The sequence below is a fragment of the uncultured Reyranella sp. genome, assembly GCF_945957355.1.
In the GTDB taxonomy this organism is placed as follows: domain Bacteria; phylum Pseudomonadota; class Alphaproteobacteria; order Reyranellales; family Reyranellaceae; genus Reyranella.
The window spans coordinates 54875-109477 of record NZ_CAMFKM010000016.1; the positions used below are offsets into that span (position 1 = coordinate 54875).

The 54603-nt window shown below is 65.8% G+C and carries 55 protein-coding genes (2 of these 55 only partly in view); 28 read left to right on the forward strand and 27 right to left on the reverse strand.

All coding sequences use genetic code 11. The features are described from left to right. The 4 genes from Q0Q48_RS22725 to Q0Q48_RS22740 form a co-directional block, all read right to left on the reverse strand. Positions 1 to 99: the 5' portion of an OmpA family protein gene (locus tag Q0Q48_RS22725; RefSeq protein WP_295143057.1), read on the reverse strand. 576 nt of this gene lie to the left of the window's left edge; the window shows 99 of its 675 coding nt (coding positions 1–99); its start codon is at positions 97 to 99; its stop codon lies beyond the left edge, outside the window. Between the two features lie 117 nt (positions 100 to 216). Further along, complete coding sequence (locus Q0Q48_RS22730; RefSeq protein WP_295143060.1) at positions 217 to 4233, reverse strand: translocation/assembly module TamB domain-containing protein; 4017 nt, start codon at positions 4231 to 4233, stop codon at positions 217 to 219. Next, the gene (locus Q0Q48_RS22735; RefSeq protein ID WP_295143063.1) at positions 4233 to 5963 is read right to left on the reverse strand and encodes an autotransporter assembly complex family protein; all 1731 of its coding nucleotides are present in this window, start codon (positions 5961 to 5963) and stop codon (positions 4233 to 4235) included. Before Q0Q48_RS22735 ends, Q0Q48_RS22730 begins: the two co-directional genes overlap by 1 nt. A 234-nt stretch (positions 5964 to 6197) precedes the next feature. Next, on the reverse strand, positions 6198 to 6767 hold the full coding sequence (locus tag Q0Q48_RS22740) for a hypothetical protein (protein ID WP_295143066.1): 570 nt from the start codon (positions 6765 to 6767) through the stop codon (positions 6198 to 6200). 330 nt (positions 6768 to 7097) lie between these two features. Here Q0Q48_RS22740 and Q0Q48_RS22745 point away from each other — a divergent pair, with 330 nt between their 5' ends. From Q0Q48_RS22745 to Q0Q48_RS22760, 4 genes are read left to right on the forward strand one after another with little or no spacing between them, the layout of a single operon-like run. After that, on the forward strand, positions 7098 to 7874 hold the full coding sequence (locus tag Q0Q48_RS22745; RefSeq protein WP_295143068.1) for an SDR family oxidoreductase: 777 nt from the start codon (positions 7098 to 7100) through the stop codon (positions 7872 to 7874). Positions 7875 to 7930: 56 nt separating this feature from the next. Continuing rightward, entirely contained in the window at positions 7931 to 8905 is a 975-nt protein-coding gene (locus Q0Q48_RS22750) for a tripartite tricarboxylate transporter substrate binding protein (RefSeq protein WP_295143072.1), read from the forward strand. 13 nt (positions 8906 to 8918) lie between these two features. Continuing rightward, positions 8919 to 9272 carry a hypothetical protein gene (locus Q0Q48_RS22755; protein ID WP_295143075.1) on the forward strand — a complete coding sequence of 118 codons (354 nt, stop codon included), beginning with the start codon at positions 8919 to 8921 and terminating at the stop codon, positions 9270 to 9272. After that, the gene (locus Q0Q48_RS22760) at positions 9272 to 10099 is read left to right on the forward strand and encodes a hypothetical protein (RefSeq protein WP_295143078.1); all 828 of its coding nucleotides are present in this window, start codon (positions 9272 to 9274) and stop codon (positions 10097 to 10099) included. The genes Q0Q48_RS22755 and Q0Q48_RS22760 overlap by 1 nt, the downstream gene beginning before the upstream one ends. 9 nt (positions 10100 to 10108) lie before the next feature. Here Q0Q48_RS22760 and Q0Q48_RS22765 read toward each other — a convergent pair whose 3' ends face one another. Further along, positions 10109 to 10849, reverse strand: a complete 741-nt coding sequence (locus Q0Q48_RS22765) for a 2OG-Fe dioxygenase family protein (protein WP_295143080.1) — start codon at positions 10847 to 10849, stop codon at positions 10109 to 10111. 127 nt (positions 10850 to 10976) lie between these two features. Here Q0Q48_RS22765 and Q0Q48_RS22770 point away from each other — a divergent pair, with 127 nt between their 5' ends. Further along, complete coding sequence (locus Q0Q48_RS22770; RefSeq protein WP_295143083.1) at positions 10977 to 11861, forward strand: alpha/beta hydrolase; 885 nt, start codon at positions 10977 to 10979, stop codon at positions 11859 to 11861. Between the two features lie 75 nt (positions 11862 to 11936). On the opposite strand, the gene Q0Q48_RS22775 is transcribed toward Q0Q48_RS22770, so the two are convergent. Both Q0Q48_RS22775 and Q0Q48_RS22780 read right to left on the reverse strand, forming a co-directional pair. Beyond that, positions 11937 to 12695, reverse strand: coding sequence for a glucose 1-dehydrogenase (locus tag Q0Q48_RS22775; RefSeq protein WP_295143085.1), 759 nt, complete (start codon positions 12693 to 12695; stop codon positions 11937 to 11939). Next, positions 12682 to 13452, reverse strand: a complete 771-nt coding sequence (locus Q0Q48_RS22780; RefSeq protein WP_295143089.1) for an SDR family oxidoreductase — start codon at positions 13450 to 13452, stop codon at positions 12682 to 12684. Before Q0Q48_RS22780 ends, Q0Q48_RS22775 begins: the two co-directional genes overlap by 14 nt. Positions 13453 to 13535: 83 nt before the next feature. Here Q0Q48_RS22780 and Q0Q48_RS22785 point away from each other — a divergent pair, with 83 nt between their 5' ends. Next, positions 13536 to 13853 carry a hypothetical protein gene (locus Q0Q48_RS22785; protein ID WP_295143092.1) on the forward strand — a complete coding sequence of 106 codons (318 nt, stop codon included), beginning with the start codon at positions 13536 to 13538 and terminating at the stop codon, positions 13851 to 13853. Between the two features lie 14 nt (positions 13854 to 13867). Further along, positions 13868 to 14173: a hypothetical protein gene (locus Q0Q48_RS22790; RefSeq protein ID WP_295143095.1), complete on the forward strand. Its 306-nt coding sequence runs from the start codon at positions 13868 to 13870 to the stop codon at positions 14171 to 14173. Between the two features lie 76 nt (positions 14174 to 14249). Here the strand turns inward: Q0Q48_RS22790 and Q0Q48_RS22795 are convergent, their stop codons facing one another. The 7 genes from Q0Q48_RS22795 to Q0Q48_RS22825 all read right to left on the reverse strand — a co-directional run bounded on the left by Q0Q48_RS22795 (position 14250) and on the right by Q0Q48_RS22825 (position 22342). Continuing rightward, the gene (locus Q0Q48_RS22795) at positions 14250 to 15446 is read right to left on the reverse strand and encodes an ABC transporter substrate-binding protein (protein ID WP_295143098.1); all 1197 of its coding nucleotides are present in this window, start codon (positions 15444 to 15446) and stop codon (positions 14250 to 14252) included. A 197-nt stretch (positions 15447 to 15643) separates the two neighbouring features. Next, positions 15644 to 16846 carry an ABC transporter substrate-binding protein gene (locus Q0Q48_RS22800; RefSeq protein ID WP_295143101.1) on the reverse strand — a complete coding sequence of 401 codons (1203 nt, stop codon included), beginning with the start codon at positions 16844 to 16846 and terminating at the stop codon, positions 15644 to 15646. 60 nt (positions 16847 to 16906) lie between these two features. Continuing rightward, the gene (locus tag Q0Q48_RS22805) at positions 16907 to 18751 is read right to left on the reverse strand and encodes a long-chain fatty acid--CoA ligase (RefSeq protein WP_295143103.1); all 1845 of its coding nucleotides are present in this window, start codon (positions 18749 to 18751) and stop codon (positions 16907 to 16909) included. A 16-nt stretch (positions 18752 to 18767) separates the two neighbouring features. After that, on the reverse strand, positions 18768 to 19544 hold the full coding sequence (locus tag Q0Q48_RS22810) for an ABC transporter ATP-binding protein (protein ID WP_295143106.1): 777 nt from the start codon (positions 19542 to 19544) through the stop codon (positions 18768 to 18770). 11 nt (positions 19545 to 19555) lie between these two features. After that, entirely contained in the window at positions 19556 to 20314 is a 759-nt protein-coding gene (locus Q0Q48_RS22815) for an ABC transporter ATP-binding protein (protein ID WP_295143108.1), read from the reverse strand. After that, a complete protein-coding gene (locus Q0Q48_RS22820) occupies positions 20311 to 21462 on the reverse strand; it encodes a branched-chain amino acid ABC transporter permease (RefSeq protein ID WP_295143109.1) in 1152 nt (383 codons plus the stop codon). The genes Q0Q48_RS22815 and Q0Q48_RS22820 overlap by 4 nt, the downstream gene beginning before the upstream one ends. A gap of 4 nt (positions 21463 to 21466) precedes the next feature. Then, positions 21467 to 22342 carry a branched-chain amino acid ABC transporter permease gene (locus Q0Q48_RS22825; protein ID WP_295143111.1) on the reverse strand — a complete coding sequence of 292 codons (876 nt, stop codon included), beginning with the start codon at positions 22340 to 22342 and terminating at the stop codon, positions 21467 to 21469. Positions 22343 to 22483: 141 nt separating this feature from the next. On the opposite strand from Q0Q48_RS22825, the gene Q0Q48_RS22830 reads away from it, so the two are divergent. From Q0Q48_RS22830 to Q0Q48_RS22840, 3 genes are read left to right on the forward strand one after another with little or no spacing between them, the layout of a single operon-like run. After that, complete coding sequence (locus Q0Q48_RS22830) at positions 22484 to 23656, forward strand: acyl-CoA dehydrogenase family protein (protein WP_295143113.1); 1173 nt, start codon at positions 22484 to 22486, stop codon at positions 23654 to 23656. Next, on the forward strand, positions 23657 to 24121 hold the full coding sequence (locus Q0Q48_RS22835) for a PaaI family thioesterase (RefSeq protein WP_295143116.1): 465 nt from the start codon (positions 23657 to 23659) through the stop codon (positions 24119 to 24121). After that, entirely contained in the window at positions 24118 to 24579 is a 462-nt protein-coding gene (locus Q0Q48_RS22840; RefSeq protein ID WP_295143121.1) for a PaaI family thioesterase, read from the forward strand. Before Q0Q48_RS22835 ends, Q0Q48_RS22840 begins: the two co-directional genes overlap by 4 nt. A gap of 3 nt (positions 24580 to 24582) precedes the next feature. Here the strand turns inward: Q0Q48_RS22840 and Q0Q48_RS22845 are convergent, their stop codons facing one another. Continuing rightward, a complete protein-coding gene (locus Q0Q48_RS22845) occupies positions 24583 to 25080 on the reverse strand; it encodes an SRPBCC domain-containing protein (RefSeq protein WP_295143123.1) in 498 nt (165 codons plus the stop codon). A gap of 38 nt (positions 25081 to 25118) precedes the next feature. Here Q0Q48_RS22845 and Q0Q48_RS22850 point away from each other — a divergent pair, with 38 nt between their 5' ends. From Q0Q48_RS22850 to Q0Q48_RS22865, 4 genes are read left to right on the forward strand one after another with little or no spacing between them, the layout of a single operon-like run. Continuing rightward, complete coding sequence (locus tag Q0Q48_RS22850) at positions 25119 to 25847, forward strand: transglutaminase family protein (protein ID WP_295143128.1); 729 nt, start codon at positions 25119 to 25121, stop codon at positions 25845 to 25847. After that, complete coding sequence (locus Q0Q48_RS22855) at positions 25844 to 27058, forward strand: multidrug effflux MFS transporter (protein WP_295143132.1); 1215 nt, start codon at positions 25844 to 25846, stop codon at positions 27056 to 27058. The genes Q0Q48_RS22850 and Q0Q48_RS22855 overlap by 4 nt, the downstream gene beginning before the upstream one ends. A 19-nt stretch (positions 27059 to 27077) precedes the next feature. Further along, complete coding sequence (locus Q0Q48_RS22860) at positions 27078 to 28001, forward strand: SDR family NAD(P)-dependent oxidoreductase (RefSeq protein WP_295143136.1); 924 nt, start codon at positions 27078 to 27080, stop codon at positions 27999 to 28001. Positions 28002 to 28020: 19 nt separating this feature from the next. Continuing rightward, positions 28021 to 29181 (forward strand): M20 family metallopeptidase, encoded by a 1161-nt coding sequence (locus Q0Q48_RS22865; protein ID WP_295143139.1) that lies wholly within the window; start codon positions 28021 to 28023, stop codon positions 29179 to 29181. Between the two features lie 16 nt (positions 29182 to 29197). Here the strand turns inward: Q0Q48_RS22865 and Q0Q48_RS22870 are convergent, their stop codons facing one another. Both Q0Q48_RS22870 and Q0Q48_RS22875 read right to left on the reverse strand, forming a co-directional pair. Then, positions 29198 to 29812 carry an NAD(P)H-binding protein gene (locus Q0Q48_RS22870; RefSeq protein WP_295143142.1) on the reverse strand — a complete coding sequence of 205 codons (615 nt, stop codon included), beginning with the start codon at positions 29810 to 29812 and terminating at the stop codon, positions 29198 to 29200. Continuing rightward, positions 29809 to 30705: an alpha/beta hydrolase gene (locus Q0Q48_RS22875; protein WP_295143145.1), complete on the reverse strand. Its 897-nt coding sequence runs from the start codon at positions 30703 to 30705 to the stop codon at positions 29809 to 29811. The genes Q0Q48_RS22870 and Q0Q48_RS22875 overlap by 4 nt, the downstream gene beginning before the upstream one ends. Positions 30706 to 30771: 66 nt before the next feature. On the opposite strand from Q0Q48_RS22875, the gene Q0Q48_RS22880 reads away from it, so the two are divergent. Next, the gene (locus Q0Q48_RS22880; RefSeq protein ID WP_295143147.1) at positions 30772 to 31737 is read left to right on the forward strand and encodes a fatty acid desaturase family protein; all 966 of its coding nucleotides are present in this window, start codon (positions 30772 to 30774) and stop codon (positions 31735 to 31737) included. A 74-nt stretch (positions 31738 to 31811) separates the two neighbouring features. Here the strand turns inward: Q0Q48_RS22880 and Q0Q48_RS22885 are convergent, their stop codons facing one another. The 3 genes from Q0Q48_RS22885 to Q0Q48_RS22895 all read right to left on the reverse strand — a co-directional run bounded on the left by Q0Q48_RS22885 (position 31812) and on the right by Q0Q48_RS22895 (position 34392). After that, complete coding sequence (locus tag Q0Q48_RS22885) at positions 31812 to 32369, reverse strand: hypothetical protein (protein ID WP_295143150.1); 558 nt, start codon at positions 32367 to 32369, stop codon at positions 31812 to 31814. A 113-nt stretch (positions 32370 to 32482) separates the two neighbouring features. Continuing rightward, complete coding sequence (locus Q0Q48_RS22890) at positions 32483 to 33784, reverse strand: aspartate aminotransferase family protein (protein WP_295143151.1); 1302 nt, start codon at positions 33782 to 33784, stop codon at positions 32483 to 32485. Then, positions 33781 to 34392 carry a 2-hydroxychromene-2-carboxylate isomerase gene (locus tag Q0Q48_RS22895; protein WP_295143154.1) on the reverse strand — a complete coding sequence of 204 codons (612 nt, stop codon included), beginning with the start codon at positions 34390 to 34392 and terminating at the stop codon, positions 33781 to 33783. The genes Q0Q48_RS22890 and Q0Q48_RS22895 overlap by 4 nt, the downstream gene beginning before the upstream one ends. A 93-nt stretch (positions 34393 to 34485) precedes the next feature. Here Q0Q48_RS22895 and Q0Q48_RS22900 point away from each other — a divergent pair, with 93 nt between their 5' ends. From Q0Q48_RS22900 to Q0Q48_RS22915, 4 genes are all read left to right on the forward strand, one after another. Next, complete coding sequence (locus tag Q0Q48_RS22900) at positions 34486 to 35250, forward strand: hypothetical protein (RefSeq protein WP_295143157.1); 765 nt, start codon at positions 34486 to 34488, stop codon at positions 35248 to 35250. Positions 35251 to 35316: 66 nt separating this feature from the next. After that, positions 35317 to 36276, forward strand: a complete 960-nt coding sequence (locus Q0Q48_RS22905; protein WP_295143230.1) for an SPFH domain-containing protein — start codon at positions 35317 to 35319, stop codon at positions 36274 to 36276. 6 nt (positions 36277 to 36282) lie between these two features. Then, a complete protein-coding gene (locus tag Q0Q48_RS22910; RefSeq protein ID WP_295143160.1) occupies positions 36283 to 36726 on the forward strand; it encodes an NfeD family protein in 444 nt (147 codons plus the stop codon). A 62-nt stretch (positions 36727 to 36788) separates the two neighbouring features. After that, positions 36789 to 38000 carry an MFS transporter gene (locus Q0Q48_RS22915; protein WP_295143164.1) on the forward strand — a complete coding sequence of 404 codons (1212 nt, stop codon included), beginning with the start codon at positions 36789 to 36791 and terminating at the stop codon, positions 37998 to 38000. Positions 38001 to 38028: 28 nt separating this feature from the next. Here Q0Q48_RS22915 and Q0Q48_RS22920 read toward each other — a convergent pair whose 3' ends face one another. After that, positions 38029 to 39135 (reverse strand): pyridoxal-phosphate dependent enzyme, encoded by a 1107-nt coding sequence (locus Q0Q48_RS22920; protein ID WP_295143167.1) that lies wholly within the window; start codon positions 39133 to 39135, stop codon positions 38029 to 38031. A gap of 33 nt (positions 39136 to 39168) precedes the next feature. Next, on the reverse strand, positions 39169 to 40107 hold the full coding sequence (locus Q0Q48_RS22925) for an acetamidase/formamidase family protein (protein ID WP_295143170.1): 939 nt from the start codon (positions 40105 to 40107) through the stop codon (positions 39169 to 39171). An 81-nt stretch (positions 40108 to 40188) separates the two neighbouring features. Between Q0Q48_RS22925 and rlmJ the strand changes: the two genes are divergently transcribed. After that, positions 40189 to 41049, forward strand: a complete 861-nt coding sequence (gene rlmJ / locus Q0Q48_RS22930) for a 23S rRNA (adenine(2030)-N(6))-methyltransferase RlmJ (protein WP_295143172.1) — start codon at positions 40189 to 40191, stop codon at positions 41047 to 41049. Between the two features lie 4 nt (positions 41050 to 41053). Here rlmJ and Q0Q48_RS22935 read toward each other — a convergent pair whose 3' ends face one another. Continuing rightward, complete coding sequence (locus Q0Q48_RS22935; protein ID WP_295143175.1) at positions 41054 to 41875, reverse strand: polyphosphate kinase; 822 nt, start codon at positions 41873 to 41875, stop codon at positions 41054 to 41056. 94 nt (positions 41876 to 41969) lie between these two features. Here Q0Q48_RS22935 and Q0Q48_RS22940 point away from each other — a divergent pair, with 94 nt between their 5' ends. From Q0Q48_RS22940 to Q0Q48_RS22955, 4 genes are read left to right on the forward strand one after another with little or no spacing between them, the layout of a single operon-like run. Next, positions 41970 to 43100: an ABC transporter permease gene (locus tag Q0Q48_RS22940; protein ID WP_295143178.1), complete on the forward strand. Its 1131-nt coding sequence runs from the start codon at positions 41970 to 41972 to the stop codon at positions 43098 to 43100. Continuing rightward, on the forward strand, positions 43100 to 43900 hold the full coding sequence (locus Q0Q48_RS22945; RefSeq protein ID WP_295143181.1) for an ATP-binding cassette domain-containing protein: 801 nt from the start codon (positions 43100 to 43102) through the stop codon (positions 43898 to 43900). Before Q0Q48_RS22940 ends, Q0Q48_RS22945 begins: the two co-directional genes overlap by 1 nt. A 6-nt stretch (positions 43901 to 43906) precedes the next feature. Next, positions 43907 to 44941: an MlaD family protein gene (locus tag Q0Q48_RS22950; protein ID WP_295143184.1), complete on the forward strand. Its 1035-nt coding sequence runs from the start codon at positions 43907 to 43909 to the stop codon at positions 44939 to 44941. Then, entirely contained in the window at positions 44938 to 45675 is a 738-nt protein-coding gene (locus Q0Q48_RS22955; protein ID WP_295143186.1) for an ABC-type transport auxiliary lipoprotein family protein, read from the forward strand. The genes Q0Q48_RS22950 and Q0Q48_RS22955 overlap by 4 nt, the downstream gene beginning before the upstream one ends. Before the next feature lie 15 nt (positions 45676 to 45690). Here Q0Q48_RS22955 and Q0Q48_RS22960 read toward each other — a convergent pair whose 3' ends face one another. Beyond that, a complete protein-coding gene (locus Q0Q48_RS22960; protein WP_295143189.1) occupies positions 45691 to 46755 on the reverse strand; it encodes a phosphotransferase in 1065 nt (354 codons plus the stop codon). A 65-nt stretch (positions 46756 to 46820) separates the two neighbouring features. Further along, positions 46821 to 48380, reverse strand: a complete 1560-nt coding sequence (locus Q0Q48_RS22965; protein ID WP_295143192.1) for a fatty acid--CoA ligase — start codon at positions 48378 to 48380, stop codon at positions 46821 to 46823. Positions 48381 to 48514: 134 nt separating this feature from the next. Between Q0Q48_RS22965 and Q0Q48_RS22970 the strand changes: the two genes are divergently transcribed. After that, positions 48515 to 49486, forward strand: coding sequence for a UDP-glucuronic acid decarboxylase family protein (locus tag Q0Q48_RS22970; protein ID WP_295143195.1), 972 nt, complete (start codon positions 48515 to 48517; stop codon positions 49484 to 49486). A gap of 65 nt (positions 49487 to 49551) precedes the next feature. Here Q0Q48_RS22970 and Q0Q48_RS22975 read toward each other — a convergent pair whose 3' ends face one another. Next, positions 49552 to 50577 carry an NAD-dependent epimerase/dehydratase family protein gene (locus tag Q0Q48_RS22975; RefSeq protein ID WP_295143198.1) on the reverse strand — a complete coding sequence of 342 codons (1026 nt, stop codon included), beginning with the start codon at positions 50575 to 50577 and terminating at the stop codon, positions 49552 to 49554. Positions 50578 to 50884: 307 nt separating this feature from the next. On the opposite strand from Q0Q48_RS22975, the gene Q0Q48_RS22980 reads away from it, so the two are divergent. The 3 genes from Q0Q48_RS22980 (at position 50885) to Q0Q48_RS22990 (ending at position 54492) form a co-directional block, all read left to right on the forward strand. After that, positions 50885 to 52639 (forward strand): carbamoyltransferase C-terminal domain-containing protein, encoded by a 1755-nt coding sequence (locus tag Q0Q48_RS22980; protein WP_295143201.1) that lies wholly within the window; start codon positions 50885 to 50887, stop codon positions 52637 to 52639. Positions 52640 to 52703: 64 nt separating this feature from the next. Beyond that, a complete protein-coding gene (gene galE, locus Q0Q48_RS22985; protein ID WP_295143204.1) occupies positions 52704 to 53687 on the forward strand; it encodes a UDP-glucose 4-epimerase GalE in 984 nt (327 codons plus the stop codon). Between the two features lie 10 nt (positions 53688 to 53697). Further along, the gene (locus Q0Q48_RS22990; protein WP_295143207.1) at positions 53698 to 54492 is read left to right on the forward strand and encodes a glycosyltransferase family 2 protein; all 795 of its coding nucleotides are present in this window, start codon (positions 53698 to 53700) and stop codon (positions 54490 to 54492) included. Here Q0Q48_RS22990 and Q0Q48_RS22995 read toward each other — a convergent pair. Next, on the reverse strand, positions 54482 to 54603 hold the end of the coding sequence (locus Q0Q48_RS22995; protein WP_295143211.1) for a hypothetical protein. It continues 889 nt past the right edge of the window; the window shows 122 of its 1011 coding nt (coding positions 890–1011); its start codon lies off the right edge, out of view; the stop codon is at positions 54482 to 54484. The two genes, Q0Q48_RS22990 and Q0Q48_RS22995, sit on opposite strands and share 11 nt — an antisense overlap.

A 54603-nucleotide genomic window follows, 5' to 3' on the forward strand; every position in this document is an offset into this window, starting at 1 on the left:
CGGCGGCGGCGGCGGGGGAGGCGGCGGCGGAGGCGGCTCCGACGCACAGGCGCCCAACAGGAATGTCGCCGCAGCGACGACCAGGAGTTTTCTCAGCATGGAATGGTTTCCCTCGATTTCCGGATCTAAACCCACGGCGGGTCCGTCCGAGGGCTTAAACGCGCGACCCGTGTGGAAGTTCCGATGCCATGCACAAAGAACTTTCCGTCGTCCGGATCAGTAGTCCCATTCTGCCTTGACCCCCACCCGACCCGTGGAGTCCGCGCCGATGTCGCCCTCGACCTTGATGTTGTCGAAGACGTCGAGCTGGACCACGCCGCGGCTGGAATTGCCCGCCGCCCCCTGCCGGGCGCCGATATAGACGCCCGGGGCGACGTAGCGGCCCGCTTCGAGCGACACGCCGTTGGCGGCTCCGCCGCTGGACTCACCCGTCCTGGAAGACGAGGAACCGACGCTCAACTGGTCGAGCCCGAGCCCTTTGCGCAACCGGCTCAGCACGCTGTCGCCTGGCGACTGGCCCGCCAGCTCGGCAAGCGCCTGGGCGACCTGCAGCAGTTCCGAAGCGCCGAGCTGGGACGCGGGCTTCCCGAAGATCAGCAGGGCCGTCGCCTCGTCCGGAGGCATGGACGGCGTCGAGGTGATCTCGATCTTCGGTTCGCGGGAGGTTCCGGTGATGGCGACGCCGATCGTGGCCGAGTTGGCCGTCGTGGTCGCGAGGAAGTCGAGGCGCGGGTCGATGGTATTGAGGTTGTCGAGGGTCACGATGCCCTTGGAGAAGGTGAGCCTGCGGCTGCCCAGGCTGAACGTGCCGCGGCGCATGGTGAAGCCGCCAATGACGGCGGGCGCGCTTGGGCTGCCGCTGACGGTGAGCTGGCCGCTCATCTCGGCGTCCAGGCCGCGGCCACGCACGAAGATCGCCTGGGGGGCCCGCACGTCGAGCGCGAGCTTGATTGGCGTCGCGTCGGGTGGCGGGGGCGGCTTGGGGGTCCTGCGCGCCGTCGACGGCTGCGTGGCCGCGACGGGCGTACCCGGCTTGTTGATTTCCCGCACATCCAAAGTCGGGAAGGAGGCGGTTTGACCCCCACCGACCGAGATCTCGGCTCGATCGATGGTCACGGGCCCCGAGACCTCAATGCCTGAGGAGGTCGTCCCCGTGATCCTGAGCGTGCTCGATACCGTCGCAACCATGTCGGGCCGGCTGACCAGCAACGCGCGCTGCGTCGCCAGGCCGAGGTCGAGCGCGAGACCACCCTCGGCATCGACGCGCATCGAGCCGCTGCCGTTCACTGTGCCCGTGCCTGCCCGGAAGCTGAGCCGCTGCACCTGCAGCGTGTCACCCTGGAGGACGAAACGGCCCTGGCCGCTGCTGAGCTTCAGGCCTGCTTCCGGCAGCGCCACAGCGCCGCCCTCGAAGTCGATCGCTCCGGTGCCGCTGATCTGCGTACCGTTGATCGACACCGACAAGTCAGGCCGGAGCCGGCCGGTCACGTTGCGGATGTCGTTGCCCAGGAGGGGCGCAAAGGGCGCGATGTCGATCGAACCTCCAAGCGCGATCCTGGCGATGACAGGTCCGCCGCCGACAGGCAGGGTTCCTGTACCTTTCACCGTCAAGTTCGTGTTGCCGCCGGCTACCAGCCGCGCATCAAGGCTCGCCTGCTGGCCGATTAGGGAGCCCGTCCCCTGTAGAGATACCGCGGGGACCAAGGCCGCGTCGGGCCGGCGGACCCGGACGCCGGCCGCGCTGTAGTTCGCTTCCAGCCTCGGCGAGGCCATCGCTCCGGTGGCGCGAACCTTGGCCTGGAGGGTGCCTTCAAGGCCCGTTCCTGGCGCGAAGGTGTCGATCAGCGCGAGCGGCAGGCCGGCGATCTCGGCCTGCAGGTCGCTTGCCACGGGATCGAGTGTACCGCGCAGGGCCACCCGGCCGGCGCCGACGCGCAGGTTGGTCGGATCGATCACGATGCGCGCGCCGGCGACGGCAACCTTCGTCGGTGCATTGAGACCGAGCGGGATATTGCGGTAGCGGCCCGTGAATCTCGAAAGGGCGACCCGGATCTCCTCGGTCTGGAATTCGATCCTGGCCGCAAGATCGGCGGAAAGTTCCGCGCCCGAGGCCTGCAGGGTGACGTCGATGCCGCTCGCCCGATCGCCCTTGGCCGCCGCCTTCAGGGTCGACAGGCCGCCGGCACCGCGCAGGCGCGTGGCTTCCAGCGTGAGGCCGGTGGCGGCACGGCCTGCCGGATCGTCAATATGTCCGTTGAGGTCGAGGGTGCCGGCGCCCATCCCCCGGCCCGCGAGGTCGGTGCCCTTCACCGAGACGTCGAGCCGTCCCGCAGGCGCTTTCGGATCGGCGGTGACCTCGGCAACGAGCCCGCCTTCCAGACCCAGAGCCGCCAGTGCGCCGATGTCCTTCAGCTGCGCGATGGTCAGGCGAGCATGCCCCGCCGTCCTGGTCTGGGCAATGACAAGATCGGCAACGTCCAGCACGGCACTCGACCATTGACCCTGGAGGCTCGGCACTGAAAGGCCCGTCTTGCCGTCATGGGCGAACCGGCCATCGAGCGTCAGAGGCTGGTCCTGCACGTCACCTTCGGCCTGCAGCGTGCCGCCGAGCGTGCCGTCGGCCGCCAGGGACACCGTTGTGTCCAGGACGAGGCGGCGCGCGGCGATCGTCTGGCCGGGAACCTGATAGGCGACGTTGCGGGTATCGACCTTCAGCTTCAGCGAGGTCTCGGGGCCGCCGAAGCCCACCGTGGCATTGGCGGTCGCCGCACCCTCCGCCCCGGCGCGGAAGGCGGCGAGACGCGGCAGATCGACCACGAGGTCGAGCGTGCCGGCCTGCGCTCTGCCATGCCCCGAGACGGTGAGGGTGCCGCTGTTGCTGCCGACCTTCACGTCGCGGAGCGTCCAGTCGTCGCCGGGCGTCAGGGTCGCGTTGCCGGCCAGATCCACGGTCGCCATCAGACTCGGTGGCACGTCCGGAGTTCCGAAATCCTCGATGCGGCCCTGCCAGCGGGCCGAGAGATTGCCCTTGTCGATGCCTGCCGTAAGGGCGACCTGGGCCTTGCCGCTCAGGGCGCGCCCTGCCATGGCCGATAATGGCTCGAGCCTGGGCAGATCGACGGTCGCCCGCACCTCGCCCTTGTCGTCTGCCGGCACATAGTCGCCGTCGCCTTTCAGGCGCACGAGCGGCATGCCGACTTCGAACGACCTTACGGTGATCTTGCCGCCGGTCAGTCCCGCAACCGTGGCGTCGACCGTGACGGTGCCCGGCTGCGGCAGGCGCGGATCGAGCGTCGCGAGCTTCAGCTCCTCGACATTGCCTTGAATGCGGATCGTATCGGTGAGCTTGCCGTCGGCCTTGAGATGCAACGCCTTCCAGGCGACGCCCTCGGCCGGAACATCGATCGGGCCGGCTTCGAGTGCGCCCTGGAAGCCTGTGTCGCTGCCATCGGGCTTCCAGCGCAGGTTCCCTTTTGCCGTGGCCTGGTCGCCGGCCGTGGCCGTGAGCTCCGCCGTTCCATCGTGCTGATCGCCCTGCGCGGTGAGTTTCAGCGAAATCCCCGGCAGGTCTGGCCGCTGCATCAGCGCGGCGACCATACCGCCGGGATCCTCGTCGAGCGTGATGTCGGCGGCGATCCGGCGCGGCGAGCGTTCGAGGCGAACGTCCGCCGTCAGCTTGCCCTTCGGTCCTTCCAGACGATCGGCAGCCAGCCTGGCGCGGATTTCGCCGAAGTCGCTGGCGACGGCGGCGTCGCCGCCGATCTTCCAGTGCGAATCAAAACCGCCGAGCGCTTCGGCAAGATGAAGATCGTCGATCTGCAGGGCCTGCAGCTCGATGCCGAACGGGAGCTGGATTCCACCACCGCCGGGCTTGCTATCTTTGGTTTCCGCCGATTTGGGCGCGCGCAGCACCGCGATCTTCGCCGCCGATACGATCACGATGCGCAGGCGGCGCTGCAACAGCGAGCCGAACGACCAGGCGACATGCGCATCTTCCACCCGAAGCCAGGGCCCCGTGCGGTCGGCGATCTCGACCCTCGCTATACGAAGGTCGGTCGGCACGAAGCCGTCGATGCCGCTGACGCTGATCTTCTGGTCGGGCGAGGAAGCGAGGTTCGAGGCGACGGAGGCCAGCAACCGCTTGCCCGGTGCGGTCTGCACGCCGGCGAAGGCGATCCCCAGCACCACCCCGATGGCGACGAAGACGTAGGCCGCGATGCGAAGCGCGCGCATCAGAAGGCCTGTCCCAGGCTGACATAGATGCCGAACGGTGGATCGCTTGGCCGGCGGTTGAGCGGGAGGCCCACATCGGCGCGGATCGGCCCGAAGTCGGTGTAGTAGCGGATGCCGACGCCGGCGCCGACCCTCGGTGCCAACTGCGAAAAGTTCGGCAGGAAATCGGGATAGGCGCTGCCGGCGTCGACGAAAGCCACCGCACCGAACGCCTTGCCGATTCGCTGGCGCAGTTCGACGCTGGCCTCGACCACACTCGCGCCGCCCAGCGGGTTGCCATAGGCGTCGAGCGGTCCGGCGGTCTGGTACACGAAGCCGCGCACCGAGCCACCGCCGCCGGCATAGAACAGCTTGTCGGGCGGGATACCGCCGATACTGATGGCGGGCTCCGTACCGAACGAGGCGCGCGTCGCCAGCACGGTGCGGCCGGGTTCGGCCAGGTCCCAGTAATGGCGGCCCGTCAGTCGCAGGATGGTGAACATGTCGCCGCCCGGCCCGGTATCGACCCAGGGCTGCACGTTGAATTCGATGCGGTAGCCGCGCGTCGGGTCGAGGTCGCTGTTGGCCCGATTGTAGAGCACCGTCCCCTGCAGGCCGAGCATCCGATAGCTCTGGGTGACCCCATTGCGGGTGATGTCCGCGATCTCGGCGGCAAAACCGGCGCGGGCCTGCCAGCGTGGCGAGAATGTCCGGTCGAAGCCGCCATAGAAGGTGGCGGCCTTCCTCGTATAGGCCGGGACCACTTCGCGCAGGGCCGCCGCTTCCAGTCTCAGATCCTGTCCCGACAGCCACCAGTCGGGCTTGCGGAAAGCGGCCCGGAACGCAAAGCCCGTGTCGAGAATCGCGTAGCCCTGGCCGATATGGTTGATCTCACCCGATAACCGCAGGCTTTCGGCCTGTCCGAACAGGTTGCGATGGACCCAGAAGCCCTCGATCCCGAACCCGAGCTGGGTTTCGTAGCTCGCGCCGAAGCCGAACGAGCGCTGCAGCCGGTCGGTCAGCTCGGCCTCGATGGGCAGCTCGCCGTTGGCGTCGAGTTCCGTGGCGGGCTTCAATCGCACGGCATTGAAGGTCCCGAGCGAGGTGAGCCTTCCGCGCAGCTCCTCGACCTTGGCCGGCGTGTAGGGCTCGCCCTCCTTGAACGGCACGCGGCGCTGCAGCCACACCGTGTCGACCTGCTTGGTGCCGGTGAAGCGCACCGGCCCCATCCTGGCCAGCGGGCCAGGCTCGGCGACGAAGGTAATCTCGGCCTCGCGCGTGGCATGGTCGACGATGACCTCGCGGTCCTTGATGGCGGCAAGCGCGTATCCCTGCTTGCGCAGGTCGTCCAGCAGCTTGTTCTGGGCGGCGATGATCGCGGCGGCGTCCGCCGGATCGCCGGGCGCGATGCCGAGTTCCGCGCGGTCGATGCCGGGGAGGGATTGCTGGGTCCCGGGCGGCCGGATGGCGATGGAGCCGATCCGAAAGCGCGGGCCCGTATCAATCCTGACCTCGACGGTCGCGGCGTCTGTTTCGGGACGCGTTTCGAGGGCCTCGAGCGCTGAAGCATCGGCGATGGGCTTTCCATCGATCGTCGCGTTGATCGTCGCGTCGTAGAAGCCGCGCGAGCGCAGGGCCGTATTGAACTGGGAGGCGACCGCCTGCGCGCCTTGCAGGATGCCCAACGCGTCACCTGTCAGAGGCTGCTGCTTCTCGAACTCCTGGGACAGTTCCTTGAGATCGGATGACATGCGCTCGTCTCCGGTCACCGTCAGGACAATCCTGCCGCTCCGTGCGACCGCAGCATGCGGCCAAAGGCTGGCGAGGGCCGCCCATCCCGTCAGAATGAGGCAGCATATGCGCGCCCAGCGCGGGAACTCTCGGATTACAAAGGCCATGCCACGCGACACATACAACGCGCGGCGTCGAAAAGGGATGCGCCGCGGTTCCCTGTCCGAGCGCGGCCGGCTGGAGAACGCCTTCGCTTACGGCACGAAACGGGGGTCGAGTTCGGCGTAACGCCGCTGCTGATCGGTGAAGATGACCATGAAGAGCTGCCGGAACAGCTGCTCGATGCGCGGATCGTCGGGGCCCGTCGCCTGTGTCCATGCGGTGGTAAACGACATCGCCCGATCGTTCCGGCAGTAGATCGCATAGACATAGAAGCGGCCGGGCGTACCCGGCTTGAAACGCGCGGGTTCGCCGGCGCAGACCGGGTCGGCATTGAGATTGTTGGCGGGGTCGAACACCAGCACCAGCCGGTAGTCGGGACTGGCCGGCGGAATTGGGCGGTCGTAGGTGAAAGTGAGGGCCGGGCGCGGCTTCGCCCGCTGCATCGCCGGCAGCAGGTCGCGGGCGACCACGCCGGGTTCGACGCCGGGGAATGCATTGCCCGCCAGGATCACCGGGAAATTCCTGCCGTCGGTTGCGGCGAAGAAGTCGCGATAGTCGTACTGCGGCGCATAGTAGACGCCGCCGATCGTGGCGGCGACCGCGAGGGCCGGCAGGGCGACGACACCGGCGAGAAGAACGCCGATCCTGGTGGGTAGGCGCATCGGGGACTCCTGGGGGCTGAGCTCCCAACTTGGGGAGCGATCTTCGGCGCAGCAAATCATGCCTTCGTGAACCTGGCACCCTCGTTGGCCCGCCGGGAGCTCAAGCAATCGGTCAGGTAGAGGTGCGTCTTGAGGTTCGACGTGAAGATGAAGAATCGCGTAATATTGCTGTGCGAATGGCTGAACTGCACTCTGTTAGTATCCATTTTTTATTAATTATTTCAAATAGTTATGGATTGAATTTAAAGCAAGATAGCCGCCCGTGCGGCATTTTCTGTTTTTCAGATTTCATGCGACACATGAAGCTGAAATCTTCTGGAGGACAGTTCAATGGCATCGCCGCTTTTCGACCTTACCGGCAAGGTCGCCGTCGTCACCGGCTCGAGCAAGGGCATCGGCAAGTCGATCGCGCTCCATCTCGCGCTGCAGGGTGCCAAGGTCGTGGTCTCGAGCCGCAAGGCACCGGCCTGCGAGGAGGCGGCGGCCGAGATCAAGGCAGCCGGCGGCGAGGCTATCGTCATCCCCTGCAATATCTCCGACAAGGCACAGTGCGAGAACCTGATCACCGAGACCCGCAAGCAGCTCGGCCCGGTGGACATCCTGGTCTGCAATGCCGCCTCGAACCCCTATTACGGGCCGAACGAGAAGCTGCCCGACGACGTGTTCATGAAGGTGATGCACAACAACATCCTGTCGAGCATGTGGCTGATCAACTTCTGCCTGCCCGACATGCGCGCCAAGAAGGACGGTTCGATCATCATCGTCTCGTCGATCGGCGGCGTGCGCGGCACCCCCGTGATCGGCGCGTACGGCATCTCCAAGGCCGCCGACATGCAGCTCGCGCGCAACCTCGCGGTCGAGTACGGCAAGGACAATATTCGCGTGAACACGATCGCCCCCGGGCTGGTGAAGACCGACTTCGCCAAGGCGCTGTGGGATGATCCGAAGTACCTCGCGGTCCGTCTCAAGGGCGCGCCGCTCGGCCGTATCGGCGAGCCGGACGATATCGGCGGCATCGCGGTGATGCTGGCCGGCAAGGCCGGCGCCTTCATCACCGGCCAGACCATCATCGCCGACGCGGGCGTCACCATCGGCAGCGGCGGCTAGGAGGGCCCAAAGGCACGCGGCCGCCGACGACCGGGCCGCGAACAAGGGAGGAAACAATGAAGCGCGCAAGCGTTCTCGTAAGCGTCCTCGGTACCCTCGGCGTCCTGCTCGCAACGGCCGCCGGGGCTCAGTCCTACCCAACGAAACCGGTGCGCATCGTGGCGCCGTTCCCGCCGGGCGGCGTCGCCGACGTGCTTGCCCGGGCGATCCAGCCCGGGCTGCAGGAGGCGCTGGGCCAGCAGGTCGTCATCGACAACAAGCCCGGCGCCGGTGGCAATATCGGCGCCGAGATCGTCGCCAAGGCCGAGCCCGACGGCTATACGCTGCTGCTGGCTTCGGCCGGCATCCTGACGATCAATGAGTTCCTCTACTCGAAGATGCCGTTCGACACGGCGGCGGCCTTTTCGCCGATCACCGTGGTGGGCGACATGCCCAACATCGTCGTGGTCAACCCGAAGACGGCGATCAACACGCTGAAGGAGCTGATCGACCAGGCGAAGAGCCTGCCGGGCAAGCTGAACTTCGGCTCGGCCGGGAACGGCACCACGACGCACCTCGCCATCGTTCTGCTGGAGCAGGCGGCCGGCATCCGCCTGGCCCATGTGCCCTACAAGGGGGCGGCGCCCGCTGTGCAGGACCTCGTCGCGGGTCAGATTAACGGGCTGGTCGACAATCCGCCGCTGGTCGTGGGCCACATCAAGAGCGGGGCGATCAAGGCGCTGGCCTGGGCGGCGCCGCACCGCATGGCCATCCTGCCCAACGTGCCGACCGCGGCCGAGGCGGGCCTGCCGGGCTTCGAGGCTTCCTCCTGGTTCGCCTTGATCGCGCCGGCCGGGACGCCGAAGGAGATCGTGGCCCGGCTCAACGCCGAAACAGTGAAGATCCTGCGGGACCCGAAGATGGTGCAGATCTTTGCCGACAAGGGCGTCCGGCTGGTCGGCAACTCAGTCGCGGAGTTCGAGGCCTTCATTCCCAAGGAACGGGCGCGCTGGGCCGACATCGTGAAGGTGTCCGGCGTGAAGCTGGAATAGCGTGGAGACAAACATGAGCCTCTACCAGGTGCAGAAGCTGATCTATCAGCTGAACCGCGATCCTCGCACGCGCCAGCGCTATGCGGATGAGCGCGATACCGTGCTCGCTGACTACGATCTCACGCACGAAGAGATCGGCGCGCTGCAGAGGCCCGATATCGGGCTTCTCTACGTGTTGGGCGTAAACGGCCAGCTGCTGATGCACTTCGCGGCACTGCACCGCATCGAGTGGACCGACTATCTCGAACGGATGCGGGAGGGGCTGCGGCAGCACGGACCTGTGCGCGAGGGCGTCTACGCCGTGACCGGATACGAAGGCGTCGAAGCGCACGAGGCCCGCCTCAGGGCAGAACGGGAGACTCGCTGATGCCTTTGGTCTATTGCGGCGCCTGCAGCCACGCCCCCGGCATGACCGGCCGCGCCGAGCGCGCCGACACCCAGACACGGCAGGCGCTGGAGGGCGCGTTCCGCCGCATGGGCGACGATATACGCGCCACCAGGCCCGATGCGCTGGTGGTGATCGCGGCCGAGCACTTTGCCAACTTCTTCATGAACAACATGCCGGCCTTCGCCATCGGTATGGCCGACAGTTACGAGGGGCCGATCGAGGATGAAGCCTTCCTGCGCATCAGGCGCACGACCGTGCCCGGCAACAAGGCCCTGTCGCGCCGGCTGATCGAGAAGGTGATGCAGACGGTCGACGTGGCCTATGCCGAGGAATGGAAGTTCGACCACGGCATCTCGGTCCCGCTGCACTTCCTCACCCCCGACTACGACCTGCCGATCGTGCCGGCCAACATCAACTGTCAGGGTCCGCCGCTCGCCCCGCTCGCGCGGGCCTGGGCCTTCGGCGAGGCGCTGCGAAATGCGGCCGACTCCGTGCCCGAGCGCATTGCCCTGATCGGCACCGGCGGCCTCTCGCATTGGCCGGCCACGCCCGACTCTGGAAAGATCAACCAGGAATGGGACCGCGAATTCCTGCGCCGCTGGTCGGCAAACGACCGCGAGGCGCTGCTCTCCTATACCGATGCGGAGACCTATCGGGAGGCCGGGCAGGGCGGTTTCGAGATCAGGACGTTCATTGCGGCTGCCGCCGCTGCAAAGGGGGCGAGAGGAACGATCGATTTCTGCGAGCCGGTCCCGATCTTCGCGGTGAGCTGCACGCTCGCCAGCTTCAAATTGCCCGGTATCTGACCCGAACGGCTACGGCTTCTTCTTGAACGTCACGACCAGCACGTCGCGATAGGCGGGCTGCGCCGGGTTTTCCGGCTCGACCGGGGTCACGCCGTGATAGCAGCGGGAATCGTCGACGAGCGCGGCGTCGAGCGGGTCGGTGAGGGTGAAGCTGCCCAGCGCGCGCTTGTCGAGGTCGTGCACCGTGGTGGTGCCGCTGGCGATGTTGCGGCGGTTGATCAACAGCACCAGCACATAGTCGACGCCGTCTCGGTGCATGCCCTCGGGCGTCGGCTTGCCGGCCTCGCCAGTCTTGGCCTCGATGCGGAACTGGTGGACCTCGATGTGCCATTTCTTCGCCTCGGGTACGAGGCGACCGAACAGGGCACGGCAATATTCGAGGATGGTGCGCATCGAGGCGCCGCTGCCGATCTCCTCGGTCACCGGCTTGAACCAGCGCTCGATGCCGCCGTTCAGGGTATTGTAGTCTAGGGTCTGGTAATGCGCCTGGTGAGGGGCGCGCACGATGGCACCCTGGCGCTCCGCCGCGTAGACGCCGAAGCGGCGCTTCCGGTAGCGGCCGCCATCGCCCATGTAGGTATCGACTTCGAGATCGTTCCAGCTCTCGGCGAAGGCCGGCCAGTCGGCCAGCGACCCGAAGCGGGCGAGGGCCGTCCGCATGTCGGAGGCTTCCACGAAGGCATAACCCGCCCGCTCGACGGCGGCGCGGATGCCTGATGCGTTCTGCAGGCCGGTACCGATCTCACTCATGTTGGTTACCTTAGCATTACGGTGCCATCATTCCGCATCTGAGGCGCATGAAGGTTTCTAGGGATTGGCGCAGCGCTTCCAGATAGCCGCCCGCGCGGGGTAGGGGCGCCGACAGGGAGATCGACTGATGCCTTATGCGACGACGGATGACGGCGTGAAGCTCTACTTCGAGGAGACGGGAGCGGGCGCGCCGATCGTGTTCGTGCACGAGTTCGCCGCCGACCACCGCTCGTGGGAAATGCAGATGCGCCACTTCGGGCAACGCTATCGCTGCATCACCTACGGCGCGCGCGGCTATCCGCCGTCTGACGTGCCGGAGAAGCCCGAGAGCTACAGCCAGAACCGCGCGACCGACGACATCCTGACGGTGATGGATCACCTCAAGATCGACAAGGCGCATGTTGTCGGGCTGTCGATGGGCGGTTTCGCCAGCCTGCATTTCGGCTTCCGCCATCCGACGCGGGCACGCTCGCTGGTCGTCGCCGGCGTCGGCTACGGTGCGGAGAAGCACGAGACGGCGAAGTTCAAGGCCGAGGTCGGCATCGTCGCCCACTCTCTGAAGGAAGAGGGCATGGCGGCCTTTGCGGAGAAGTATGCCTACGGTCCGACCCGCGTTCAGTTCGAGAACAAGGACCCGCGCGGCTTCGCCGAGTTCAAGGCGGCGCTGGCCGAGCATTCGGCACTGGGGTCGGCCAACACCCAGCTCGGGTGCCAGGGCGAGCGGCCCTCGCTCTACGATCTGGTCGACAAGATGCGGTCGATGACGGTGCCGATTCTGGTGCTGACCGGCGACGAGGATTGGCCCTGCCTCGCTCCCTCGATGCTGATGAAGCGCGAGATCCCGACCGCGGCGCTGGCGGTGATGCCGAACTGCGGCCACACGATCAACCTCGAGGATCCCGACCAGTTCAACCGCATCGTCGGTGACTTCATCGTCCGGGTCGAAGCGGGCCGCTGGCCCAAGCGCGACCCGCGCGCGATCTCGGGGTCGATCACGGGGATGAAGAGATAGTTCATACCTTAGTGGAGGGGCGCGGGCTCTCGCGCCTCTGAAGGCGCTGCCGCCCGCCGGCGCGTGTGAACGCGCCTACGCCGTCAGCCCGCCATCGCACACGAACTCCGACCCCGTCGAAAAGGTCGACTCATCCGACAGCAGGAAGAGGATCATGTACGCTACCTCGTCGGCCTGGCCGAGGCGGCCGAGCGGGTGGAGCTCTTCCAACGCCTGGCGGCCGCTCATGTTGCCGACGGTGGTGTCGAGCCGGGGCGCGATCATCGGTGTGTCGATGTAGCCAGGGTGCACGGAGTTGCAGCGGATATTGTACTTCTGCTGCGCACAGTGCAGCGCCACGTTCTTGGTGAGAGTGCGCACCGCGCCCTTCGAGGCGCAGTAGGCCATGGCGTAGGACGAGCCACGCAGGCCCAGCACCGAGGAGATGTTGACGATCGAGCCGCCGCCCGATTCCTTCATCGCCGGGATAGCATGCTTGCAGCCGAGGAACGTGCCCAGCGAGTTGATGTCGTTGACCCTGCGATATTCCGCCAGGGTGCAGTCCTCGATCGAGTTGCGCACGCCGACGCCGGCCGCGTTCAGCAGCCCGTGCAGCGCGCCGAACGTCTCGACGGTGGCGGTGACGGCGGCCTGCCAGCTCTCCTCCTGAACGACGTCGAGCGGCACGAAATGCGCTGCGTCACCGAGTTCTGCTGCCAGGGCGCGGCCCTTGGCTTCATCGCGGTCGGCCAGTACGGCCTTGCCGCCCTCGCGCACGATCATGCGGGCCGTCGCCGCACCGATGCCCGACGCGCCGCCGCTCAGCAGGACGACCTTGTTCTCAAGACGGGGCAAGGAGGGACCTCCTCATGAGTCCGGCGGTGACGCCGCCGTCGGAGGTGAACTCCGCGCCGGTGACGAAGGAGGAGCGGTCCGAGGCAAGCCACAGGACGAGCTCGCCCAGGTCCTGCGGTTCGGCCATGCGGCCGATCGGATGGCGGGCGCCCAGGAAGGCCTTGCCCTGCTCGCGGCCGACCGCCTGCCAGAGCGGGTTGAAGATCGCCGTGTCGACGCCGCCTGGATGAACGGAATTGCAGCGGATCCCGTATTTCTGTTCGGCGCAGTAGAGGGCCACACTCTTGCTCAACAGCCGCACCGCGCCCTTGCTGGCGGTATAGGCGGTGGGGCCGGCGCCGCCGACCAGGCCGGCGATCGAGGAGATATTGACGATCGAGCCCGAGGGTTCGGTCTTGCCCGCACCGAGATGCTTCATGCCCTGGATGGCGTACTTGCAACCGAGGAATACGCCTTCGGAATTGATCGCCTGCACTCGCTGCCAGTTCTCGACGGTCGTGGTCTCCGGATTGCCGGGGCCGCCGGAGATCCCGGCATTGTTGACCAAGATGTCGAGCCGACCTTCGCGCTCGAGGATATCGGCCAGCAGGGACTGCCAGGACTCCTCCGATGCAACGTCGTGCGTCACGAAACGGCCGGCCTGCGTCTCTTTCGAACCCTCGGCCAGGTCGGCCACGATCACGACCGCACCCGCCGCGGCGAGCAAGGCGGCCGAGGCGGCGCCGATACCCGAACCGCCGCCTGTGACGACCGCCACTCTCCCGGAAAGTTCATCACTCATATCGACGCGACCATAGCGGCTAAACGCGCGGTGCGTTAGCGTGTCGTCGGGAGGTTTTCATGGCGAAGTTGACGCATGTTCTCGGGTTGATGACTGCGCCGCTTGTCGTGGCGGCGTGCACACAGACTGCAGGCGGTCCGCCGCCGGGCATGACGGCCGCGCAGGGCGCGGCCTATTGCGCGAAGCTCACGACGGTCTACAGCGAGTATGTCGCCGGCCTCGCCACGTCGATGGGCGGCGTGGGCAGGGGCGGCGGCCAGTCCGACATCGACGCACGTGTCGCGGTGGCCCAGTGCCAGGACGGCAATACCGCCGCGGGCATTCCCGTGCTGCAGCGGGAGCTGCGCAACAACAAGGTCGAGGTGCCGCCGCCGTGAGGACTCTCTTGCACATGACACGATTCGTTGGCCTTGCGGCGGTGCCGCTGCTCGCGGCAGCCTGCACCCAGACGGCGAGCGGTCCGCCCCCAGGGATGACGGCGGCCCAGGCCGCCGCCTATTGCAGCAAGCTCAGCTGGGCTTATGGCGAGTATGTCGCGAGCGGCATGGGAGACAGCGCCGGCGACAACGACGACACCGACGCCGACATCAATGCACGCCTGGCGATCGCCCAGTGCCATGAGGGCCAGACTGGCGCCGCGATCCCGGTGTTGCAGCAGGAACTCCGCCGCAACAAGGTGCCGGTGCCCCCGGTCTGACACGCGGCGGCGGCTCAAGAAAAGAAAACCCGGACGGGCGACCGTCCGGGTTTTGCATCTGTGGCAGGAGCCGGGGCTAGAAGCCCAGGCCTTCCTTGATGACGACCCAGCGGCCGTTCTTGACCTGCTGCACCTGCGTGATGGTGTTCGCGAGATGGTTGGTCTTGGAGAACTTGCTCGGCGGCGAGCTGAAGATGTCGAGGTACGGGTTTCCCGACTCGAGCGCGTCGAGCATCTTCTGGCCCGTAAGGTCCTTGCCCGCCAGCTTGGCATAGTGCGCGAACGTCATGACGGCGTTATAGCCGATGACGGACTGCGTGTTCGCGTCGGTCCCGAACATCTTCTTGTATGCCTCGACCCAGTCCTTGACCTTGCCCTTGGCGGTGTCGGCATAGGGGGTCTCGAAGGCGCCGGCGGCATAGAAGCCCTCGACCACGTCCTTGCCGAGCGTGATCGTGTCGGGAATGTTGGTCGGCGTCGCGCCGAGGAAGGTGACGTCCCAGCCGAGCTTCTTCGCTTCGGCGATGGCGCCGATCGTCTCGCGCAGGATGGTGCCCAGCACGACGAGGTCGCAGCCGTCGGCCTTCATCTTGGCGATCTGGGCGCTGAAATCGGACGCGCCGCGCTTGTAGGTGGTGATCGAGGCGGGCTTCAGCTTCATGGCGTCGAGCTGCTGGGTGAAGCCGTCGAGCACGTTCTTGCCGTATTCGTCGTCCTGGTACATCAGGCAGGGCTTGGTCGGCTTCTTCCACTCGACCATGTACTTCACTGCCGCGCGGGTACTTTCCACATAGGGCAGGAGGTTGCTGAACTTCAGCCGCTCCTGAGGTTTGCCGGCGTCGAACTTGTAGGTGAATTCGGCCGCTGTCAGCGGGAAGAGCTGCAGCACGCCCGCGTCGAACAGGATGTCCTGCGCGGCGATCACCGGCGCTGAGCCCATGCCGCCGATCATGGCGAACACCTTGTCCTTCTCGATCATCTTCTGGCTGGCGAGCACGGCCTTCTTCGGGTCGTAGGCGCTGTCCTCGATGATCAGCTTCAGCTTGCGGCCGTTGATCCCGCCCGCCGCGTTGATTTCCTCGACGGCGAGCTTCATGCCGTTGGCGACGGGAACGCCCCAGGTCTTGATGGGGCCGGAGAGATCCTGATGCGTGCCGATGACGATCTCTGTCGGCGTGATGCCCTGGTTGGTGACCTTGGTCTGCGCGAGAGCCGGCATGGCCGCCAGCGTCGTCGTGCAGGCAAGCGTCACCGCGAATGCCTTGAGATGCATTGTCCGTTTCCTCCACTGCTGCGCTCTTTGTTCCTCAGGCGGGCGGCGCGCACGACCCGCTCCGTCGTCGCTTTGCGCGACTTGTGCGGAATTAGATCAGTTTCGCGGCAATTATGCACGGCGAAACGAAGGATTCCGGCAGGCAAAAGAAAAGGCCCGGGGGGCGCCCGGGCCTGATCCGACGAGAAGGAAGGGAGTCAGTTCTTGAGGTCGCGCTTCAGGACGACCCAGCGCCCGTCCTTGACCTGCTGCAGAAGGTAGACCGTGGCCGAGAGATGCTCGGTCGGCGAGAACTTCACCGGCGGCGAGTTGAAGATGTCCTGGAATACGTCACCCGACTCCATGGCCGCCAGGAACTTGGCGCCAGTCAGGTCCTTGCCCGCCAGCTTGGCGTAGTGGGCGAAGGTCATGACCTCATTGTAGCCCAGCGCCGACTGGGTGTTCGGCTCCATGTTGTAGAGCTTGTAATAGGCCTCCGCCCATTCCTTGGCCTTGCCGGTCGAGGTGTCCCGATAGGGGATTTCCATGCCACCCACGGCATAGAAGCCTTCGGTCACGTCCTTGCCGAGCGCGGGGACCTCGACCACGTTGGCCGCGGTGCTGCCGAAATAGATCGGCGCGAAGCCGATCTTGCGGCCCTCTGCCATGACGCCGACGGTCTCGCGAACGATGGTGCCGAGCACGACGAGGTCGCAGCCGTCCGACTTCATCTTCGCGACTTGCGAGGAGAAGTCCGAGGCACCGCGCTTGTAGCTGGTGACCGAGGCAGCGGTCAGCTTGGCGTCCTTGACGGCCTGATTGAAGCCATCGAGCACGTTCTTGCCGAACTCATCGTCTTGGTAGATCACGCAGGGCTTCTTGCTGCCCTTCTCCTGCATCAGGTGGCGGGCGCCGGCGCGCACGCTCTCGGTGTAGGGCGGCACGTTGTTGAACTTCAGCCGGTCCTGCGGGTTCTTAGGGTCCATCTTGTAGGTGAACTCGGCCGAGGTGACCGGGAACAGCTGCGGGATGCCGGCCTCGAGCAGGATGTCCTGCGCGGCCAGCACGGTGGGCGAGCCCAGCGGCGCCAGCATGGCGAAGATCTTGTCCTTCTCGACCAGCTTCTGCGTCGCGAGGACGGCGCGCTTGGGATCGTAGCCCACGTCCTCGACGATTAGCTTCAGCTTGCGGCCGTTGATGCCGCCCGCCGCATTGACCTCGTCGACGGCCATCTTCATGCCGTTGGTGACGGGCACGCCCCACGACTTGATCGGGCCCGAAAGATCCTGGTGCGTGCCCAGGACGATCTCGGTGGGCGTGATGCCCTGGTTGGTGACCTTGGTCTGCTGCGCCAGCACGGGCAGCGCGGCGAGGCTCAACACACCGCCCAACAAGGCGGCCTTTACGCCAAACGTACGCATCACTTCGATTCCTCCACTAGGTTTACTCGTTCCCCGTTTCTTGACCGCGAGCCACCCCGCTCAGGCAGCCTGCGGGCGGTACATCGCGTCGATCTGGTCCTTGTACTTGGTGTTCACGAAGGAGCGCTTGAGCTTCATGGTGGGCGTCAGCTCCTCGTCCTCGGGCGTCAGTTGCTGCTCGATGAGGTAGAAGCGCTTGATCGTCTCGACCCGGGCGAAGTTGGTGTTGACCCTCTCGATCTCCGACCAGATCAGGTCCTGCACTTCCTTGGCGCGGCACAGGCTGGTGTAGTTGGTGAACGGTACGTCGATGTCCTGGGCGAATTTCTCGACCGTCTCGCGCTCGATCATGACGAGGCAGGTGAGATAGGCGCGCTTGTCGCCGATCACGACGGCGTCGCTGATGTAGGGCGACGCCTTGAGCAGGTTCTCGATCTCCGACGGCGTGATGTTCTTGCCGCCCGCCGTGATGATGATGTCCTTCATCCGGTCGGTAATCTTGACGTAGCCTTCCTCGTCGATCAGGCCGACGTCGCCGGTGTGCAGCCAGCCATCCTTGTCGACCGTCTCGGCGGTCTTCTCGGGCTGGTTCAGGTAGCCCATGAACACCATGTCGCCCTTGATCAGGATCTCACCGGCCGGCGAGATCGCGACCTGGCCGTAGGGTACCGACTTGCCGACCGTGCCGAGCTTGATGCCGTTCGCGGGCATCGCGGTCGCCAGGCCGCAATTTTCCGTCTGCCCGTAGACCTCGTACATGTCGAGGCCGAGCGCCAGATACCAGCGGATCAGCTCCGGCGAGATCGGCGCGGCTCCCGTAAACAGCCAGCGGCAGCGGTCGAGGCCGATCATGCGGCGGATATTCTTCAACACCAGCCAGTAGGCGACCTGGAAGCGCAGCTTCTCGAGCGCGGTCGGCGCACGCCGCGCCAGCCGCGCATCGGCGATGGCGAGGCCGGCCGAGAGCGCGCGCCGGTACGCCCATTGCTGCAGCGGTGTCGCATCCTTCAGGGCGATCGTGATGCCGGCGTAGAACTTCTCCCAGACGCGCGGCACGGCACCGAACAGGGTGGGCTGCACCTCGCGGATATTGTCGGGCACCGTCTCGGGGCTCTCGGCGAAGTTGCTGCAGACGCCGGTCGCGACCGAGTAGTAGCTGCCGGCGATGCGCTCGGCGACATGGCAGAGCGGCAGGAAGGCCAGCCGCTCGTCGCCTTCGTACCAGGACAGCGACAGTTCGGGATGCATACAGTTCTGCATCGTGTAGACGACGTTGCGATGGCTGTGCATCGCCCCCTTCGGCGGTCCGGTCGTGCCCGAGGTGTAGACCAGGATGGCGAGATCGTCCGGCTTGCGAGAGGCCACCAGTTCCTCGAACAGCGCGTCCTTGCCCTGACCGTAGTTGCGGCCCGACGCCATGAACTCGTCCAGCGAGACGACCATCGGGTCGTTGAAGGTGCGCAGGCCCTCCATGTCGAACACCACGATCTTGCGCAGGGTGGGACAGCGCCCGCGCACGTCGAGCGCCTTGTCGAGCTGCTCGTCGTCCTCGACGAACAGGACCGACGTCCTCGAATCGTTGATCAGGTATTCAACCTGCTTGGCCGAGTCGGTGGGATAGATGCCGGATGACACGCCGCCCGCGCACAGGATGCCGAAGTCGGCGTAGTTCCATTCCGGCACCGTGTTGGCCAGCACCGAGGCGACGTCTCCCGGCCGGAAACCCATCTCGTGCAGGGCGAAGGTGACGGACTTCGAGCGCTCCAGCCACTGGGTCCAGGAAATCGCATTCCAGATGCCATAGAGCTTCTCGCGCATTGCCGGCCTGTCGCCGCGCGTCTTGCAGGAGAGCACGAAGCTCTTGGGCAGGGTCTCGGCAACCGTCAGCGTCGCTTTGATGGGCATGGCTTCCTCGTTCCCGTCAGCGCCAGTTCTTCTTCTTCTTCCAGCGACGTTCGCCGCGGGCGCTCTCTTCCTTGGCGCCGAGATAGAATTCCTGGATGTCCTTGCTGTTCATCAGCCGCTCGCAGGTATCGTCCATCACGACCCTGCCGACCTCGAGCACGTAGCCGTAATGGGCCGTCTCCAGCGCCATCTTGGCATTCTGCTCGACCAGCAGGATCGACGTGCCTTCCTCGGCGTTGACGCGGCGGATGATGCTGAAGATCTCCTTCACCAGCAGCGGCGAAAGCCCCAGCGAAGGTTCGTCGAGCAGCAGCAGCTTCGGCCGGTTCATCAGCGCGCGACTGATCGCCAGCATCTGCTGCTCGCCGCCCGACAGCGAGCCGGCCGGCTGGTCGATGCGCTCCCTGAGGCGCGGGAAATAGCCGAAGACCTTATCCAGGTCGCGGGCGACGCCGTCGCGGTCCGTGCGCAGGAAGGCGCCCATCGCCAGGTTCTCGCGGATCGAGAGGAAGGGAAAGACCTCGCGGCCTTCCGGCACATGGCTGAGGCCGAGCCGCACGATCTTGTCGGCATCCATGCGCTGGATCGCCTTGCCCTCGAACTCGATCGTGCCCTTGAGCGGGTCGAGGACGCCGGAGATGGTCTTGAGGATCGTCGTCTTGCCGGCGCCGTTTGCGCCCAGCACGGTGATGATCTTGCCGCGCGGCACGGCGAGGCTGACCCCGCGGATGGCCATGATCGGGCCGTAGTAGCTCTCGATGTTCGAGACCTTGAGGATCGGGTCGTCGCTCATGTCCGCTCCTCTCAGGCGCCGAGATAGGCCGCGATGACGTCGGGATGGGCCTGGACTTCGGCCGGCGTGCCGGAGGCCAGCACCTTGCCGTAGTTCAGCGCCAGCACACGGTCGGACACGCGGTTCACCAGGCTCATGTCGTGCTCGACCATCAGTACCGTGACGCCCAGTTCCGTCCGGATGTCGCGGATCCAGAACGACATGTCGTCGGTTTCCTCGACGTTGAGGCCGGAGGAGGGCTCGTCCAGCAGGATCAGCTTCGGCTCCGAGCACAGCGCGCGGGCGACCTCGACCACCTTGCGCACCCCGTAGGGCAGGCCCGCGATCAGCTTCTCGCGATAGGCCTGGAGGTCGAGGAACTCGATCACCTCCTCGACCTTGCGGCGGTGCTCCTTCTCGGCGCGGCGGACGGAGGGCAGGAACAGGACTTCCTGCCAGAGCTGGGTGGTGGCGTGGCAATGCCGCCCGACCAGCAGATTGGCCAGCATGGTGGCGTTTTCGAACAGCTCGATGTTCTGAAAGGTGCGGGCGATGCCGAGCTTGGCGATCTGGTGTGCCGGCACCTCGGTGATGTCTCGCCCCTCGAAGAACAGCTTGCCCGAGGTCGGGTCGTAGAGCCGAGAGATCAGGTTGAAGATCGAGGTCTTGCCGGCGCCGTTGGGGCCGATGATGGTGAAGATCTCACCCTTCTCGACGCTGAAGCTCACGCTGTCGACGGCTTTAAGGCCGCCGAACTGCAGCGAGATGCCGTCGACCGTGAAGAAGCTCATCGGTTGCGCTCCGACTTCACGTAGGTCTTCTGTCGCTTGAAGGTGGCCTTCTTGTAGAGCGGGAACAGCTGGAAGAAGAGCTTCACCTTGAGCCAGCGCCCGTAGAGGCCGTAGGGCTCGAACAGGATGAACATCATGATGATCAGGCCGTAGATCGCGCCCTTGAGGCCGGCGGCCGAGCCGATCGCCGACATAGTGTCGCGCAGCTTCCCGGCACCCTCGGACGACATGCCGAGCGTAGTGGCGAGGCTGGCGCCCAGCACCGGCACGTCGTCCTTCAGGGCCGTCAGGAAGGGATCGACCATGACGATGAAGATCGCGCCCAGCACCGCGCCATGCACCCCGAAGGCGCCGCCGATGATGATCACCATGATGAACTCGATCGAGAGCAGCAGGGTGAACATCTCGGGCGAGATGAAGGACATCTTGTGGGCGAACAGCACGCCCGCCATGCCAGTGAGGGCAGCGCTGATGGCGAAGGACTTCACCTTGTAGCCGGCGAGGTCGATGCCCATGCTCTTGGCCGCGGTCTCGGAGTCGCGGATGGCGATGAAGGCGCGGCCGGTGGGCGAGCGCAGCAGGTTCAGCGCCAGCAGGATCGATCCCACCAGCACCAGCAGGCAAAGGAAATAGAAGGCGTCGCCGTCGCGCGGTATCGGCTGGCCGAGCAGGTCGAGCGTACGGACCCGCATGCCCTCGTTGCCGTGCGTTACCGATTCCCAGCGCGCGAGGATCTCCTCGACGATGAAAGCGAAGGCGATGGTGGCGATCACAAGGTAGATGCCGCTGAGACGCAGCGCCGGGAAGCCGACCATCGCGCCCACGGCGCCGGTGATGATCGCGGCCGCCGGGAAATACACGATGAAGGATATGCCCTGGCTTTGCAGGAAGCCCGCGGTATAGGCGCCGATCGCGAGGAAGGCGGCGTGGCCCAGCGAGGCCTGGCCAGTGAAGCCGGTGAGGATGATCAGCGCCACGCCGACGATGGCGTAGATGAACACGAAGACGATCTGGCTCTGCAGATAGCTGCCGACCAGGTAGGGGAAGGCGATCAGCGCCGCCAGCAGCACGCCATAGGACCACCAGTAGCCGCTGTGCTTCAGGAGGCGGATGTCCTGGTCGTAGTCTGTCTTGAAGACGAAACGCATGGGCTTAGACCTTCTTGCGCATGCTGGGGCCGAACAGCCCATGCGGCCGGACCAGCAGGACGATCAGCAGCACGACATAGGGGGCGACGTCCTTCCAGCCCTGCGGCAGATAGAAGCCGGCCAGGGTCTCGATGACGCCGATGATCAGGCCACCGATCAGCGCGCCGGGGATCGAGCCGAAGCCGCCCAGGACCGCGGCCGGGAAGGCCTTCAGGCCGAGGGCGAGGCCGACGTTGGAATGGATGAATGTGATCGGCGCCAGCAGCACGCCGGCGGTCGCCGCCACCGCGGCGCTGATCGCCCAGATCAGCGAAACGACCCGCTTGACCGGGATGCCCATGTAATAGGCAGCCAGCATGTTCTCCGACGTGGCGCGCATGGCGGTGCCCATCCGCGTGTAGTTGAAAAAGGCGTAGAGCACGGCGCACAGGATGACGGTGGCCACGATCACCGACAGCTTGTCGTGAGCGATGACCAGGTCACCCAGCTTGAAGACACCGGTCGAGAAGGGGGTCTCGATCTTGAGGTCGTCGGTGCCCCAGATCATGCCGGCGACCGAGCGCAGGAAATATCCCAGCCCGATGGTAGCCATGACGATGGAGAATTGCGGATAGCCCAGGATCGGCCGGATCAGTATTCGCTCGGTCGCCATGCCGAAGACTGCCATGGCGCAGACCGCGAACAGGAAGCCCAGCCAGTAGTCGAGGCCCATCAGGCCGATGAAGGTGAAAACGAAGAAGCCGCCCAGCATCATCAGGTCGCCCTGGGCGAAATTCACGACCTCTGTCGCCTTGTAGATGAGGACGAAGCCCAGTGCGATGAGGCCGTAGACACAGCCGAGCGCGATACCGCTCACCAGCTGCTGGATGAAGTCGAGCATTCCCTAACCCTGTCAACCGGCCGTTTGTGGCTTCGCGTTTAACTTGAATCATAAGACATGGCGGCGCGGCGGAGAGTCAATGGATTTTCAGCCGGCGCGCTGTACTGTTGCGCGATCGAACGCTCGTTACCGGAGAAATTCATGTCGCTCGCCGAGCAGGCCATCCCGTCGGGGAGGCCGCCGTCGCCGTTCTATACCGAGGAGCACGAGGCGTTCCGAAGCACCGTGCGGCGCTTCGTCGAGCGCGAGATCATGCCCCATGTCGACCAGTGGGATGAAGCCGAGGAATTCCCGCGCGAACTCTACCGCAAGGCCTCGGCTGCAGGGCTGATGCAGCTGGGATTTCCCGAGGAATATGGCGGCGTTCCGACCGATCCGTTCTTCGGCATCGTCAAGGCCGAGGAGATGGCGCGCCACGGCAGCGGCGGTCTCAATGCCAGCCTCAACAGCCATACGATCGGCTCGCCGCCCATCGCGGCGCTGGGGCCGGAATGGATGAAGCGCAAGGTGCTGCCGGAGGTGCTGGCCGGCGAGAAGATCAGCGCACTCGCCATCACCGAACCCAGCGGCGGCTCTGACGTCGCCAATCTCAAGACCACGGCACGGCGCGAGGGCGACCACTATGTCGTCAACGGCTCCAAGATGTTCATCACCTCGGGCATGCGCGCCGACTACTACACCGTGGCGGTACGCACCGGCGGTCCGGGGGCGGGCGGTGTCTCCCTGTTGCTGATCGAGCGCGAGCGCGAGGGCTTCGGGCGCACCAAGCTGAAGAAGATGGGATGGTGGGCGTCCGATACGGCCCAGCTCTTCTTCGACAATGTGAAGGTCCCGGTCGAGAACCTGATCGGCGAGGAGAATCGCGGTTTCATCGGCATCATGCTGAACTTCAATTCCGAGCGGCTGGGCATGTCGGCCGGCGCCTGCGGCTATGCGAAGGTGTGCCTCGACGAGGCCATCGCCTATGCCCGGGAGCGCCATACGTTCGGCAAGCCGCTGATCGCCAACCAGGTGGTGCGTCACCGGCTGGTCGACATGGCGATGCGGATCAACGCCGTGAAATCGACGCTCGAGCTGCTGGCCTACAGGGTCGGGCAGGGCGAGAAACCGGTCGCGGAGATCTGCATGCTGAAGAACCTTGCGACCTCGACCATGGAATTCTGCGCCAACGAGGCGATGCAGGTCTTCGGCGGCGCGGGCTACCTGCGCGGCGCCAAGGTCGAGCGCATCTATCGCGAGACCAAGGTCATGTCGATCGGTGGCGGCTCGACCGAGATCATGAAGGATCTTGCCGCCCGTCAGATGGGGTTCTAGATGGACAAGGACGCGCGCATCGCGCTCTTCCAGCAATGGTTTTCCGACAACATCCCGCACAACAAGGCGCTGGGCCTGAAGGTGATCGGCGCCTCACGCGGATTCGCCTCGATGCAGCTCGAGTGGCGTGAGGAGCTGGTTGGCAATCCCGAGACCGGCGTGCTGGCGGGCGGTCCGCTCACCGCCATGCTCGACGGCTGCTGCGGGATGTCCGTCGCCACCATGCTGAAGGCGCCGGAGCCCTTCGCGACGCTCGACCTGCGCATCGATTATGTGCGGCCGGCAGAGCCCGGCAAGCCGGTGATCGCCGAGGCCGAGTGCTATCGCATCACCCGGTCGGTAGCCTTCACCCGCGCCTTCGCCCATCACGGCGACGCCAAGGACCCGATCGCGGCCGCTGCCGGAACCTTCATGCTAGGCACCAAGGGCAAGCCGAACCGGCTGCCGTTGGGGGACAAGCCGTGAGCGCGCTTCTCGAACGCCTTGCCGAGGCCCGCAAGGAAGGCAACGTCGCGCGCCTTGCCGAGGCCATCCCCTATGCACGCTGGATGCAGATCGCGCCGGAAAACGGCACCGGCGAGCTGCTGACCCGCATGCGCTATCACCCGGAGCTGATCGGCAACACCTTCCTGCCGGCGATCCATGGCGGCACCCTGGGCGCGATGCTCGAGATGGCGGCGATATTCCATCTCCTGTGGGAGACGGAGACCGAGACGGTGCCGAAGATCGTCAACATCACCGTCGACTACCTGCGCTCGGCACGCCCGGTGGACGTGATCGCCTGCGCCAAGGTCACCAAGCAGGGCCGCCGCATGGTCAACGTCTTCGCCGAAGCCTGGCAGGAGGACAGGTCGCGCCCCGTCGCCACCGCCAACGCGCACTTCCTGGTCAAGTCGGACGCCGATGCCCCGCCGTCACTCTGAATCTCATCCCAGCGGATTGTCCAGGTCGACGCCGTACTGCCTGGCATTCTCGGCCATGTAGTAGTCGCGCCCCTGTACGGGCTCGCCGCGGACCGCAGCGTCGACCATGTCGATGAACGTGTGCCAGCCCATGGCATTCAGCTTCACGAACGAGTCCAGCACCGGCAGGTGTTCCAGGGTGAAGACGGAGCCTCCGGCCGCCGGTGCCAGGGTCAGGATCACGTAGGATTCGGGGTAGGGCGAGGTGGCGTCGCCCGGATTGTACACGTTCCATGTGTAAGCCAGCCGGCCGGGCGGCTGCCATTGCGTGACGACGCCGCGGATGTGGCCGCCCATCAGCGACACGGCGCCACCCACCCTCGGCTCGATCTTGCTGTCGCCATACCAGCCGGGCAGGCGGCTGGGATCCGCCAGATAACCCCACGCCAGTGCCGGCGGGGCGGGGAGGTGCCTCTCGAAGCGCACCATATGCGCATGGGTGAATTGCGCGCCGTCGCTCATGGACTTTCCTGCCTCTTGCCTTAAAGAAAACGCCGCACATGGATTACGAATCACTCAAGACCCCGGCCGACGACGTCGTTCGTGACGGCGCCAGCTTCGAGGCCTACCGGCTTCCAGGCGACTTGATCGATTCACAACACCCGATAATCGTGGCCTACGCAAGGCGCGTGGCGGGCGATGGCAGTGACCAGGAGAAGGCACTGCGTCTTTACTACACCGTGCGCGACGAGCTGCGCTACGATCCCTACAACACGCCGATGAAGCGCGACGCCTATCGGGCCAGCACGACTGTCGCGGCGGGGCACGGATACTGCGTGAACAAGGCGGGCGTCCTGGCCGCGGTCTGCCGGGCCGCCGGCATTCCGGCGCGCCTTGGCTATGCCGACGTGCGCAATCACATGACGACGAAGCGATTGTCGGAGCTGATGGGCAGCGACGTCTTCTACTATCACGGCTACACCGATGTCTGGCTGGGCGGGCGCTGGGTCAAGGCGACGCCAGCCTTCAACCGCGAACTCACCGACAAGTTCGGACTGAAGCCGCTCGACTGGGACGCCGTGGGCGACTCGATCTACCACCCGTTCGACCTCAGCGGCCGCCGCCACATGGAATATCTCGCCTATCGCGGCGTCTTCGCCGACATCCCGTTCGAGGAGATCCGCGGCGCCTTCCGCCACTACTACCCGCGCATGGCGAAGGCGCAGGAGGAGATGGCGCTGGGCGGCGATTTCGGCGCTGAGGGCGCAGCAGAGGCGAAAGCCAAGTGAACCTGACACCGCGGTCGCCCGCCTACATTGCGCTTCTGGTGGCACTGGGCAGCTTCGGCCCGCTCACCATGAGCATCTATACGCCGGTCATGCCGTCGGTCGGGCACGAGCTGCTGGCGACGCCGGAAAACGTGAAGCTGACGCTGACCACCTACATGCTGGGCTTCGCGGTCGGCCAGCTCTTCTACGGTCCGCTCAGCGACCGCTACGGGCGCCGGCCGGTCCTGCTGGGCGGCCTCCTGTTCTTTGCGATCACCAGCTTCGCCTGTTCCTTCGCGCCGTCGATCGGCGGGTTGATCGGGCTGCGCATCCTGCAGGGGCTGGGGGCGGCCTCGGGATCGGTGCTGGGCCGCGCGCTGACGCGCGATGCCTACACGTTCAAGGAAATGCCGCTGGTCATGAGCTGGATCTCGCTCGGCCAGAACATCGCGCCGTCGCTGGCGCCGACGATCGGCGGATTCCTCGGCGAATGGTCGAGCTGGCGGGCGACCTTCTGGTTCGTCGGCGGCTTCGGCACCATCCTGTTCCTGGTGACGCTGGCGGGCCTGCGCGAGACCAACAAGTTCCGCAGCGAGCGGATCGATTTGTCGAGCCTGTTGCGCGGCTCTGGCGAAATGCTGCGCGACCGCCGCTTCCTCGGTCATATCCTGCCGCTGGGCTTTGCCTTTGCTCTCAATTTCGGAATGCTGGCGGGCGTGCCTTTCGTGCTGCAGGAGAGCATGGGTTTCAGTCCGCGTGAGTTCGGCCTGATCGTGCTGCTCTCGGTCGGCGGCTTCACGCTCGGCACCTTCGTGAACAACCGCTTGGTCGGCAGGGTCGCGCCGGTCGACATCATCATGTTCTCGGGCTGGTTTCACGTGGCTGCACTGGTCGGCATGGCGGCTCTTTCGCTGTCCGGTATCGTCACCTGGTGGGCCATCGTCGGCCCGCACATGCTGCTGAGCTTCGGCACCGGCATGATCGTGGCTAACGCCAATGCCGGCGCCGTGGGACTCTATCCGCGCCTGGCCGGCACCGCTTCGTCGCTGGCCGGCCTCGCCCAGATGGGCATGGGCGCCATGGGCACGGTCGCGGTGGCGGCTCTCACCGTCGTCGGCAGTCGCTATGTCGCGATGCCGATGGTGATCGGGCTCACGCCGTTCGCGATCGCGACGGTGCTGAGCGCACGACTGTTGCGCGGTGAGCCGCGCGCCCCGAAACTGGATAATTAGAAGAGGGAGAGAGAAGACGATGACGAACATGCTGAAGGACAAGGTCGTGCTGGTAACCGGCGCGGGCGGCGGCATCGGCCGCGAGATGGCGCTGCTGGCCGCCCGCGAGGGCGCGAAGGTCGTGGTCAACGATCTCGGCGGCGCGGTCGACGGCGAGGGCAGCGGCAGCGCGACGGCGGCCGAGAAGGTCTGCGCCGAGATCGCGGCGGCCGGTGGCCAGGCGGTCCCGAACGGCGACAGCGTGGCCGATCCGGCCGGCGCCGAGCGCATGGTCAAGGCGGCAGTCGAGAATTTCGGCCGCATCGACGGCGTCATCAACAATGCCGGCATCCTGCGCGACCGCATCTTCCATCGCATGAGCCACATGGACTGGAAGATGGTGATCGACGTGCATCTGAACGGCTCGTTCAACACCAGCCGCGCCGCCGCCAACTACTTCAAGGAACAGAAGTCCGGCGCCTTCGTGCACTTCACCTCGACGTCCGGTCTCGTCGGCAACTTCGGCCAGGCCAACTACTCGGCGGCCAAGATGGGCATCATCGGCCTGTCGCGCTCGATCGCGCTCGACATGGCGGCCTTCAACGTCCGCTCCAACTGCATCTCGCCGTTCGCGTGGACGCGCATGATTGGCACGATCCCCGCCGATACCGAGGCCCAGAAGGCGCGCCTGGAGCGCTCCAAGAAGATGACCCCGGCCAAGATCGCGCCGATGGCGGTGTACCTCCTGTCGGACTCGGCCCAGGAGCAGGGCATCACCTCGCAGATCTTCGGCGTGCGCATGAACGAGATCATGCTGTTCAACGCCAACCGTCCGGTACGGTCCGTGCATAACTCCGAAGGCTGGACCCTGGAGGACATTGCCGAGCATGCCGTGCCGTCGATGAAGCCCTACTTCACGGACCTGAAGCGCTCGCCCGAGTACTTCACCTGGGATCCGATCTGAGCATAGAGGACTGACGACGATGGCCGCCGAGCGCATGAAGAACGAGCCCAGGATCGACCCCAAGGAAATCCTGGAAGGTATCGTCGAGTGGATCGAGATCGAGAGCCCGAGCCACGACGCGAAGGCGGTCAATGTCATGGTCGACAAGGTCGAGGGCCAGTTCCGCGACCTTGGCCTCGACCTGGAGCGCACGCCGGGCCGTGACGGCTTCGGCGACATCCTTGAAGCGAAGACCCCGGCCGAGTGGAGCACGGGGCAGGGCAAGGGCATTCTGGTCCTTGCCCATCTCGACACGGTCCACCCGCTCGGGATGAAGGAGACGGAGCTGAAGATCCGCCGGGAAGGCGATAGCGTCTTCGGTCCCGGCATCTACGACATGAAGTCAGGCGGCTACATCGCCTACTACGCGCTGAGGCACCTGATTCGCCAGGGCAAGCGCACGAAGCTGCCCGTCACTTTCCTCTTCGTCCCCGAGGAAGAGGTCGGCAGTCCGACCTCGCGGGCCCGCATCGAGGAAGCGGCGAAGGGCCACAAGTATGCGCTGGTGATGGAGCCCGGCCGCGACGGCGACAAGGTCGTGACGTCGCGCAAGGGAGTCGGCCGGTTTACGCTGACCGCGAAGGGCCGCGCCGCCCATGCCGGGGTGCGCCACGAGGACGGCCGCAGTGCCATCCTGGAGATCGCCCGCCAGATCGTGCGCATCGAAGAGAAGACCGATTATGCCCGCGGCATCACCTGCAACGTCGGCCTGATCCGCGGCGGCTCGGGGGTCAACGTGACGCCGGCCGAATGCTCGATCGACGTCGACCTGCGCGTGCCCAGCATGCAATTGGCCGAGGAAATGACGCACTGGTTCCTGAACCTGGAGCCGATCGGCAAGGACGTCGAGCTCTCGGTCGAAGGCGGCATGAATCGGCCGCCCTACCAGAAGGACGCAGGCATCACCGATCTCTTCCAGAAGGCGCAGGCGATCTATCGCGAGATCGGCAAGGAACTGAACGATGTTCCCCTGACCGGCGGCGGCAGCGACGGCAACTTCACAGCCGCGCTCGGCATCCCGACCCTCGACGGTCTGGGCGCCGACGGCAAGGGCGCCCATGCCGTCACCGAACAGATCTACTATTCGTCGCTGGAGCCGCGCACCTACCTCTGCGCGCGCCTGCTGGAGACGCTGGAGTAGGCGCGCTCCACGGGCCTCAGTACGCCGCCGTAAAGCGCTTGCGGATGTGCTTGGGCTTCTCGATTTCGTTCACGATGGCGACCGCGAAGTCCTCGCGGCTGATGGCGCTCTGGCCGTCCTCGTCCTCGAGCATGTGATCCTTGCCGAGGCGGAACTTCCCGGTCCGCTCGCCCGGCTGGATCGATGTCGGCGGCGAGATCGCCGTCCAGTCGAGGTCCTTCACCTTGCGAATCTCCTCCAGCGCCAGCGACGCGGGCTTGGAGGTCGGCGGTTGGATGCCGCGATCGGCCATGTGATCGAGATGCGTGCGGCCGTCGGCGCGCAGCAGGCTGCCGGCGCCGACCACGAACAGCGCGCGCTTCACGCCGCTGTTGCGCACCGCCTCCAGCACGTGATGGACGCTGGCCTCGTTCCACTTCACCGACGCCACCACGATGTCGTGGCCCTTGAGGATGGCCGCCATGGACACGGCGTCGGTCGTGCTGCCCTGCCGGATGGTCATGCCGGCGCGCGGCTTCAGCTTGGAGGCGTCGCGCGTGATCGCCGTCACGCTATGCTTGCGCGAAAGCGCCTCGTCGAGGACGCGGCTGCCGATATTGCCGGTGGAGCCGATCAGGGCGATGGAGGTCATTGTAGCGTTTCCTTCATGAGATGGCCCAGGGCCGCCACGGTCTCCGCCGGCGCCTCCTGGGGGACGTTGTGGCCGATGCGCGGCAGCATTCGCCGCTCATAGCCGCCGGTGAACTTGTCGGATTGTCCGTCGCGGTCGGAGGCAGGGCCCACACCGTCGGCGGCACCGTGGAGGTTGATGGTGGGCACCGGGATGACCGGTTGCTTGGCGAGCAGCGCCTCGATCGGCTCCAGCAGGGGGTCTCCCTTGGCGTAGCCGTAGCGATGGCGGTACGACTGGATCACCACGTCGACGAAGTCGGGATTGTCGAACGAGGAGGCCGTCCTCCCGAATGTCGCCTCGTCGAATTTCCATTCCGGCGACCACAGGCTCCACAGAAGCCTGCAGATGTCGCGGCGGTTCTTCGTGAGGCCGGCGCGTCCGCGCTCTGTATTGAAATAGTACTGGTACCAGAGGCGGTGCTCCGCGGCGGCGGCGGGTTCCACCGAGGCTGCGATGTTCTGGAGGTTGTATCCGGTGCAGCTCACCAGACAGCGCACGCGCTCGGGCCACAGGGCAGACACGATGCAGGCCGCACGACCGCCCCAGTCGTAGCCTGCGAGCGCGGCACGCTGGATGCGCAGCACGTCCATCAGCTGGAGCAGATCGTGTCCCAGCGCCGCCTGCTCGCCCGATCGCAGCGTGTCCGGCGACAGAAAGCGGGTCGGACCATAGCCCCGCAGGTACGGCACCAGCACACGGTTTCCGTTGGCGGCCAGGGCCGGCGCAACCTCATCATAGGCGCGCACATCGTAGGGGAAGCCGTGCAGCAGGATCACCGGCGCGCCGTCGGGCGGCCCGTGTTCCTCGTAGGTGACGTCGAGAACGTCGGTGCGGATGGATTTGCGTTGCATGTGGTCAACATATACCGGCCCTGCGCCGCCGTTGACAGTCGCGCGTGCCGCGACCAGCCTCCCGGAATGAGCAGGATCGGAAACTTCCTGACCCTGGAGCAGACGCGCAGGCTCGGCGCCAAATCGAACCTCGTCGGGGCACTGCTCGTGCTGCATGCCTGGGCGGTGATCGCCGCCAGCATGGTGCTGTTCGCCTGGTGGCCCAATCCGTTCACCTTTCTGCTGGGCGTGATGGTGATCGGTGGCCGCCAGCTCGGAATTGCCATCCTGATGCATGACGCAGCGCACGGGCTGCTCCTGGCCGACCGGCGCCTCAACGACTGGGTGGGAAGCTGGCTCTGCGCCTTCCCGGTGTTCACCAGCCTGACGCTCTACCGGCCGTATCACTTGCAGCATCACCGGTTCACGCAGCAGGCCGAGGATCCCGATCTCGGTCTGTCGGCCGCCTTCCCGACCAGCCGTGCCAGCCTGCGCCGCAAGATCGTGCGGGACCTGACCGGCCAGACAGCGTTCCTGAGGCGCGGGGAGCAGATCCGTCGTGCGCTGGGGCCGACGGACGCGCCGCCCGCCGGGCAGCTCGGAAACCTGTGGCGCAAGGAGAAGGGCCCGCTGATCGCGAACCTCGTTCTGCTCGCGGGACTTTCGGCCGCCGGATATTGGTGGCTCTACCCGGTGATGTGGCTGCTGCCGCTCGCCACCTGGTACCAACTCGTCAGTCGCATCCGGAACATCGCCGAGCACGCCGTCGTGCCGGACAATGACGATCCGCTGCGCAACACGCGGACCACCTATGCGAACCCCCTGATGAGACTCCTGGTGGCGCCTTATTGGGTCAACTACCACCTCGAGCATCACCTGTTCATGTTCGTGCCGTGCTGGCGCCTGCCACAGGCGCATCGGGCCCTGGTGGACGGCGGCCATCGCCTGTCGATGGAGCTGAAGCCTGGCTATCTGGCCGTGCTCAAGGCCGCGACCGCTGGCGCAAAGGGCGGCGGTCGCAGCCCGGGCGAGCGGAGCCCGCAGCATATCTAGCCTCGCCGCGAACGGACGAAAAAGGCGGCCCCGCGGGACCGCCTTTCTCTGTCTCGTCCTGTTCGACGATAAGCTTACTGAGCCGGGCAGGGATGGATGTTCATCTCGGGGCCGAGGTCGTACGGCGGCGGCACCTGGGCGAGCGACGTGACCTTCGGGTCCATAGCCCAGTCGAAGGCGCGCTTGCCGCGTGAGCAGAATTCCTTGTCGGTCGGCGCGCGCTGTGCCGTACGGTTCGCGATCTCGGTCACGAGTACGTCGGTGTTGAAGCGCTTGCGGCCGGCGATCTGCGAGAGCGAGCGGGCGTTGGTCGCGAACTCGGCGCGGAACTTGCCGACGAAATCGGCATAGACCGTCTCGTAGGCCCGGCGTCCACCCGGACCCTGGCACTGCAGCGTGACGACCTGGAGTTCCTGCTGCACCATGCGTGCCTGTACGATCGCAAGGTCTGCTGCATTGTAGCAGATGGCCCGGATCTGGCCGGCAGGAGGCGACGGCGGAACGGGCGCCTGGTAGTCGGCTGCCGGCGGCTTCACGGGCGCAGCCGCCGTCTTAGTCTGCCCGAGCGTGCAGGCGCCAAGGGCGAGGATGCTCCCCGCAAGAATCGCCGCCTGTGTAAGCCTCTTGATCATCCGCAAACTCCCAACGCCGTTGGCCGGAAACCGCCAGCGGGTACAACAGTTAGCCGCCCGTTTCAAACGCTAATACCAATTGCAGGACCCGGTGCGCCGATTTCCCTCGGTTCTCAGTGTAAAGCTTTGGTGAGCGCACGGTCGAATATCTCCAAACCGAGGTCGATCTCCGCCTCCATCACGGTGAGGGGCGGCGCGATGCGGAATATGCCGAATCCGCCGCGGACGGTGCTGGTCATCATTCCCAGTTCGAGGCAGTTCCGGGCGATCTTCTGGGCAAGATCCGGGTCGGGGGTTCGGGAGCGCCGGTCCTTCACCAGGTCCAGCCCGAGCAGGAGACCGCGTCCGCGCACATCGCCGATGCAGTCGTGACGCTGCTGCAGTGTCTGCAGACCGTCCTTCAGCCGCTTGCCGAGGATTGCCGCGCGCTCCGTGAGGCGATCGCGCAGGATCACCTCGATGACCTTGAGGCCGACGGCGGCGGGCAGGGGATCGGAGGCGTGCGTCGTGTAGAAGAGGAAGCCGCGTTCGGCGGCCACCTCCTCGATCTCCGGCGTCGTCAGCATGGCTGCCAGTGGCAGACCGGCGCCCAGCGTCTTGGAGAGGGTGAGATAGTCCGGCACCACCCCGTCGCGCTCGCAGGCGAACAGGGTGCCGGTGCGGCCGAGTCCCGTCTGCGCCTCGTCGAAGATCAGGTGCATGTCGCGTTCGCGGCATTTTGCGGCCAGCGCCGCCATCCAGCCTTCCGGCGGCTCCAGCACACCGCCCGAACTCAGGATCGGCTCGACGATGCAGGCGGCCAGGGCGCCGCTCGACTGGCGGTCGATCAGCTCGAACCCGAAATCGAGTTCGCTTTGCCAGTCGTAGACGCCGCGATGGTCGATGAAGCGCGAGCGGTAGGCGTCGGGCGCCGGGAGGACGAGGGCGCCGGGCTGCGGCGGGCCGTAACCCTTGCGGCTGGACGAATAGGTCGCCGAGGCCGCCCCGCCGGTGACGCCGTGCCACGACCGGCTCATCGCCACGATCTCGTGACGGCCGGTCACCAGCTTGGCCATGCGCAGGGCCGCCTCGTTCGATTCGCCGCCGGTCGAGACCAGCAGCACGCGGTCGAGTTTCCCGGGCGAAACCTCCGCGATCAGCGCCGCCAGCTCGACGACCGGCCGGGACAGGATCGTGGAATAGAGATGGTCGAGTTCGCCGATATAGCGGCGCGCCACCTCGACGATTTCCCGATGGCTGTGGCCCAGGATGGCGCTCATCTGGCCCGACGTGAAATCGAGGATCTTCCGGCCGTCGGCATCGGTGAAGTAGTTGCCGGCCGCGCTCTCGGCGATCAGCGGCGAGAAGGCGCCGCCATAGCGCACCAGGTGGGCCCGGGCCTTGGCCCAGAAATCGGGGTCGGCGTTCCGGCTCATGCGGCGGTGGCCTCCAGCGCGGCCCTGACCAGCGGCATGCGGTCGTTGCCGAAAAACATGTCGTTGCCGACGAAGATCGTCGGGCTCCCGAAACCGCCGCGGGCGATCAGCTGGTCGGTGTTGGCGCGCAGCCGCGCCTTGCAGGATTCGGTCTCGATGCCGGCGAAGAAGCGCTGGCGCTCGATGCCGGCCTTCAGGGCGATGTCGGCCAGCGTTTCCTCGCGGGACAGGTCGCGATCGTCGCCCCAATAGGCCTCGAAGGCGGCGGTCGCATAGGGGACCAGCTTGTCCTCGTCGAGCGCCACGAAGGCTCCGCGCATGCATTTCACGCTGTTCACCGGGAAGACCGTCGGCGGGAACCTGATGGCGAGCCCGTAGAGGCGGGACCAATCCTGCATGTCCTTCTGCATGTAGGCCTGCTTCAGCGGGTTCGGCTTGGCGCGGCTCTCGTAGACGGTCTGGTTCACGGCATTGAACACGCCGCCGACCAGGATCGGCTTCCAGACGATCTCCGCGCCGGCTTCCCGGGCGAGGGGCTGGATCGCGTGGAAGGCGAGATAGGTCCAAGGGCTGGAACAATCGAAGTAGAAGTCGAGCTGGCGCGCCATTTCGTCCCCCTTGAAGGCCGTTCGCCTTGTCGTTGCCATACATGGCGCGTATCTTGCAAATCCATGACGGTACCGACTGGCCAGTGTAGAGAAATGGGCCCCAAAAAGATCGCCATCGTCGTGCATCAGCAGCATTCGCGGCCCGGACGGGTCGGCGCCCTGCTCGAGAAGCGCGGTTACGAACTTCACAGACTTTGCCCCAATCTGGGCTGCAATCTGCCCGAGGACATGTCCGACTATGCGGGTGTCGTGGTCTTCGGGGGACCGATGTCCGCGAACGATTGCGGTACCCTGGCCGGCATCAAGTGCGAACTCGACTGGATTCCCAAGGTCGTCGATGCCGGCGTTCCGTTCCTCGGCCTCTGCCTCGGCGCCCAGTTGCTGACGCGTGCCGCTGGCGGTCGGGTCGGACCGCATCCCGAAGGGCTGGTCGAGATCGGCTATGTCGATGTCGAGCCAACCGAGGCGGGCCGTGAGTGGTTCAGGGCGCCGATGAAGGTCTATCAGTGGCATCGCGAGGGCATGACCATCCCGGACTGCTGCGAGTTGCTCGCCACCAACGACCGCTATCCCGTGCAAGGTTTTCGCTGCGGCCCCAATGCCTTCGGCTTCCAGTTCCATCCCGAGGTCACACTGGAGATGAAGGGTATCTGGACCCTGAGCGCCGCCGAGCGCCTCAAGATGCCCGGCGCGCAGCAGCGCGGTGTGCATCTGTCCATGCACGCGCTCTACGATCCGCCGCTCGACCGCTGGATCAACGGATTCCTCGACCGTTGGCTGGCAACCGATCAGCGGGTCGCCGCGGCGCCGAAGGCGTTGCACGGCCCCGTCACCGACTTCGCCGCCGCCGCCGACTAGCGGCCGGATAGTCGCGCGCCCGGCCTTGGGCTAGTGTCTCCCGTAAACCAGAGGAGACGCTGAATGATATCGGGTGCGCTGATTTTCGTGCTGGCCGTCGTCCTCGTGGCGCTCGTGCTGGTCTTCGCCGGCGTCAAGACGGTGAACCAGGGCACCAACTGGACGGTCGAGCGGTTCGGCCGCTACACGCGCACCCTGGCGCCCGGTCTGCATTTCATCGTGCCCTTCATCGATACGATCGGCCGCAAGATGAACATGCAGGAGAATGTCTTCGACATTCCGGCGCAGAAGGTGATCACCAAGGACAACGCCACCGTGCAGGTCGATGCCGTGGCCTTCTACCAGGTGATCGACGCTGCCCGCGCTGCCTACGAGGTCCAGAACCTCCAGCTGGCGATTACGAATCTGGTCCTGACCAACATCCGCTCGGTCATGGGCAACATGGCGCTCGACGAGGCCCTGTCGAAGCGCAACGACATCAACAACACGCTGCTGGCGGTGATCGACCAGGCGACCAGCCCTTGGGGCGTCAAGGTGCTGCGCATCGAGGTCAAGGACATCGCGCCTCCCGAGGACATCGTGGTGGCGATGGGGCGGCAGATGAAGGCCGAGCGCGAGAAGCGCGCGACCATCCTCGAGGCCGAGGGCATCCGTGAATCGAGCATCCAGCGGGCCCAGGGCGAGAAGCAGTCGGCGATCCTCACCGCCGAGGGCCGGCGCGAGGCCGCCTTCCGCGACGCCGAAGCGCGCGAGCGCATGGCCGAGGCCGAAGCCAAGGCGACATCGGTCGTGGCACAGGCGATCGCCGGCAACGGCGTGCAGGCGACCAACTACTTCCTTGGCACCAAGTACGTCGAGGCCCTGGCCAAGATGGGCTCCAGCACCAATGCCAAGGTGTTCTTCCTGCCCGTCGAGGCGACCGGCGTGATGGCCTCGATCGCCGGTATCGGCGAGCTCGCCAAGGAAGCGCAGGCGCGCGGCGTCGAGGCCACGCGCTCGCGCGGTTCCGTTCCCAACGCGGGCTGATCCGCCATGTTCAAGCTGGTCTTCTGGTACTGGTGGGCGGTCGCGGCCGTGCTGCTCGTCTTCGAGATGATGCTGCCCGGGGTCGTCTTCCTCTTCCTCGCCATAGGGGCGGCGGCGGCGGGTCTGTTCCTGCTGGTCGTGTCCGACCTGTCGATCGAGCTGCAGCTTCTCACCTTCGCGGTGATCTCGGTCGTCGCGGCCGTCGGCCTGCGCCGGACCCTGCGCCGGCTGCAGCATGCCGACAATCCGCCGACCTCGACGCTCAATGCCCGGGGCGAGGCGCTGGTCGGCCGGGTCATCGTGCTCGACGAGCCGATCCTGAACGGCCGCGGCCGGGTCAGCCTGGGCGACGGAAGCTGGAGCGTGACCGGCCCCGACATGGCGAAGGGCGCCAAGGTGCGCGTGAAGTCCGTGAGCGGCACCGAACTCGCCGTGGAGCCTGCACCCTGAAGCCCCGGCTTGCTTATAGTTAACTATCGAGTTAACTATAGGCCTGTTGCAGGAGGATCGGGATGGAACGGTCTTACGGCTGGGTGATCGTCGGCGCGGGCGCGCTGATGGGCTGCGTCGCGATCGGGGCCCTGTTTTCGCTGGCGGTCTTCCTGCAGCCCATGTCGGAGACGATGGGCTGGTCGCGTACCGGCATTTCGAGCGCCATGACGCTCGATTTCCTGACCATGGGCATCGCGGCCTTTGGCTGGGGGGCTCTCAGCGACAGGTTCGGTCCGCGTATCGTGGTCGTTTCCGGCGCTGTCCTGCTGGGTCTCGGACTGGCGATGGCCAGCCGCGCGACCAGCCTGCTCGAGTTCCAGCTCATCTACGGGATCGTGGTCGGCGTCGCCGCCGGAGCGGTGTTCGCGCCGATGATCGCCACCGTCACCGGCTGGTTCGACAGGCACCGCAGCCTCGCCGTCTCGCTCGTCTCCGCCGGCATGGGTGTGGCGCCGATGACCATCTCGCCCTTCGCGCAGTGGCTCATCTCCGTGCACGATTGGCGGAGCGCAATGTTGACGATCGCCATCGGTGCCTGGGCGCTGCTGGTGCCCGCGGCGCTCCTCGTGCGCGCAGCGCCCGTTCCGGCCGGAGCGTCGCCCGGCCTGCCGGCGGAGGGCGGCGAGGGGATGACCGTGGGCCAGGCGCTGCGCTCGCCGCAGTTCATCGTGCTCTCGCTCACCTTCTTCTTCTGCTGCGCCGCGCATTCGGGTCCGATCTTCCACACTGTGAGCTATGCGCTGGCTTGCGGCCTGCCGGCCATGACGGCCGTCACCATCTACAGCGTCGAAGGGCTGGCGGGCCTCGGCGGTCGCATCCTGTTCGGCCTGCTGGGCGACCGGTTCGGCGCGCGTCGGGTCGTCGTCGCCGGCCTGATGGTTCAGGCGGTTGGTGCCGGCAGCTACTACTTCACGCGCGAAGCCGGCGAGTTCTACGCCGTCGCCATCCTGTTCGGCATGGCCTATGGCGGTGTGATGCCGCTCTATGCCGTGCTCGCCCGCGAGTACTTCCCGATGCGCATCATGGGCACGGTGTTCGGCGGTGCGGCTATGATCTCGAGCCTCGGCATGGCTCTGGGGCCGGCGGTGGGTGGCTGGATCTTCGATACCTTCCGCGGCTATGGCTATCTCTACATCGCTTCGTTCGGCATCGGACTCGCGGCCGTCGCGATCGCGCTGGCCTTCCCTCCGCTGCCGTCGGCGCAAGGCAGGACGGAAACGCAGCCCGCTTGAAGCCGCCGCCACGCGCTCAGCAGTAAGGCTAGATGATCGCGTCGCCGTCCTTCAGGAAGGCTTCGAGCGCCCGTTCGTGCGGCTCGAGGTCGAGGCCCTGCGCGGCGACCCAGTCATCGTTGTAGTAGGTGTGCCCGTATCGTTCGCCACTGTCGCAGATCAGCGACACCAGGGAGCCCGTGCGGCCTTCCGACTTCATGCGCGACGTGAGGATGCACAGCGCCACGAAGTTGGTGCCGGTCGAGCCGCCGACCTTGCGGCCGAGCAGCCGTGACAGGACCCGCATTCCGGCCAGGGACTGGGCGTCGGGCACGCGCATCATGCGATCGATCATGTTAGGCAGGAACGACGGCTCGACCCTGGGGCGTCCGATCCCTTCGATGCGGGAGCCGCGGTCGCAGGTCGCCTGGAGGTTGCCCTTGGCGAAGGCCTCGAAGAAGGCCGAGAACTCCGGATCGGCGACGCAGAGCCGCGTCGCGTAGCGCATGTAGCGGATGTACCGGCCGAGCGTCGCCGTGGTACCACCCGTTCCGGCGCTCATCACGATCCAGGTGGGAACCGGATGCGGCTCGCGGCTCATCTGCTCGAAGATCGATTCGGCGATGTTGTTGTTGCCGCGCCAGTCGGTGGCCCGCTCGGCATAGGTGAACTGGTCAACATAGACTCCGCGCAGCTCGGTCGCGAGCGCCTCGGCGGCGGCGTAGATGCCGCGACCGTCGGCGACGAGGTGGCACTTGCCGTGCTGCCGTTCGATCTCCGCGATCTTCTCCGCCGAGGTCGAGGCGGACATGACGGCATGGAAGGGCAGGCCCAGGAGGCGCGCGAAGTAGGCCTCCGAGATCGCCGTCGACCCCGACGACGCCTCGACGATCGGTGTGTCGTGTCGAATCCGCCCGTTGCAGATACCGTAGAGGAACAGCGACCGCGCCAGCCGGTGCTTGAGGCTGCCGGTGGGATGGGTCGATTCGTCCTTGAGATAGACGTCGATCCCCTCGAGCACCGGCAGGTCGAGCCGCAGCAGGTGCGTGTCGGCCGAGCGGCGCTGGTCGTTGCGGATCAGCTCCAGCGCGCGGCGCGACCATTCGGCATCGTTGTGACGGGCGACCGCCTCGTCGAGAAGCTGAAGGTGCGTCATGATCCGCTCGCCCGTTCCCCCGGTTCGCTCCCGTCAGCCGCCGATGATCTTCTTCTCGATCATGCAGTGGATGCCCTTGTTGCCGTCCACCGTCTGCGTGACGTGCAGGTCGGCTTGCAGGGAGCAGAGCATGTAGGCGTCCTCGGGCTTGAGGCCGGTCTTGGCGGTGATCAGCCGGATCATGTCGCGCAGGGCCTCCTTGGCGGCATCGTCGAGATCCTGGTCGAAGCCGTGGGTGATCCAGTGCGTCGCCGTCTCGGCGCGCGGATTGTTGAGCTTCATGCCCTTGTGCAGCGTAAACTTGAAGGTGCCGCTCAGGCTGGTCTCGAGCGCCGTCAGGTTGACCTCGCCGTCGCCCTGCACGCCATGGCCGTCGCCGGTCGAGAACAGGCCGCCGTCGGCGAAGACCGGGAAATAGACCGTCGTGCCGACCCGGAAATGCTTGTTGTCAATGTTGCCGCCGAAGGCACGCGGCTCGACCGAGCTGCACTGGCCCCATTCCGGCGGCGGGGCGACGCCCATGATGCCGAAAAACGGCTTGAGCTCGATCTCGGTGCCCCACGGCATGGTGCAGACGCCGCGATTGGAATCGATCGGGATGTGGGTCAGGCGGAAGAACGGGAAGTCCTCGGGCAGCGTACCCATCAGGGGCCGCTGCACATTCCAGCCCCAGTTGGTGCGGAACTTGATGTCGAGCACCTCGACCGCCAGCGCGTCGCCGCGTTCCGCGCCTTCGACATGGACAGGCCCGGTCAGGATGTGCCGGCCGATATGCGGCTTCAGCCTGGAGAGGATCTCGCGATGCTCCGGCAGGACGTTGAAGGGCTCACCGGGCAGGATTTCGGCCGCACCGGACACGCAGTGGATCGTGGCCGTGTCGCCCGACTTGATGCGGAGCTGCGGCGGGAGCTGGCTGTCGAAGTAGCCCCAGTGGCAGGTTTCGGGCGAAGAATGCAGCTCGTGGTTGGCCATTTCGATCCTCAATTGTAGTGTCCCGCGCCCGAAGCACATACCGTGCCCGGGGAATCATCTCAAATCGGGCCAGAATCCTCCGTGAACTATCGCCACGGCTATCACGCCGGCAACTTCGCCGACCTGCTGAAGCACACCGCACTTTGCGAGCTGCTGCGCCTGCTGACGGCCAAGGACAAGAAGCTGTTCGTCCTCGACACGCATGCAGGGGCCGGTGGCTACGATCTTGCCAGCGCGCAGGCGCGGCGGACCGGCGAGGCGGAGGCCGGCATCGGGCGCCTGATGGCCGAGAGCCGGACGGGCATGCCGGGCGCCGTCGCGCGGTACCTCGCGGCGGTCCAGGCCTATGACCGCAAGTTCGGGCCGGCGGGCGGCACGCTTCATCGCTATCCCGGCTCACCGCGCCTGGTCCGGGCGGCCCTGCGGCCGGGTGACCGGTTCGTCGCCTGCGAGAAGCATCCCGAGGAGGCGATGCTGCTGAAGCGCGAGTTCGCCGGCGACCGTGCGGTCGAGGTGCGTCAGGCCGATGGCTATCACGCCGTGAAGGCGCTGCTGCCGCCGGTCGAGCGTCGGGCGCTGGTGCTGATCGATCCGCCCTTCGAGGCGACCGATGAGTTCCAGGTGCTGGCGCGCGCGGTTCGCCACGGGCTGCGCCGTTTCGCCACCGGCTGCTACGCGATCTGGTATCCGATCAAGGACGGGGCGCCGGTGTCGGAGTTCATCGCGTCGCTGGACGGTGCGAAGTACCTGAACATGGAGCTGGACCTCGGGCCGCGCACGCCGGACGGCAAGCTCGCGACCTGCGGCCTGGTCGTCGTGAATCCACCGTGGAAGTTCGAGGAGGCAATGCGCGAGGCCCTGCCATGGATCGCGGCCCGGCTGGGGCCCGGTGTCCGCGCGAACTTCTCCGCCTCGCCGGGCAGTCTCCCGGCCCAGACCTGAGGGTCTATTCTTCGTCCGTGCCCTTGTCGGTCTTGCCCGGTCGCCAGCCCCACATTTCGTAGGCGGCCTCCGCAATCCTGGGATCGAGCGCGCGATCCTCGATCTTCACGCCCTTGCCCAGCCTGTCGGCGACGATCTGCAGTCCCTTCAGCCGCGCATGCATCTTCTCGTCGGTGGCGATGACGTGCCATGGCGCGCAATCCGTGTCGGTATGCTCGAGCATGTCGTCGTAGGCGTCGAGGTACTGCTTGCGCCTGGCGATGTTGCGGAAGTCCTCCAGGCCGATCTTGTAGTGCTTGCTGGGCTTTTCCAGCCGCTCGATCATCCGCTTCTTCTGTTCCTCGGCGCTGACATGGACGAGCAGCTTGACGATGTGCACGCCATCGTCGGTCAGCTGTCGCTCGAATTCGTTGATCTCGCGGTAGGCGCGCTTCCACTGGGCCTTGTCGCAAAATCCCTCGATGCGTTCGACGAGGACGCGGCCGTACCAGGTCCGGTCGAAAATCGCCCAGTTGCCGGGGGTCGGCAGCCGGGTCCAGAAGCGCCAGAGATAGTGCCGGCCCTGTTCCTCGGGCGTCGGCGCGCCGATGCGCCAGACCTGAATCGATTTCGGCTCCAGACCGGCCATCATGCGCTCGATCAGGCCGCCCTTGCCGGCGGCATCCCAACCGTCGATGGCGATCATCACGCGCCCGCCGGTCCGCAGATGGTGGATATGCAGGTCGAGCAGCCTCTGCTGCAGTTTCCCGAGCTGGTCTTCGTAGCTCTCTTTGTCGATCGGACTGTCGATCATCTCGATTTTGTCCAGACGCGGCCACTTGCCCATTGAGTCCTCCCGGCCGGATCGTGACAGCGGTACGGCATGGGAGCAATGCAGGGCGATTGACAGCGTTAACCTGCGCGACGACTAATCATCGCCGATGGTCGAAGCGGAACCCACAATTCGTTACACGGAGCGCGCGGGCAAGCCCGTCGTCGAAGTCGGCGGAACCTGGACCGTGTTCAGCGTTCGCGGAATTCGCAAGAAGGCCGAGAAGGCGTTGCAGGCTGCGGGCGCCGGGGCGAAGGGCCCGCACGCCGTCGATGCCAAGGGGCTCGAACGGGTCGACACCGCGGGCGCGATGGAAATCCTGCAACTTGCAGGCTGTGGTGTCGATCCGGAGGTCGAGACCAGGGACCAGGCGCAGGCCGACCTGTTCAAGGTCGTCCGCGAGAACATGTGCGAGGCCCATCCCGACCGTCGCGTCAACTGGCTGGCGCACTGGCTGGAGGAGATCGGGCGCGGCACGATCGATTTCTACAAGCAGATCCTCAACCTCTGCGCTTTCTTCGGCGAAATCCTGGTCGTCTTCGTCGAGGCCCTTCTCCAGCCCAAGCGCTTCCGGCCGAGCGCCGTGGTCAGGCAGATGTACGAGGTCTGGATCCGCGCGCTGGTGATCGTGGGCGTGCTCTGCTTCCTGATCGGTGTCGTCATCGCCTACCAGGGCGTCCAGCAGCTCAAGCAGTTCGGTGCCGAGACCTTCACAGTGGAGGCCGTCGGGATCGGGATGTTTCGCGAACTGGGGCCGCTGCTGACCGCGATCATCGTCGCCGGACGTTCGGGCAGTGCGTTCACCGCCCAGATCGGCACGATGCAGGTTAACCAGGAGGTCGACGCGATGCGCACGATCGGCCTCAATCCCATCGAATGGCTGGTCCTGCCGCGGATCAGCGCCTTGCTGATCTCGATGCCGCTGCTGGCCTTCTGGGGCGACATGGCGGGCTTGCTGGGCGGCGCCGTCGCCTGCACCGTCTATCTGGACTTCACCTTCGTCCAGTTCTTCGACCGGCTGCGCGATACGGTCGGCGCCTGGCATTTCTACACCGGCATGATCAAGGCGCCGGTGTTCGGCATCGTGATCGCCACCATCGGCTGCTTCGAAGGACTTCAGGTCCGCGGAAGTGCCGAGAGCGTGGGCCAGCTCACGACCAAGTCGGTGGTAGAATCGATCTTCTGCGTGATCGTGCTCGATGCCGTGTTCTCCGTCATCTTCCTGCTCGCCGGCGTCTGATGGCCGAAGGAGGGCAGATCGTCGATCACCGCAACGGCCGCGACGTCGTACTGCGCCTGCGGGGAATCCGCACGCAGTTCGGCGACAAGGTGATCCACAACAATCTCGATTTCGACGTATTCCGGGGCGAGATTGTCGGTCTGGTGGGCGGGTCCGGAACCGGCAAATCGGTGCTGTTGAAAACCATCATCGGTCTGAACGAGGCGCGTGAGGGCACGATCGAGATGCTCGGGGTTGACACCGGCACCCTGCACGGCAAGGCCAAGCGCGAGATGCTGGCACGCACGGGCGTCCAGTTCCAGGACGGCGCGCTGTTTTCCTCGTTGAGCGTCACCGAGAACATCATCGTCCCCATCCGCGAGCATGCCCAGCTCGAGGAAGATACGATGCGCGAGATCGCGGCGCTGAAGGTGGCGATGGTCGGTCTGCCGCCCGACACAGGAGAGAAGAAGCCGTCGGAGCTTTCTGGCGGCATGCGCAAGCGCGCCAGCCTGGCGCGCGCCCTGGCGCTCGATGCCGAACTCCTCTTCCTGGACGAGCCGACGGCGGGTCTCGACCCGATCGGCGCGGCCCATTACGACGAACTGGTGAAGGGGCTTTCCCACAGCCTGGGGCTGACCATTCTGATGGTCACCCACGATCTCGACAGCCTGAACGCCGTTTGCGATCGCATCGCGGTGCTTCTCGACAAGCGCGTCGTGGTAGGTACCATGGAGGAACTGTTGGAATACGATCATCCTTGGGTCCGGGAATATTTCCATGGGCCGCGGGGCCGCGCGGCGCGGCAGGAGCGGAAGTAGCGTTCGATGGAAAGAAAATCGCCCTATGTGCTGATCGGCGCGGCGATGATCCTGTTCGTCGCCGCCGTGGCCGGCTTCGTGATCTGGAAGCTGCGCGCCGGCGACCGCACGTCGTATGCCTATTATGATATTCTCTTTTCCGGGGACGTGCAGGGACTGACCCTCGATTCGCCGGTGTTCTATCGTGGCCTGCGCGTCGGCCGGGTCGCCAACATCCAGCTCACCTCGCGCGTCGACACCCAGCGATCCACCGGTCGCGAACGGTTGACGGAGAAGATCGAGGTGACGGTGGCCGTGGACTGGTCGATCGATATCCGCGACCGCTCCTATGCCGTGTTCGAAAAGCCGTTCATCGCCGGGGCGCCCTTCATCCAGATCGTCGGCCGCCTCGACGTCGATCAGGTCAAGCCGAAGAAGAAGCTGGGCGACAAGCCCTATCCGGAGATCCGCGAGGGGGCCTCGTTCCTGCAGGCGACTTCGACCTCCGCGCAGGAGCTACTGACCAAGGCCAGTACCACGGTCGACCGCCTCAACGACCTGCTGAGCCCCGACAATATCGGCGCCGTCACCGACACGCTGCGCAACCTGCAGACGGCAACCAATGCCTTCGCCAAGTCCGACACTGCTATACAGACAACCTTGGCCGAACTGCCGCTGGCCATCGCGGACTTCCGCAAGACCTTTGCTCGTCTGGACGACCTCTCGAGTTCACTGACCCTGATCGCGCAGGAAATCGGGCCGCAGGATGCGGCGACGCGCAAGGCCCTGGCCGGCAAGGAGCCCGGCGAGCTGCGCAAGACGCTGAACGAGACCCGTGCGGCACTGGCCAACATCAACGCCGCCGCCACCCAGCTCAACAAGCTGGTCGCCGACAACAGCCGTCCGATCAAGAATTTCACCGAGACGGGCCTGACCGAGTTCTCGCTGGCGCTTCGCGACCTGCGCCAGCTCACCGCCAATCTCAACGTCATCGCGACACGGCTGGAGCGCGACCCGGCCAACTTCGTGTTCAGCGGCAAGCAGGGATACACGCCGAAATGATCCGTTGCCTGGCCGCCTGTGCGGCCGCTGTTGCTTTTCTGTCGGGTTGCTCGTTCGTCAGTGCCGTCGATTCGGTGGGCGATCCGACCGACCTCTACACCGTCTCGCCCAAGAGTACCTTCGATCCCGATCTGCCTTCGGTCTATTGGCAGCTCGCGGTGGAGGCGCCGGTTGCGGCGGCAAATATCGATACCGGCCGCATCGCCATCGCCATGACGCCCACCTGGGCGGATTACTATGCCAAGGTGGCATGGACCGATCGCGCGCCGCTGATGGTCCAGACCCGGATCGTCGATTCGTTCGAGAACACCCGGAAGATCGTGGCGGTTTCCCGAGAATCCATTGCCTTGCGGGCAAATTACGTGCTGCAGCCGGACCTGCGAAACTTCGAGGCCATGTACTTTTACGGCAAGCCGCCGATCGTAAAGGTCCGCATCATCGCCAAACTGGTGCGCATGCCCGATCGCCAGATCATTGGGGTCGCATCGTTCGAGCGCTGCGTCCGGGCGCGCGCCGACAAAGTGCCCAAGGTCGTCGAGGCCTTCAACCAGGCGTTGGGGAGCGTGATGAAGCAGCTGGTGTCGTGGACGCTCCGGACGCCTCCGCCGCAGCCCCCGAGCGAGTTCGCGCCCTACGACATCGCGCGCTATCGCAATCCGGCGAACGCCGTCATCGACAGCGCCAATTGTCCCAAGGGCGACGACGCGTCGATGGTTCCTTACACCGACGAATAGGGAAGCGAAGCGCGCTCAGGCGCGCTTCTCAACCATCTTCCAGGCGAGATCGGCCATCGCGCGGGCCCGGTTGCCGTACTTGGTCGCTGTCTCCGAAGAGGCGTTGCCGTCGAGGCCGCGCTTGTAGACGCCCTGCACGATGGCGGCGAGGCGGAACAGGGAGAAGGCGAGGTAGAAGGCCCAGGCCGGCACTTCCTTGCGGCCGGTACGGCGAGCGTAGGCCGCGAGATATTCCTGCTCGGTCGGGATGCCGAAAGCCTTCAGGTCCTGGCCCGCATAGCCGCCCGAGGCGCCAAAGCCTTCGCCGAAATGGTACATCATGCAGTTGTAGCCGAGGTCGGCCAGCGGATGGCCGAGCGTCGAGAGTTCCCAATCGAGAACCGCGATGACGCGCGGCTCGGTCGGGTGCACGATCGTGTTGCCGAGGCGATAGTCGCCATGGTTGATGCGCGTCTCGTCGCCCGGCGGGATGTTCTCCGGCAGCCACTTCTTCAGGGCTTCCATCGATTCGATGTCTTCGGTGCGGGCGAGATCGTACTGGCTCGACCAGCGCGCGACCTGACGCTGGATGTACTGGCCCTCGCGCCCGTAGTCGCCGAGGCCGACGGCGCGGTAGTCGACATTGTGCAGCCGCGCCAGCACGTCATTCATCGAATCGAAGATCTTGCCGCGATCGGCCGGCGAGACGCCGGGCATGCGCACGTCGGCGAAGACGCGGCCGGGCAGGAACTGCATGATGTAGAAGGCGGTGCCGATCACCGCATCGTCCTGGCAGAGCGCATAGGGCTTGGGCACTGGCACGTCGGTATGGTCCGCCAGCGCCTTGATCACGCGATATTCGCGGTCGACCTGGTGGGCCGAGGGTAGCAGCTTGCCCGGCGGCTTCTTGCGCAGGACATACTGGTTCCCGCCGCCGTCGGTGACGTGGAAGGTCGGGTTGCTCTGCCCGCCCTCGAACTGCAACACGCTGATCGGGCCGCGATAACCCTCGACATTGGCTTTCATGTAATCGGCGAGCCGGGCTTCGTCGAAGACATGGGCAGGGCGAACGGGCGTGAGATTGTCGGGCAGATTGGACATGGGACTGTTCTAGAACCGTCGTTTCGGAAATTCGAGGCGCGTTTGCTTCAAGGTCCGCAGGGCGGTCAGTTGATGTTGCGCCCCAGGCCTTCCCAGTAGGGTTTGCGCAGTTCGCGCTTCAGGATCTTGCCGGTCGGATTACGCGGCAGGGCGTCGATGAAATCCACCGACTTGGGCAGTTTATAGCCTGCGATCCGTTCGCGGGCCCAGCCGATCAAGTCGCCAGGTGTCACGTCTGCGTCGGCCTTGCACACCACGATGGCCTTCACGGCCTCGCCCCAGCGCTCGTCGGGTACGCCGATCACCGCCACATCGGCGACGGCGGGATGGCCGAACAGCGCGCTTTCGACTTCGGCCGGATAGATGTTCTCACCGCCCGAGACGATCATGTCCTTCACGCGATCGTAGATGAAGAGGTAGCCCTTTTCGTCGAGATAGCCCGCATCGCCGGTGAAGAACCAGTCGCCCTGGATGGCGCGTTTGGTGGCGTCGGGCAGGCGCCAGTAGCCGCGCATGACCTGGGGCGAGCGGATCGCGATCTCGCCGACGCTGCCCGGGGCGACATCGGCGCCGGTATCGTCGACGATGCGCAGTTCGACGCCGACCTGGGCATAGCCGCAGGACAGGAGCTTCCTGGCATCCGAGGGATCGTGATCCTCGGCCGGCAGCAGGGTGATGGCGCCGGTCGTCTCGGTGAGGCCGTAGACCTGCTGGAAGCCGCAGCCGAAGGTCGCCATCGCCTGCTTCAACAACTCCGCCGGGATCGGGGCGGCGCCATAGACGATCAGGCGCAGGCTCGACAGGTCGGTCTCGCGAATCTGCGGCGATTGCACCAGGAACAGGATCATGGCCGGCACAAGCAGCATGACCTCGATGCGGTCCCGCTCGATGATCTCGAGCACGCGGGCAGGCACGAACTCGCGGACGATGTGGTTGGTGGCGCCGGCGAACAGGCCGGCGATCGCCCAGCCCGCGCCGCCGATATGGAACATCGGCAGGCAGACGATGTTCTGCGTGCCGGGTTTCATGAGCCAACTCCGTGTCCATTGCTCGAACATGAAGGCGAAGTTGGCGTTGGTGAGTTCCGCCCCCTTGGGCAGGCCCGTGGTGCCGCTGGTGTAGAACTGCACGGCGGTGTCGTGGGGCCGGGCGGGCAGGTGAGGGTCGGTCTCGGCGTGGCGGTCCCGCCATGCGGCGAAGGCTTCCCAGGTCCCGTGGCGCGGTCCCAGGGTCACGACCTTGCGGACGGTCTTCAACTGGTCGCGGATCTTCTCGACAACCGGGAAATACTCCTCGCCGACGAAGAGAATCTCGGCCTCCGCATCGTTCACGATCTGCAGGACCTCGGGCGGCGCCAGGCGCCAGTTCACCGACACCATCACGGCGCTGGCCTTGGCGACGCCGAACAGCAATTCGAAGAAGACGTCGCTGCTCTTGTCGAGATGGGCGACGCGGACCTGCGGCCTCACGCCCTCGGCGATCAGGCCATTGGCGACGCGGCTCGAGGCGAGATCGAGTGTGCCGTAGGTGGTGGTCCGGCCTTCATAGACGAGCGCCACTGTGTCCGGCCGCACCGCGCCGTGGGCGCGCACGATGTCGGCCAAGCCAACCATCTCGATACTCATAGGACGTTTCCCCTGCGATATTGGCCCGTCCTGTCGGCGTCCGGGCAGGGGCATCCTTCGGTGGTTTTGAAGTGAATTCAAGAGCTTGATCGCCTAGTGTCGCGAGGCCGAAGGAGGCGTATCCAAGGGGTTTCATGGGCAAGCGTATTCTGGTCACGGGCGGGGCGGGTTTCCTCGGTTCGCATCTCTGCGAGCGGCTGCTCGAGGCGGGCCACGACGTGCTGTGCGTCGACAACTATTTCACCGGCAGCAAGGCCAATCTTGTGGCCTGCCTGGACAACCGGCGCTTCGAACTGATGCGCCACGACGTGACCTTCCCGCTCTATGTCGAGGTCGACGAGATCTACAATCTCGCCTGCCCGGCCTCGCCCATCCACTACCAGCACGATCCGGTGCAGACGACCAAGACCAGCGTACATGGCGCCATCAACATGCTGGGGCTGGCCAAGCGGGTACGTGCCAAGATCTTCCAGGCCTCGACCAGCGAGGTCTATGGCGACCCGACGGTACACCCCCAGGTCGAGAGCTACCGCGGCAATGTCAATCCGCTGGGCCCGCGGGCCTGCTACGACGAGGGCAAGCGCTGCGCAGAGACGCTGTTCTTCGACTATCACCGCCAGCACAATCTGCGCATCAAGGTGGCGCGGATCTTCAACACCTACGGGCCGCGCATGCATCCCAACGACGGGCGGGTGGTGTCGAACTTCATCGTGCAGGCGCTGAAGGGCGAGGACATCACGATCTACGGCGACGGCATGCAGACGCGGGCGTTCTGCTACGTCGACGACCTTCTGGACGGCTGGCTGCGGCTGATGGACCACACGCCGGACGACTTCACGGGACCGGTGAACATCGGCAACCCGGTGGAGATGCCGATCCGGCACCTGGCGGAGAAGATCCTGGAGAAGGTCGGGGGGCGGAGCCGGCTGGTGTTCGAGCCGCTGCCGGTCGACGATCCGATGCAGCGCTGCCCGGACATCACCCTGGCGCGCGAGATGCTGAAGTGGGAGCCGAAGGTGGCCCTCGACGACGGCCTCACAAAGACCATCGCTTTCTTCGACGACCTGTTGAAGAGCAACAGGGGCGTCAGCGGTATCGGGCGGTAGCCCATATGCAAAGCGCCGCGAAGCTTCCTTCGCGGCGCATTTGACGTCGTCGATCTGTCGAAAGTCTACTGCGCGGCGAGGGCCTGCTTCGGCAGCGCGTTGACAACCGAGGCCTTGCCCGAGGTCATCTCGTCGTAGATCCACTTGTAGGTCTTCTCCATGCCGTCCTCGAGACGGATGGAAGGGGCCCAGTTCATCAGCTTCTTGATCAGCGTGTTGTCGCTGTTGCGGCCGCGCACGCCCTTGGGCGCGTCGAGCTTATAGCTGCGCTTCAGCTTGATGCCGGCGATCTTCTCGACGATGTCGACCAGCGTGTTGATGCTGACCAACTCGTCGCTTCCGATGTTCAGCGGCTCGATGATGTCGCTCTCCGCGAGCTTGATCGTGCCCTCGGTGCAGTCGTCGATGTACATGAACGAACGTGTCTGCTCGCCGTCGCCCCAGATCTCGATCTCGTGCTTGCCCGAGAGCTTGGCGGCGATGACCTTGCGGCACATGGCGGCCGGGGCCTTTTCGCGGCCGCCGTCATAGGTGCCTTCCGGCCCATAGACGTTGTGGTAGCGGGCCACGCGGGTGGCCATGCCGTAGTCCTCGCGATAGTGGCGAGCCATGCGTTCGCTAAAGAGCTTCTCCCAGCCGTAGCCGTCTTCCGGCAGCGCGGGGTAGGCGTCTTCTTCCTTCAGCGCCGTGACGTTGGCATCGGTCTGCTTGTCACCGTTGTAGACGCAGGCAGAGGACGAATAGAAGAAGCGCGGCACGCCGGCTTCCTTGGCGGCGACCAGCATGTGGGTGCTGATCAGCACCGACAGCATGCACTCGGCCTTGTGGGTCTCGATGAAGCCCATCCCGCCCATGTCGGCAGCCAGGTTGTAGATCATCGAGGCGCCCTTGGCGGCCTTGCGGCAGGGCTCGAGCAGGGCGAGGTCGCCCACCTGGTTCTCGACGCCGGGAATCTTCTGGTACCACTCCTCGAGCGGCTTTACGTCGACGGCCCGGATCTTGGTGTGCCCGCGCTGCTGCAGGACCTTCACCAGATGGCCGCCGATAAAGCCACCGGCGCCGGTCACGACGACGAGATCATTCTTGGACATGCACGAAAGCCTTTCGATCGAAGCGAGGGGTTTTATCCGACTTATCAGCGACTTGCGAGGGCGGCTCCACGCCTCGGGCGAGCACGCGATCGGGGCCCCGGGAGGGGGAAGGGCCGCGCGAGGATGTCCGTTTGCTTGGAAGTGCCGGCCTCGTCAAGCGGTCGCCGCGCCGCATGGGCTGTGCGCGATGTCGAGCCAGGACGCCGCGCCGAAAGCTGCAAGCCTGGTGAAAAAGGTGGTCCGCCGCAAAAATTGATCTATACCAACCACATAGACGCAATTTGCTCGCGATGTCCGACCTGTCCGCATGACCTACATTCTCGGCCTTAATGCCTACCATGCGGATGCCGCTGCTTGCCTCGTGAAGGATGGCGAGCTGGTCGCGGCGGTGGAAGAGGAACGGTTTCGCCGGATCAAGCATTGGGGGGGATTCCCCAGCGAGTCGATCCGCTACTGCCTCGCCGAGGCCGGCATATCGCTGGGTGACGTCGACCATGTGGCGCTCAACAGCGACAACAAGGCCAACCGCTGGCGCAAGCTCGCCTACGCGCTGACCTCAGGCGTCAGCCTGAATTATGTGATGAGCCGGCTGCGCAATCGCGGCGAGCGGGCCGACATTGCAGGCAATCTGAAGCGTCATTTGCCCGACCAGGAGTTTCGCGGTGCGGCGCATGCGGTCGAGCATCACCTCTGCCATCTCGCCTCAGCCTTCCTGGTCTCTCCGTACGAGAGGGCCGTGGCGGTCTCGGTCGACGGGTTCGGCGATTTTTCCTCTGCGGCCTGGGGGGTGGGCGAGGGGGGCACCCTGTCGGTCGATGGCCGGGTCTACTTCCCGCACTCGCTGGGCGTGTTCTACGAAGCGATGACGCAGTTCATCGGCTTCCCGCACTATGGCGACGAGTACAAGGTCATGGGCCTCGCGCCCTACGGCCAGCCGTCCTTCGTCGAGCAGATGAAGCGGATCGTCCGCCTCGGAAACGACGGCACCTTCGCGCTCGACCTGCGCTACTTCCGCCATGCCTCGGGCGAGGGCGCCAACTACCAGGTGAAGGACGGCATTCCGTCGGGTGGTCGCCTGTGGAGCGACGAACTCGCGAAGCTGCTGGGTCCGGCGCGCGATCCCGCCGCACCGCTGGAGGACAAGCACCGCGACATCGCGCGCTCCGCCCAGGTGACCTACGAGAACGCCTTCTTCAACCTGCTCAACGCCCTGCATGCGCGCTACGGCGCCGATGCCGTCGTGCTGGCGGGCGGCTGCGCCTACAATTCGGTGGCCAACGGCAAGGTGCTGGAGCGCACGCCGTTCAGGAAACTTTACGTCCAGTCGGCGGGTGGCGATGCCGGCGGCGCGATCGGTGCGGCGTTCGCGACCTGGCACAGGATCGGCGGCGCCGCCGCCAGGCGTCACTTCGTGATGGACCATGCCTATTGGGGGCCGTCGGCGACGCCGGACGAGATCGCGGCGGCCATCGCCCGGCGACGTGCCGATTTCGACTCGGCGGGCTGCCGCATCGAGCGCATCGCCGACGAGGCGACGCTCTGCCGCCACACGGCGCAGGCCATCTCGGAGGGCAAGGTGATCGGCTGGTTCCAGGGCCGCCTGGAATGGGGGCCGCGGGCGCTGGGCAACCGCTCGATCCTGGGCGACCCGCGCCGCGCCGACATGAAGGACATCCTCAACCTCAAGATCAAGCGGCGGGAATCCTTCCGGCCCTTCGCGCCTTCGATCCTCCGCGAAGCGGTGCCGCAGTGGTTTGAGACCGACGACGACGTGCCGTTCATGATGCAGGTCTTCCGCATCCGCGAGGAGAAGCGGAAGGAGATCCCCGCCGTGACCCATGTCGACGGCACCGGCCGTCTGCAGACCGTCACCTGGTCGGGCAATCCGCGCTACGCCCGGCTGATCTCGGCATTCCGTGATCTCACGGGCGTGCCGATCGTGCTCAACACCAGTTTCAACGAGAACGAGCCGGTGGTCTGCAAGCCCGAGGAGGCGATCGACTGCTTCCTGCGCACAAAGATGGATGTCCTCGTGCTGGGCGACACGCTGATCCAGCGCTAGCCATGCAATTGAGCTATCCTGCCCAAAAGGCATTCGAGCGGGAGACGGCATAGTGCGAGTACTGGTGGCAGGGGGCGCAGGCTATATCGGCTCGCATACGTGCAAGGCGCTCGCCCGGGCCGGCCACCAGCCGATCGTCTACGACAACCTGCACACCGGCCATGCCTGGGCGGTGAAGTGGGGGCCGCTGGTCCAGGGCGACATCAACGATCCCGTGGCGCTCTCTGCCGCTATCCGCGAGCACAGGCCCGAGGCGGTCATCAACTTCGCCGCCCTGGCCTATGTGGGCGAATCGATGGTTCAGCCGATCCGCTACTATCGCAACAACGTTGCCGGCATGATCACGCTGATCGAGGTGATGCGGGCGCACGATGTGGGTTCCATCGTCTTCTCCAGCAGTTGCGCAACCTACGGCGTTCCCGACCGTCTACCGGTCGTCGAAGGTATGCAGCAGCAGCCGATCAACACCTACGGTCGCACCAAGCTGATGGGCGAGCAGATCCTGCGCGACGCCTGTGCCGCGCATGGTCTAGGGGCCATGGCACTGCGCTATTTCAACGCCGGCGGTGCCGATCCCGAGGGCGAACTGGGCGAGGAGCACGATCCCGAGACCCACATCATCCCTCTGGTGCTGCAGGCCGCACACGGAATGCGCGCGGACATCTCCCTCTTCGGCACGGACTACGATACGCCGGACGGGACCTGCGTTCGCGATTATGTCCACGTGACCGACCTTGCGGCAGCCCACGTCGCGGCGCTGACGCGCTGCAAGGCCGGCACCTTCCAGGCCTACAATCTCGGCGCTGGCCACGGCGCCAGCATCAGTGACCTGATCGCGCGGGCGCGGGTGCTCACCGGCCGCGAGATCCGCACCGTCGAGGCGCCCCGCCGCGCCGGCGATCCCCCGATCCTGGTGGCCGACGTGGCGTTGGCCCGGCAGGCACTCGATTGGGCGCCGGCCCACTCCTCGATCGACGACATCATCCGCACCAGCTGGGCCTGGATGACGCAGAGCCGGGCGTGCGCGATGAAGGCAAAGGCCCGCTGAGGCGCCGCGCATGGACCGCGACACCGTCACGCCGCTGCTGATCACCTTCAACGAAATCCAGAACATTGAACGGACATTGGCGAAGCTCGACTGGGCCCGGCGCATCGTCGTGATCGACAGCGGGAGCACCGACGGCACGCTTGAGATAATGTCGAAGGATCCGCGCATCGAGATCGTCCACCGGCCGTTCGACAGCTTCGCCGAGCAGTGCAATTTCGGCCTGACCCACATCCGCACCGACTGGGTCCTGTCGCTTGACGCCGACTACGAGCTGAGCGACGGCCTGGTCTCTGAATTGACGGAGCTTCAACCCGTGGCCGAAGACACGGGCTACAGGGCGGCCTTCGTCTATCGGATCTACGGCCGCCCGCTGCGTGGTACGCTCTATCCGCCGCGCAGCGTGCTTTATCGCGTCGCCGGCGCGCGCTATGAGAACGAGGGCCATGGGCATCGCATCCGCCTGCAGGGGCGAATCTCCGACCTCAGGGGCGTGATCTATCACGACGATCGCAAGCCGTTGTCGCGCTGGTTGGGCTCGCAGCTTAGATATGCAGCGCGCGAGGCGGCCCACCTCCTCGAGACCCCGCGCGAACGGCTGGGCCGGGCTGACCGGATCCGCCTGATGGGCTGGCCCGCGCCGATCCTGGTGCTGGGATACGTTCTGCTTGCCAAGGGCGCCATCCTCGATGGAAGGGCCGGCTGGTTCTACGCCTTTCAGCGCCTGCTTGCTGAAGTCCTGCTGGCGCTCGAGCTGTTGGACAGGCGCCTGTCGGCCCCGGCACGACCCGGTCGAGTTAAACGCTGAGCGGAGAGCCTTCGAGGTCCTTCTCCGTTCCGACGATCATCACGCGCACCGGACCTTTTCCCGCCAGACCGGCGGGCAAGGAGACTTCGAAGCCCCCGACTCCATGGGGCG

Bases quoted from the DNA above. Each gene is read 5' to 3' on its own strand.
- Q0Q48_RS22730 (WP_295143060.1), bottom strand. From the start codon at position 4,233: ATGCGCGCGCTTCGCATCGCGGCCTACGTCTTCGTCGCCATCGGGGTG.
- Q0Q48_RS22735 (WP_295143063.1), bottom strand. From the start codon at position 5,963: ATGTCATCCGATCTCAAGGAACTGTCCCAGGAGTTCGAGAAGCAGCAG.
- Q0Q48_RS22740 (WP_295143066.1), bottom strand. From the start codon at position 6,767: ATGCGCCTACCCACCAGGATCGGCGTTCTTCTCGCCGGTGTCGTCGCC.
- Q0Q48_RS22745 (WP_295143068.1), top strand. From the start codon at position 7,098: ATGGCATCGCCGCTTTTCGACCTTACCGGCAAGGTCGCCGTCGTCACC.
- Q0Q48_RS22750 (WP_295143072.1), top strand. From the start codon at position 7,931: ATGAAGCGCGCAAGCGTTCTCGTAAGCGTCCTCGGTACCCTCGGCGTC.
- Q0Q48_RS22755 (WP_295143075.1), top strand. From the start codon at position 8,919: ATGAGCCTCTACCAGGTGCAGAAGCTGATCTATCAGCTGAACCGCGAT.
- Q0Q48_RS22760 (WP_295143078.1), top strand. From the start codon at position 9,272: ATGCCTTTGGTCTATTGCGGCGCCTGCAGCCACGCCCCCGGCATGACC.
- Q0Q48_RS22765 (WP_295143080.1), bottom strand. From the start codon at position 10,849: ATGAGTGAGATCGGTACCGGCCTGCAGAACGCATCAGGCATCCGCGCC.
- Q0Q48_RS22770 (WP_295143083.1), top strand. From the start codon at position 10,977: ATGCCTTATGCGACGACGGATGACGGCGTGAAGCTCTACTTCGAGGAG.
- Q0Q48_RS22785 (WP_295143092.1), top strand. From the start codon at position 13,536: ATGGCGAAGTTGACGCATGTTCTCGGGTTGATGACTGCGCCGCTTGTC.
- Q0Q48_RS22790 (WP_295143095.1), top strand. From the start codon at position 13,868: ATGACACGATTCGTTGGCCTTGCGGCGGTGCCGCTGCTCGCGGCAGCC.
- Q0Q48_RS22795 (WP_295143098.1), bottom strand. From the start codon at position 15,446: ATGCATCTCAAGGCATTCGCGGTGACGCTTGCCTGCACGACGACGCTG.
- Q0Q48_RS22800 (WP_295143101.1), bottom strand. From the start codon at position 16,846: ATGCGTACGTTTGGCGTAAAGGCCGCCTTGTTGGGCGGTGTGTTGAGC.
- Q0Q48_RS22805 (WP_295143103.1), bottom strand. From the start codon at position 18,751: ATGCCCATCAAAGCGACGCTGACGGTTGCCGAGACCCTGCCCAAGAGC.
- Q0Q48_RS22810 (WP_295143106.1), bottom strand. From the start codon at position 19,544: ATGAGCGACGACCCGATCCTCAAGGTCTCGAACATCGAGAGCTACTAC.
- Q0Q48_RS22815 (WP_295143108.1), bottom strand. From the start codon at position 20,314: ATGAGCTTCTTCACGGTCGACGGCATCTCGCTGCAGTTCGGCGGCCTT.
- Q0Q48_RS22820 (WP_295143109.1), bottom strand. From the start codon at position 21,462: ATGCGTTTCGTCTTCAAGACAGACTACGACCAGGACATCCGCCTCCTG.
- Q0Q48_RS22825 (WP_295143111.1), bottom strand. From the start codon at position 22,342: ATGCTCGACTTCATCCAGCAGCTGGTGAGCGGTATCGCGCTCGGCTGT.
- Q0Q48_RS22830 (WP_295143113.1), top strand. From the start codon at position 22,484: ATGTCGCTCGCCGAGCAGGCCATCCCGTCGGGGAGGCCGCCGTCGCCG.
- Q0Q48_RS22835 (WP_295143116.1), top strand. From the start codon at position 23,657: ATGGACAAGGACGCGCGCATCGCGCTCTTCCAGCAATGGTTTTCCGAC.
- Q0Q48_RS22845 (WP_295143123.1), bottom strand. From the start codon at position 25,080: ATGAGCGACGGCGCGCAATTCACCCATGCGCATATGGTGCGCTTCGAG.
- Q0Q48_RS22850 (WP_295143128.1), top strand. From the start codon at position 25,119: ATGGATTACGAATCACTCAAGACCCCGGCCGACGACGTCGTTCGTGAC.
- Q0Q48_RS22860 (WP_295143136.1), top strand. From the start codon at position 27,078: ATGACGAACATGCTGAAGGACAAGGTCGTGCTGGTAACCGGCGCGGGC.
- Q0Q48_RS22865 (WP_295143139.1), top strand. From the start codon at position 28,021: ATGGCCGCCGAGCGCATGAAGAACGAGCCCAGGATCGACCCCAAGGAA.
- Q0Q48_RS22870 (WP_295143142.1), bottom strand. From the start codon at position 29,812: ATGACCTCCATCGCCCTGATCGGCTCCACCGGCAATATCGGCAGCCGC.
- Q0Q48_RS22875 (WP_295143145.1), bottom strand. From the start codon at position 30,705: ATGCAACGCAAATCCATCCGCACCGACGTTCTCGACGTCACCTACGAG.
- Q0Q48_RS22880 (WP_295143147.1), top strand. From the start codon at position 30,772: ATGAGCAGGATCGGAAACTTCCTGACCCTGGAGCAGACGCGCAGGCTC.
- Q0Q48_RS22885 (WP_295143150.1), bottom strand. From the start codon at position 32,369: ATGATCAAGAGGCTTACACAGGCGGCGATTCTTGCGGGGAGCATCCTC.
- Q0Q48_RS22890 (WP_295143151.1), bottom strand. From the start codon at position 33,784: ATGAGCCGGAACGCCGACCCCGATTTCTGGGCCAAGGCCCGGGCCCAC.
- Q0Q48_RS22895 (WP_295143154.1), bottom strand. From the start codon at position 34,392: ATGGCGCGCCAGCTCGACTTCTACTTCGATTGTTCCAGCCCTTGGACC.
- Q0Q48_RS22900 (WP_295143157.1), top strand. From the start codon at position 34,486: ATGGGCCCCAAAAAGATCGCCATCGTCGTGCATCAGCAGCATTCGCGG.
- Q0Q48_RS22910 (WP_295143160.1), top strand. From the start codon at position 36,283: ATGTTCAAGCTGGTCTTCTGGTACTGGTGGGCGGTCGCGGCCGTGCTG.
- Q0Q48_RS22915 (WP_295143164.1), top strand. From the start codon at position 36,789: ATGGAACGGTCTTACGGCTGGGTGATCGTCGGCGCGGGCGCGCTGATG.
- Q0Q48_RS22920 (WP_295143167.1), bottom strand. From the start codon at position 39,135: ATGACGCACCTTCAGCTTCTCGACGAGGCGGTCGCCCGTCACAACGAT.
- Q0Q48_RS22925 (WP_295143170.1), bottom strand. From the start codon at position 40,107: ATGGCCAACCACGAGCTGCATTCTTCGCCCGAAACCTGCCACTGGGGC.
- Q0Q48_RS22935 (WP_295143175.1), bottom strand. From the start codon at position 41,875: ATGGGCAAGTGGCCGCGTCTGGACAAAATCGAGATGATCGACAGTCCG.
- Q0Q48_RS22940 (WP_295143178.1), top strand. From the start codon at position 41,970: ATGGTCGAAGCGGAACCCACAATTCGTTACACGGAGCGCGCGGGCAAG.
- Q0Q48_RS22945 (WP_295143181.1), top strand. From the start codon at position 43,100: ATGGCCGAAGGAGGGCAGATCGTCGATCACCGCAACGGCCGCGACGTC.
- Q0Q48_RS22950 (WP_295143184.1), top strand. From the start codon at position 43,907: ATGGAAAGAAAATCGCCCTATGTGCTGATCGGCGCGGCGATGATCCTG.
- Q0Q48_RS22955 (WP_295143186.1), top strand. From the start codon at position 44,938: ATGATCCGTTGCCTGGCCGCCTGTGCGGCCGCTGTTGCTTTTCTGTCG.
- Q0Q48_RS22960 (WP_295143189.1), bottom strand. From the start codon at position 46,755: ATGTCCAATCTGCCCGACAATCTCACGCCCGTTCGCCCTGCCCATGTC.
- Q0Q48_RS22965 (WP_295143192.1), bottom strand. From the start codon at position 48,380: ATGAGTATCGAGATGGTTGGCTTGGCCGACATCGTGCGCGCCCACGGC.
- Q0Q48_RS22970 (WP_295143195.1), top strand. From the start codon at position 48,515: ATGGGCAAGCGTATTCTGGTCACGGGCGGGGCGGGTTTCCTCGGTTCG.
- Q0Q48_RS22975 (WP_295143198.1), bottom strand. From the start codon at position 50,577: ATGTCCAAGAATGATCTCGTCGTCGTGACCGGCGCCGGTGGCTTTATC.
- Q0Q48_RS22980 (WP_295143201.1), top strand. From the start codon at position 50,885: ATGACCTACATTCTCGGCCTTAATGCCTACCATGCGGATGCCGCTGCT.
- Q0Q48_RS22990 (WP_295143207.1), top strand. From the start codon at position 53,698: ATGGACCGCGACACCGTCACGCCGCTGCTGATCACCTTCAACGAAATC.